36 protein-coding genes, 1 tRNA gene, 1 rRNA gene and 1 pseudogene (1 of these 39 cut by a window edge) are annotated in these 47,538 nt (G+C 70.4%); 15 read left to right on the top strand and 24 right to left on the bottom strand.

The annotated features are described in order from the left end of the window. Nucleotides 1–1,270: the 5' portion of a tRNA (N6-isopentenyl adenosine(37)-C2)-methylthiotransferase MiaB gene (miaB, locus tag CU044_RS38075; protein WP_129773638.1), read on the bottom strand. 218 nt of this gene lie to the left of the window's left edge; 1,270 of the gene's 1,488 nt are visible here — the first part of the coding sequence; its start codon is at nt 1,268–1,270; its stop codon lies off the left edge, out of view. Between the two features lie 118 nt (nt 1,271–1,388). Here miaB and CU044_RS38080 point away from each other — a divergent pair, with 118 nt between their 5' ends. Next, nucleotides 1,389–2,390: a TAXI family TRAP transporter solute-binding subunit gene (locus CU044_RS38080; protein ID WP_129773639.1), complete on the top strand. Its 1,002-nt coding sequence runs from the start codon at nt 1,389–1,391 to the stop codon at nt 2,388–2,390. A 111-nt stretch (nt 2,391–2,501) separates the two neighbouring features. Here CU044_RS38080 and CU044_RS38085 read toward each other — a convergent pair whose 3' ends face one another. Together CU044_RS38085 and CU044_RS38090 are read right to left on the bottom strand one after the other, a co-directional pair. After that, a complete protein-coding gene (locus CU044_RS38085) occupies nt 2,502–3,893 on the bottom strand; it encodes a HAMP domain-containing sensor histidine kinase (RefSeq protein ID WP_129773640.1) in 1,392 nt (463 codons plus the stop codon). Between the two features lie 6 nt (nt 3,894–3,899). Further along, nucleotides 3,900–4,613, bottom strand: a complete 714-nt coding sequence (locus CU044_RS38090; protein ID WP_129773641.1) for a response regulator transcription factor — start codon at nt 4,611–4,613, stop codon at nt 3,900–3,902. Nucleotides 4,614–4,910: 297 nt separating this feature from the next. Between CU044_RS38090 and CU044_RS38095 the strand changes: the two genes are divergently transcribed. The 8 genes from CU044_RS38095 (at nt 4,911) to CU044_RS38125 (ending at nt 11,552) form a co-directional block, all read left to right on the top strand. Beyond that, complete coding sequence (locus CU044_RS38095; RefSeq protein WP_129773642.1) at nt 4,911–5,696, top strand: amino acid ABC transporter ATP-binding protein; 786 nt, start codon at nt 4,911–4,913, stop codon at nt 5,694–5,696. 152 nt (nt 5,697–5,848) lie between these two features. Continuing rightward, nucleotides 5,849–6,682: a glutamate ABC transporter substrate-binding protein gene (locus CU044_RS38100; protein ID WP_129773643.1), complete on the top strand. Its 834-nt coding sequence runs from the start codon at nt 5,849–5,851 to the stop codon at nt 6,680–6,682. A 74-nt stretch (nt 6,683–6,756) separates the two neighbouring features. Then, entirely contained in the window at nt 6,757–7,431 is a 675-nt protein-coding gene (locus CU044_RS38105) for an amino acid ABC transporter permease (RefSeq protein ID WP_129773644.1), read from the top strand. Beyond that, a complete protein-coding gene (locus CU044_RS38110) occupies nt 7,428–8,333 on the top strand; it encodes an amino acid ABC transporter permease (RefSeq protein ID WP_129773645.1) in 906 nt (301 codons plus the stop codon). The genes CU044_RS38105 and CU044_RS38110 overlap by 4 nt, the downstream gene beginning before the upstream one ends. Before the next feature lie 348 nt (nt 8,334–8,681). Further along, a complete protein-coding gene (locus CU044_RS38115) occupies nt 8,682–10,274 on the top strand; it encodes an FAD-dependent monooxygenase (protein WP_129773646.1) in 1,593 nt (530 codons plus the stop codon). Nucleotides 10,275–10,343: 69 nt separating this feature from the next. Beyond that, a complete protein-coding gene (locus CU044_RS40265) occupies nt 10,344–10,415 on the top strand; it encodes a putative leader peptide (protein ID WP_310851512.1) in 72 nt (23 codons plus the stop codon). Between the two features lie 76 nt (nt 10,416–10,491). After that, complete coding sequence (locus tag CU044_RS38120) at nt 10,492–11,073, top strand: cysteine dioxygenase (protein WP_129773647.1); 582 nt, start codon at nt 10,492–10,494, stop codon at nt 11,071–11,073. A gap of 14 nt (nt 11,074–11,087) precedes the next feature. After that, entirely contained in the window at nt 11,088–11,552 is a 465-nt protein-coding gene (locus tag CU044_RS38125) for a rhodanese-like domain-containing protein (RefSeq protein ID WP_129773681.1), read from the top strand. Nucleotides 11,553–11,744: 192 nt separating this feature from the next. On the opposite strand, the pseudogene recX reads toward CU044_RS38125, so the two are convergent. The 4 genes and pseudogenes from recX to CU044_RS38145 all read right to left on the bottom strand — a co-directional run. Then, a pseudogene (gene recX, locus CU044_RS38130) lies at nt 11,745–12,413 on the bottom strand (recombination regulator RecX); the annotation flags it as partial. After that, nucleotides 12,335–13,462 (bottom strand): recombinase RecA, encoded by a 1,128-nt coding sequence (gene recA / locus CU044_RS38135; RefSeq protein WP_129773648.1) that lies wholly within the window; start codon nt 13,460–13,462, stop codon nt 12,335–12,337. The gene recA and the pseudogene recX, both read right to left, overlap by 79 nt. Nucleotides 13,463–13,803: 341 nt before the next feature. Then, nucleotides 13,804–14,703, bottom strand: coding sequence for an aminoglycoside phosphotransferase family protein (locus CU044_RS38140; protein ID WP_129773649.1), 900 nt, complete (start codon nt 14,701–14,703; stop codon nt 13,804–13,806). Nucleotides 14,704–14,816: 113 nt separating this feature from the next. Then, nucleotides 14,817–15,845, bottom strand: coding sequence for an FAD-binding oxidoreductase (locus CU044_RS38145; protein WP_345790173.1), 1,029 nt, complete (start codon nt 15,843–15,845; stop codon nt 14,817–14,819). A 295-nt stretch (nt 15,846–16,140) separates the two neighbouring features. On the opposite strand from CU044_RS38145, the gene CU044_RS38150 reads away from it, so the two are divergent. Next, entirely contained in the window at nt 16,141–16,509 is a 369-nt protein-coding gene (locus tag CU044_RS38150; RefSeq protein ID WP_129773650.1) for a VOC family protein, read from the top strand. 402 nt (nt 16,510–16,911) lie between these two features. Beyond that, entirely contained in the window at nt 16,912–18,702 is a 1,791-nt protein-coding gene (locus CU044_RS38155; protein ID WP_129773651.1) for a VCBS repeat-containing protein, read from the top strand. Nucleotides 18,703–18,844: 142 nt separating this feature from the next. On the opposite strand, the gene CU044_RS38160 is transcribed toward CU044_RS38155, so the two are convergent. Next, entirely contained in the window at nt 18,845–20,053 is a 1,209-nt protein-coding gene (locus tag CU044_RS38160; RefSeq protein ID WP_129773652.1) for an AI-2E family transporter, read from the bottom strand. Nucleotides 20,054–20,373: 320 nt separating this feature from the next. Then, nucleotides 20,374–20,568: a DUF3046 domain-containing protein gene (locus CU044_RS38165; RefSeq protein WP_129773653.1), complete on the bottom strand. Its 195-nt coding sequence runs from the start codon at nt 20,566–20,568 to the stop codon at nt 20,374–20,376. A gap of 80 nt (nt 20,569–20,648) precedes the next feature. On the opposite strand from CU044_RS38165, the gene CU044_RS38170 reads away from it, so the two are divergent. Beyond that, the gene (locus tag CU044_RS38170) at nt 20,649–21,632 is read left to right on the top strand and encodes a hypothetical protein (RefSeq protein ID WP_129773654.1); all 984 of its coding nucleotides are present in this window, start codon (nt 20,649–20,651) and stop codon (nt 21,630–21,632) included. 69 nt (nt 21,633–21,701) lie between these two features. Here CU044_RS38170 and CU044_RS38175 read toward each other — a convergent pair whose 3' ends face one another. From CU044_RS38175 to CU044_RS38185, 3 genes are all read right to left on the bottom strand, one after another. Continuing rightward, nucleotides 21,702–22,010, bottom strand: coding sequence for an AzlD domain-containing protein (locus CU044_RS38175; protein ID WP_129773655.1), 309 nt, complete (start codon nt 22,008–22,010; stop codon nt 21,702–21,704). Beyond that, on the bottom strand, nt 22,007–22,678 hold the full coding sequence (locus CU044_RS38180; RefSeq protein ID WP_129773683.1) for an AzlC family ABC transporter permease: 672 nt from the start codon (nt 22,676–22,678) through the stop codon (nt 22,007–22,009). Before CU044_RS38180 ends, CU044_RS38175 begins: the two co-directional genes overlap by 4 nt. Before the next feature lie 197 nt (nt 22,679–22,875). Continuing rightward, entirely contained in the window at nt 22,876–23,709 is an 834-nt protein-coding gene (locus tag CU044_RS38185; RefSeq protein ID WP_129773656.1) for an AraC family transcriptional regulator, read from the bottom strand. An 81-nt stretch (nt 23,710–23,790) separates the two neighbouring features. Here CU044_RS38185 and CU044_RS38190 point away from each other — a divergent pair, with 81 nt between their 5' ends. Beyond that, complete coding sequence (locus tag CU044_RS38190; RefSeq protein ID WP_129773657.1) at nt 23,791–28,437, top strand: ATP-dependent helicase; 4,647 nt, start codon at nt 23,791–23,793, stop codon at nt 28,435–28,437. 18 nt (nt 28,438–28,455) lie between these two features. Further along, nucleotides 28,456–29,214, top strand: a complete 759-nt coding sequence (locus CU044_RS38195) for a DNA-formamidopyrimidine glycosylase family protein (protein WP_129773658.1) — start codon at nt 28,456–28,458, stop codon at nt 29,212–29,214. Between the two features lie 135 nt (nt 29,215–29,349). Here CU044_RS38195 and CU044_RS38200 read toward each other — a convergent pair whose 3' ends face one another. The 10 genes from CU044_RS38200 to CU044_RS38245 form a co-directional block, all read right to left on the bottom strand. Continuing rightward, nucleotides 29,350–29,538, bottom strand: a complete 189-nt coding sequence (locus tag CU044_RS38200; protein WP_129773659.1) for a hypothetical protein — start codon at nt 29,536–29,538, stop codon at nt 29,350–29,352. 166 nt (nt 29,539–29,704) lie between these two features. Further along, on the bottom strand, nt 29,705–30,175 hold the full coding sequence (locus tag CU044_RS38205) for a DNA starvation/stationary phase protection protein (RefSeq protein WP_129773660.1): 471 nt from the start codon (nt 30,173–30,175) through the stop codon (nt 29,705–29,707). 181 nt (nt 30,176–30,356) lie between these two features. After that, complete coding sequence (locus CU044_RS38210) at nt 30,357–30,740, bottom strand: helix-turn-helix transcriptional regulator (RefSeq protein ID WP_030350081.1); 384 nt, start codon at nt 30,738–30,740, stop codon at nt 30,357–30,359. 109 nt (nt 30,741–30,849) lie between these two features. After that, on the bottom strand, nt 30,850–31,341 hold the full coding sequence (locus CU044_RS38215) for a nicotinamide-nucleotide amidohydrolase family protein (protein WP_193564176.1): 492 nt from the start codon (nt 31,339–31,341) through the stop codon (nt 30,850–30,852). Between the two features lie 104 nt (nt 31,342–31,445). Continuing rightward, entirely contained in the window at nt 31,446–32,138 is a 693-nt protein-coding gene (pgsA, locus tag CU044_RS38220; protein WP_129773661.1) for a CDP-diacylglycerol--glycerol-3-phosphate 3-phosphatidyltransferase, read from the bottom strand. Continuing rightward, complete coding sequence (gene rimO / locus CU044_RS38225; protein WP_129773662.1) at nt 32,135–33,646, bottom strand: 30S ribosomal protein S12 methylthiotransferase RimO; 1,512 nt, start codon at nt 33,644–33,646, stop codon at nt 32,135–32,137. Before rimO ends, pgsA begins: the two co-directional genes overlap by 4 nt. Before the next feature lie 49 nt (nt 33,647–33,695). Beyond that, entirely contained in the window at nt 33,696–34,469 is a 774-nt protein-coding gene (locus CU044_RS38230) for a helix-turn-helix domain-containing protein (protein ID WP_240046088.1), read from the bottom strand. Between the two features lie 388 nt (nt 34,470–34,857). Beyond that, entirely contained in the window at nt 34,858–37,689 is a 2,832-nt protein-coding gene (locus CU044_RS38235; protein ID WP_129773664.1) for a DNA translocase FtsK, read from the bottom strand. 102 nt (nt 37,690–37,791) lie between these two features. Then, on the bottom strand, nt 37,792–38,460 hold the full coding sequence (locus CU044_RS38240) for a response regulator (protein WP_030350075.1): 669 nt from the start codon (nt 38,458–38,460) through the stop codon (nt 37,792–37,794). Between the two features lie 277 nt (nt 38,461–38,737). Further along, entirely contained in the window at nt 38,738–44,281 is a 5,544-nt protein-coding gene (locus CU044_RS38245) for a HAMP domain-containing protein (protein WP_240046083.1), read from the bottom strand. A 269-nt stretch (nt 44,282–44,550) separates the two neighbouring features. On the opposite strand from CU044_RS38245, the gene CU044_RS38260 reads away from it, so the two are divergent. After that, nucleotides 44,551–47,202 carry a SpoIIE family protein phosphatase gene (locus tag CU044_RS38260; protein WP_129773667.1) on the top strand — a complete coding sequence of 884 codons (2,652 nt, stop codon included), beginning with the start codon at nt 44,551–44,553 and terminating at the stop codon, nt 47,200–47,202. 48 nt (nt 47,203–47,250) lie between these two features. On the opposite strand, the gene CU044_RS38265 is transcribed toward CU044_RS38260, so the two are convergent. Both CU044_RS38265 and rrf read right to left on the bottom strand, forming a co-directional pair. Further along, nucleotides 47,251–47,323 (bottom strand) — tRNA-Thr (locus CU044_RS38265). A 129-nt stretch (nt 47,324–47,452) separates the two neighbouring features. Further along, nucleotides 47,453–47,538: ribosomal RNA gene (rrf, locus tag CU044_RS38270) — 5S ribosomal RNA — on the bottom strand; the annotation flags it as partial.

Consider the following 47,538-nt stretch of genomic DNA (forward strand, 5'->3'; position numbering starts at 1 on the left):
GACGCACCTCCTCGTCCGGCTTGGTGAAGTGCACGAGGCGGTTGTCGGGGGCGCGTCCGGAGAGCCGGTGCGTGGCGCCGTCCTTGCGCCCCTCGCCCTCCGCGACCATGACCTCCAGTGTCCTGCCGACCTGCGTCTTGTTCTCCTCCCAGGAGATCTCCTCCTGGAGGGCGGACAGCCGCATGTAGCGCTCCTGGACGACCTCCTTGGGGATCTGCCCCTCCATCTCGGCGGCCGGGGTCCCGGGGCGCTTGGAGTACTGGAAGGTGAACGCCTGCGCGAAGCGCGCCTCGCGTACGACCCGCAGGGTCTGCTCGAAGTCCTCCTCGGTCTCGCCCGGGAAGCCCACGATGATGTCGGTGGAGATGGCGGCGTGCGGGATGGCGGCGCGCACCTTGTCGATGATGCCGAGGTAGCGGTCCTGCCGGTACGAGCGGCGCATCGCCTTCAGGATGGTGTCCGAGCCGGACTGGAGCGGCATATGGAGCTGCGGCATCACGTTCGGCGTCTCGGCCATCGCCGCGATCACGTCGTCCGTGAAGTCGCGCGGGTGCGGTGAGGTGAAGCGGACCCGCTCCAGGCCCTCGATCGCGCCACAGGCCCGCAGCAGCTTGGAGAAGGCCTCGCGGTCGCCGATGTCGGATCCGTACGCGTTGACGTTCTGGCCCAGCAGCGTGATCTCGGAGACGCCCTCGGCGACCAGCGCCTCGATCTCGGCCAGGATGTCGCCGGGGCGGCGGTCCTTCTCCTTGCCGCGCAGCGCGGGGACGATGCAGAAGGTGCAGGTGTTGTTGCAGCCGACGGAGATGGAGACCCACGCGGCGTAGGCGGACTCGCGGCGGGTCGGCAGCGTGGAGGGGAAGGCCTCCAGCGACTCGGCGATCTCGACCTGGGCCTCTTCCTGGACCCGCGCGCGCTCCAGGAGCACCGGCAGCTTGCCGATGTTGTGCGTACCGAACACGACATCGACCCAGGGGGCGCGCGTCACGATCGTGTCGCGGTCCTTCTGCGCCAGGCAGCCGCCGACGGCGATCTGCATGCCCGGCCGCCTGGTCTTCATCGGCGCGAGGCGGCCGAGGTTGCCGTAGAGCTTGTTGTCGGCGTTCTCCCGCACCGCGCAGGTGTTGAAGACAACGACGTCCGCGTCCCCGTCGGAGCCTTCGGGCGCGCGGACGTATCCGGCTCCCTCCAGCAGGCCCGACAGCCGCTCGGAGTCGTGGACGTTCATCTGGCACCCGTAGGTGCGTACCTCGTAAGTCTTCGCGCTCATCTCGCCCACCAGGGTACGGGGTCGCCCGGTTCGGCTGCCCGGGGATTCCCCGCTGAGCCCGTGGCGAGCAGAAGACAAGGCCTGGCCATTACGGGGAGTGAGCTGACAGGATCGTGGCATGTTCGGCCCCGTGTCCCGTATCAGCCGCGGCCGCGCCTTCCGGGGCGCCGCCGCGCTGCTGGTGCTGCTCGGGCTGCTGCTGTGGTGGCTGCTGCCGATCGGGGCGTCGTCGCCGACCGGCTCGGTCACGTTCAGCACGGGCGTGAAGACCGGGGTCTACCAGCGGTACGGAACGCTCCTGAAGCAGGATCTCGCCCGCGATCTGCCGGATGTGTCGATACGGCTCAGGACCAGCGAGGGCTCGCAGCAGAACATCGCGTGGGTGGCGGCCGGCGAGGCGGATTTCACCATCGCCACCGCCGACGCCGTCGCCAAGTACCAGAAGGACGGCAAGCCGGGCGCGGACCGGCTGCGCGGCTGCGCGCGGCTGTACGACGACTATGTGCAGCTGGTCGTCGCGAAGGACTCGGGCATCCGCTCCACCGCCGGTCTGCGCGGCAGGAAGGTGGGCGTGGGGCAGGAGGGCTCGGGGGTCCGGCTGATAGCGGACCGGGTGCTGGCCGCGGCGGATCTCGATCCGCGGAAGGACATCGTCCCGTTCTCGGTCGGGATCGACACCATGCCGGGCCTGCTCGAACGGGGCGAGCTGGACGCCTTCTTCTGGTCGGGCGGGCTGCCCACCGGCGCGGTACAGGACCTGTCGGAGCGCTTCGACATCCGGCTCGTGCCGCTGGAGTCCGCGCTGGTCGACAGGCTGCATGCCTCGGGCGAGGCGGCGTCCCGCTACTACCGCTCCGCGGTGATACCCGCCGACGCCTACGGCAAGGCGCAGAACGGCACGGCGGTACCGACGATCGCGGTGGCGAATCTGCTGGTGACCACCGACCGGATGAGCGCCGGGCTGACGGAGGGCTTCACCCGCACGGTCATCGACAGCCGGGACCGGATAGGCGACGAGGTGCATCCGGCGCAGCTGGTGGATCTGCGGACCGCGATCTATACGGACCCGCTGCCGCTGCACGAGGGCGCCAAGCGGTACTACCGGACGGAGAAGCCGTAGCCCGCGGGCCGGGCAGGCGCCTGATCAGGCCGCCGGGACAGCTGTCGGGGCGGACCACGAGCCAGACCGTCGGGGCGGATCACGAGCCAGGCCGTCGGGTCAGGCCACGGATCAGCCCGTCGGGGATGATCGCGGGACGCTGAGCGTGACCCGGAGTCCGCGCGGTTCACCGTGCTCGTAGTCGATCGAACCGCCGCCGGCCGCGAGCAGGGCCTGTGCGATGGACAGGCCGAGGCCCGATCCCTTGATGTTCTGGTCGCGGTTGCTGCGCCAGAAACGGTCCCCGATCCTGGCGAGCTCGTCATCCGTGAGACCGGGACCGCCGTCGTTGATGACGATCTTCGAGGTCGTGCCGTTGCGGGCCACCGTCACCGTGACCTCCTCGCCGGCCGGGGTGAACTTGAGCGCGTTGTCGATCACGGCGTCCAGGGCGCTGGAGAGCGCGATGGGGTCGGCCCAGGCGGTCACGGCGGCGCGATGCTCGGTGAGCCTGACGCCCTTCCCCTCGGCGAGCGCCCGCCAGGCGGCGACCCGTTCGGCCGCCAGCTCACCGATGTCGGTGAGCCGCAGATCCGCGGCGGTGTGCTCGGCCAGCGCCAGGTCCAGCAGATCGTCGAGGACCTGGGCGAGGCGCCTGCCCTCGGTCCGTACGGAGGCGATCTCCTGGTTCCCCTTGGGCAGTTCGAGGCCGAGCAGTTCGATACGGAGCAGCAGGGCGGCGAGCGGATTGCGCAGCTGGTGCGAGGCGTCCGCGACGAAGGCGCGCTGCTGCTCCAGCACGTCCTCGACGTTGTCGGCCATCTCGTTGAAGGAGCTGGCCAGCCGGCGCAGCTCCGGCGGACCACCGGCCGCCGCGACCCGGGAGTTCATCCGGCCGGTGGCGATGTCGTGGGTGGCCGCGTCCAGTACCCGTACCGGACGGAGCACCCAGCCGGTCAGCCGGATCGCGGCCCCGACGGCGAGCAGCATGGCCGCCGCCTCGCCCGCGGCGATGATCAGCCAGCCGCGGAGAACGCGCGAACGCATCTGGCCGGTCGGTGAGTCGGTCACCACCACGGCGACGACGTCGCCGTCCCGTACGACCGGTGAGTCGACGATCAGCCGGCCGTTCTGCCAGGGCCAGACCTGCTCGGGGTCGCCGCTGCGCCGGCCGAGCAGCGCCTCCTCGAAGGACTGCCGGGCAGGCCCCTCCGCGGGGACGCTCCAGCCCTCCGGGGCGCGGGCCATCACGCCGTTGTCGCGGTAGAAGACGCCGACCCTGACCCCGTACACCTCGTGGTACCTGGTCAGCTCCGCCTCCAGCATCGCGCGCCGTTCCTGGGCGCCCGGTCGGCTCTCGGAGACGAACTGGGCGAGGGCCGCGACCCGCGAGGTGTCGTCGATCCGGTCCACGACGACACGCTGCTGCTCGGCGGCGGCGAGACTCACGGCGAGCGGGAAGCCCAGGGCGAGGAGCACGCCCGCCATGAGGATGATGAGCAGCGGCAGCAGTCGGGTGCGCACGGGGCGTTACGGCCCCTGGTGTGTGCCGGGGACGACCAGGCGGTAGCCGACACCCCGGACGGTCTCGATCAGCGCCGGCATGCCGAGCTTGCCGCGCAAGGAGGCCACATGGACCTCCAGCGTGCGGCCGGTGCCTTCCCAACTGGTGCGCCAGACCTCGCTGATGATCTGTTCGCGGCCGAACACCACACCGGGGCGCTGGGCGAGCAGGGCCAGCAGATCGAACTCCTTGCGGGTCAGCTGGACGGCCGTGCCGTCCACGCTCACGCGCCGGGTGGGCAGTTCCAGGCTGAGGCGCCCGAGCCGCTGGGCGCCCTCGGGGGCGGGCGCCGGCTCGTCCCCGCTCACGGTGCGCCGGCTGACGGCATGGATACGGGCGAGCAGTTCGCCGGTGTCGTACGGCTTGACCACGTAGTCGTCGGCGCCGAGGTTGAGGCCGTGGATCCGGGAGCGGACATCGGCCCGCGCGGTCACCATGATCACCGGGGTCGAGGTGATCCGGCGGATCTTGCCGCAGACCTGGTAGCCGTCCTGGTCGGGCAGGCCGAGGTCGAGCAGGACGACCGAGAACGGCGTCTTGCCCACGTTGGCCGCGGGCAGCACCGCCTGGAGCGCCTCCTCACCGCTGCGGGCATGCACGACCTGGAATCCGTGCTTGGCGAGCACGGCCGACAGGGCGGCGGCCACATGGTCGTCGTCCTCCACGAGCAGCAGTCTCACGGGCCCCCTTCAGGTCACGGTTCGGGTCGCGCCGTCGGTCGCCCCGATACGTCGCGCTCATCAGATGCGCTCTTAGTACGTACCAGGCATCCACGCCGATCGCGCACGGTCAGTCAAGAGTCTTCCCGTTACGCCAAGGTTTCCGTTACCCACCCGGTACTCCCTCCAGCGCCCTCTTCACGCGGAGTGTCCGGTTGCGGCCGGATCGTTATGCTCAATTTCCGCTCAGATGTAATGACGCTGATCGCAGTGCGTGACTAAGGTCCTCCCAACCGAGGAGGACGGAGCAAAAAGCCGATGAGCGGAGTGTCAGTGACCAAGGGCGCCGAGGGCGCCGTGCCCGCGACGGGCGACCTGGTCGTACTGAGCAACGTGAACAAGCACTTCGGCGCGCTGCATGTGCTCCAGGACATCGACCTGACCATCGCCCGTGGCGAGGTCGTGGTCGTCATCGGGCCCTCCGGGTCCGGCAAGTCCACACTGTGCCGCACCATCAACCGCCTGGAGTCGATCGATTCGGGCGCGATCACGATCGACGGCAAGCCGCTGCCGGAGGAGGGCAGGGAGCTCGCCCGGCTGCGCGCCGACGTCGGCATGGTCTTCCAGTCGTTCAACCTCTTCGCACACAAGACGGTGCTGGAGAACGTCACGCTGGGCCAGATCAAGGTCCGCAAGACGAGCAAGGCGGACGCCGAGGAGAAGGCGCGCGCGCTGCTGGACCGCGTGGGCGTCGGCTCGCAGGCCGACAAGTACCCGGCCCAGCTCTCGGGCGGCCAGCAGCAGCGTGTCGCCATCGCGCGGGCGCTGGCGATGGGCCCGAAGGTGATGCTCTTCGACGAGCCCACCTCCGCGCTGGACCCCGAGATGATCAACGAAGTACTCGAGGTCATGCAGCAGTTGGCGCGCGACGGAATGACGATGGTCGTCGTCACCCATGAGATGGGTTTCGCGCGCTCCGCGGCGAACCGGGTCGTCTTCATGGCGGACGGCCGGATCGTCGAACAGGCCACGCCCGACGAGTTCTTCAGCAACCCGCGCAGCGACCGCGCCAAGGACTTCCTGTCGAAGATCCTGCATCACTGATCCCCGCTCTGGACACGGATCTCTCACCGGGGCCCTTTCGGCCCGGATCCTTTCGTCCGGATCGTTCACACGGCTCATCACGGCTCTGCTCACGGTTCTGCCGAGTGCGGCAGAACCGGTTCGTTCACGTCTCACCCGAGGGAAGTTCACGCATGAAGCTTCGCAAGGCAAGCGCCGCGGCGGCCGCCGTTGTCGTCCTCTCCCTGACCGCCACCGCCTGCGGCGGCGACAGCGCCGACAGCGGCAACGGCGGCGGTGACAAGATCACCATCGGTATCAAGTTCGACCAGCCGGGCCTCGGTCTGAAGAAGCCGGACGGTACGTTCGCGGGCTTCGACGTCGATGTCGCGACCTACGTCGCCAAGGAACTGGGCTACGACGCCAAGAACATCGAATGGAAAGAGGCGCCCAGCGCCGAGCGCGAGAACCTGATCTCCAACGGTGACGTGACGTTCGTCGCCGCCAGCTACACGATCAACGACGAGCGCAAGAAGAAGGTGGACTTCGCGGGACCGTACTTCCTCGCCCACCAGGACCTGCTGGTCCGCTCGGACGACAGCTCCATCACCAAGGCCGCCGACCTGAACTCCAAGAAGCTCTGTTCGGTGACCGGCTCCACCTCGGCGCAGAACGTCAAGAACGATTTCGCGCCGAAGGCCGACCTCCAGAACGTCGGCGGCTACTCCGAGTGCCTGACCGGCCTGGAGAACAAGGCCGTTGACGCCCTGACCACGGACGACTCCATCCTCGCGGGCTACGCCTCGCAGCAGGAGCACCAGGGCAAGTTCAAGCTCGCGGGCCTCAAGCTCAGCGACGAGCCCTACGGCATCGGCCTCAAGAAGGGCGACGCCGATCTTCAGAAGAAGATCAACGCCGCGCTGACCAAGATGGAGTCGGACGGCTCCTGGGAGAAGGCCGTGAAGGCCAACTTCGGTCCGGCCAACTACAAGAACGAGCCTGCCCCGAAGATCACCGAAGGCAGCTGAGACAGCAGTGACGCGCCGCCGGCCGGTCCGGCGGCGCGTACCGACCAGCCAACCAGGGGAGAGCGCGGGGCATCGTGTTCGACTTTCTTGATTCCGGGCAGTACGACCTGCTCGGCGCCTTCTGGGTGACGGTGCAGCTCACCCTCTACTCCGCAGTTGGTTCTCTCATATGGGGAACGCTGCTGGCCGGGATGCGTGTCAGTCCCGTGCCGCTGATGCGTGCCTTCGGTACCGCCTACGTCAATATGGTCCGTAACACTCCACTGACCGTGGTGCTCGTCGCCTGTTCACTGGGGCTCGGCCAGACCCTCCAGATCACGCTCGGCGGCGGGGACTTCGAGTCCATCGGCTTCCGGCTGGCCGTACTGGGACTGATCGCCTACACGAGCACCTTCGTCTGCGAGGCCCTGCGCTCCGGTATCAACACCGTGCCCGTGGGGCAGGCCGAAGCCGCCCGCGCGCTGGGCCTGAGCTTCTTCCAGGTGCTGAGGCTGATCGTGCTCCCCCAGGCGTTCCGCTCCGTGGTGGCGCCGCTGGCGAACGTGCTGATCGCGCTGACCAAGAACACGACGGTCGCCGCGGCGATAGGCGTCGCCGAGGCGTCGGCGCTGATGAAGACAATGATCGAGAACGAAACCAGCGCGCTCTTCATGGTGTTCGCGGTGTTCGCCTTCGGATTCGTCGTTCTCACCCTCCCGACCGGTCTGCTCCTGGGCTGGGTCAGCAAGCGAGTGGCGGTGAAGCGATGAGTGCCACGTCCGTTCTGTACGACGCTCCGGGTAAGCGCGCCAAGCGGCGCAACATCCTCTACACGATCGTGTTCCTGGTCGTCTTCGCGCTCGCCGCCTGGTGGGTTCTCGTTCAGATGAACGACAAGAACCAGCTGGCGTCCGAGAAGTGGAGTCCGTTCGTCACGGACGCCGAGGTATGGACGACCTATCTGCTGCCGGGGCTCGGTGAGACCCTCAAGGCGGCGGCGCTGTCCATCGTGATAGCCCTGCCGTTCGGCGCGCTGCTCGGTATCGGCCGGCTCTCGGACCACACCTGGGTACGGGTACCGGTCGGCGCCGTCGTCGAGTTCTTCCGCTCCATCCCCGTCCTGCTGATGATGGTGTTCGCCGCCACGGCGTACGCGCAGTTCACCGATGTCTCGTCCGACATCCGGCCGCTGTACGCCGTGGTGACGGGCCTGGTGCTCTACAACGCCTCGGTCATCGCCGAGATCGTCCGGGCCGGCATTCTCACGCTGCCCAACGGCCAGACCGACGCCGCGAAGGCGATCGGCATGCGCAAGGGCCAGACCATGGCGTACGTGCTCCTGCCCCAGGCCGTGACGGCGATGCTGCCGGCCCTGGTCAGCCAGCTGGTCGTCATCGTCAAGGACACCGCGCTGGGCGGCGCGCTCCTCGGCCTGTCCGAACTGCTCTCGCAGAACCGCACGATCACCGCGAACTACGGCGCCAACACCATCGCCACGCTCGTCGTCATCGCGCTGATCTACATCGCGCTGAACTTCATCCTCACCACCTTCGCGGGCTGGCTGGAGAAGCGACTGCGCCAGGGCAAGAAGAGCACGGGCGCGGTGCTCGGCACAGATGGGCCACAACAGGTCAGTGCCCAAGTCGGCCCCGGGGACGGCAGCAGCATCTGAGACAGACGGGTCTGGCGGGTCTGGCGGGTCTGGGCGGCGTACGCGCCGCCCAGACTGTCGCTTGACGCGGGCACCCCCAGTAGGTTGCATACGTTCTGTGATCACGCATCGGGCTCCCAGGGCCTGTCTTCAAAGTCCCGCCTGCTCGGCGGCGCCCGGCACGCACGCTCGCGGCGTTGTCGGGATCACCCCAGTACGTCCAGTACTGGGGCGCCCCTCCGCCTTGCGATCGCACGCACCGGACGCCGCCGAGCCCGCCCTCCGGGCGGACGGCGCTACTTTGAAGACAGGCCCTAGCGCCCCTGACCGTATGACCGCACGGGCCTCACGGGCCGGAGGGGTCGCGCCGTGGACCCGGTGATCGTCGCCGGCGCGGGCCCCGTCGGTCTCGCGCTCTCTCTGGCCCTCGCCGCGCAGGGTGTCCCCTCCGTCGTCCTGGACGAGGGGACCGGTACGGACGATCCGCGTCCGGCCCGAACCGCCATACTGCGGCCCGACACCGCCGCCCTGGTGGCCCGGCTCGGCTGCACCACCCTCGGTGACGAGGGCGCGCGCTGGACCGGATGGCGTCTGATGCGGCGCAAGCAGCTGATGCGGGAGCTGCCGCTCGGCGAGGACGGCGCCCCCACGCCCCTGCACATCCCCCAGCACGCCCTTTCGCGCGGGCTGCGGAGCGCCATCGCGGGCCAGGAGCTGGTGCGCGTGGTCACCGGCGACCGGCTCGACTCGCTGGAGCAGGACGCCCGGGGCATCACCGTGCACACCCGCGGCCCCGGGGCGACCTGGTGGCGCGGCAGCCATCTGGTCGGATGCGACGGCGCCAGGTCCACGGTCCGCAAGCTGCTCGGCATCCGCTTTCCCGGACGTACGGCGGTGGAGCGCCACGCTGTCGCCGCGCTCCGCGCGGAGCTGCCCTGGCCCGGCGAGGCACTGCTCCACCGGCAGCCGCCCTGGCCGGGCAGCGGGGAAGAGGTGTCCGCCAGGCCGCTCGCGGACGGTGTGTGGCGGGTCGACTGGCTGCTGCCCTCCCGGGGCGAGCTGGTCACGCCCGACGCGCTGGTGACGCGTTTACGGGACACCCTGGCCGGCTGGTGCGGCGAGACTCCGCCGTACGACCTGCTCGACACCGGCGTCTACACCCTGCATCACCGGCTGGCCAGGCGCTGGCGCGCCGGACGGGCCTTCCTCGCCGGGGACGCCGCCCATCTGCTGGGCGCGGTGGGCACCCAGGGGCTCGACGAAGGACTGCGGGACGTCAGCAACCTCTCCTGGAAGATCGCCGAGGACTGGCACCACGGGGCGTCGGAGACCCTGCTGGACAGCTACCAGGCGGAGCGGCGCACGGCCGTCGCCGCCCGGCTGCGCGCGGCCGACCAGTCGCTGCCGATACTGCGGGGCGGCGGCGGGCTGCGTACGTACATGCCGGGCGCCACGCGCGGACACGACACCCTGCTCGCCGACGGGCATCTGGGGCACGGGCCATTGGGGGCACCGCCCGCCTATCCGCACTCCCCCCTCGCACCACCGCACGCCGAGGCGCGGACGGCTGTCGGTACGCCCCCCGGCGCGCCCGTCGAGGACGTACGGGTGACCGCGCCGGACGGTACGACCGTACGGCTCGGGGACCGGCTCGGCCGTGGCCTGCACCTGGTGATACTGGTCGCGCCCGGCACCGGGGTGTGGGACCGGCGGCACTGGCTGACGGCGGGGGTGATGCCGCGGCTGGCGGCGGCGGTGACCGCACTGCCGGTACGGGCCGAGCTGCTGGTCACGGAGGCGTACCCGGGAGCCTCCGCGCACACCGTGCTGCTGGTGCGGCCGGACGGGCATCTGGTGGCGGCCTTCGGTGGAGTGCGCCCCGCCGATCTCTACGCGGCGGCGGACGCGGCGCGCGGAGGCAGTCCTTCCACCCCGACGGAGGTACCCGCGGACGCCTCCTGACCACACTGCGAACATCGATTGACCGTCGCGGGCTCGCATGGTGTACTCCGGAACGTGACTGACACCGATGTGCGCCTGTGGCGGAGAGTCCATATGGACTTGCTCCGCTATGCGGGCTGCGTGTGTCGCCCGTCCTGTTGATTCGCCCCTTTTCTCCACACGCTCGTCGCGCGGCGCCGTGACGGCACCTCTTCGCGAACATCTCAGGACGGTCACCATGTCTCTACCCGTACGTACCTCCACATCCGGCACCGGCGCCGCTGATACCACGGGCGCTGTCGACACCGGCGTGAAGTCCCCGGCCGCCGGGCCCACCCCCGCCGAGCTGCTCGACTTCGTCCGCAGGAGCGCGGCCGACGCCGAGCTGGTCTCCTCGCTCCCGCTGGACCCGGAGGGGCGTACGTGGATCCGGCTCAACGGTCCCGCGGGCAGCGAGGCGTGGCTGATCGGCTGGCCGCCCGGCACGGGCACCGGCTGGCACGACCACGGCGGCTCGCACGGCGCGTTCGCCACGGCGTCGGGCACGCTCAAGGAGGACTCGCTCGCGGCCCGGCTGCCCACCGAGGGGTGGAAGACCCTGGAACTGGCCGAAGGCGTCGACCGCGAGCGGCAGTTGACGGCCGGCGAGGGCCGGGCGTTCGGCAGGCACCATGTGCACGAGGTGCGCAACGAGTCAGGGGCCGAGCACGCCGTCTCCGTGCACGCCTACTATCCGCCGCTGCCGCTGATGCGGCGCTACAGCCGCACGGGCGCCGTGCTCCGCCTTGAGCAGGTCGAGCGTCCCGAGGAGTGGCAGTGACGGACCAGCGGACCGTGACCGAGCAGGCCGTGACCGAGCAGGCCGTGACCGGGCGCGTGGAGGCCGAGCGCGTGGGAATCGATGAGCTGCTGGAACGGGTCCGTGAGGACCTGGACCGAATAGGGCCGAGGGAAGCGGCCGAGGCCGCCTCGGACGGCGCGCTGCTGGTGGACATCCGGTACGCGGCGCTGCGTGAGCGCGACGGGCTGATCCCGGGCGCGCTGGTCGTCGAGCGCAATGAGCTGGAGTGGCGGCTCGACCCGCAGGGCAGCCATCGCGCACGCGAGGCCACGAGCCACGATCTGCGCGTGGTGGTGATCTGCAACGAGGGGTACGCGTCGAGCCTCGCGGCGATGTCCCTGCGGCAGCTGGGACTGCACCGCGCGACCGACCTCGTCGGGGGATTCCAGGCGTGGAAGGCCGAGGGCCTGCCGGTTGCCGCGGCCGGGGACAGCGTGGAGGCCGGGAACACGGCATAGAGCGGGCGGAGCGGAGCGGGACTCCGGGCCTTCTCATCGCCTGACCACCGTCGCGTCGGCGACCGGACGGAGACGACCGGACGGATCCGAAGCGCCGCCCGGCCCGGCAGTACGGTCGCAACCAGGACGAGCGAGGTCGACCAGGACAAGCAGGGCAGCCGTGCCGATGCCGGGCAGGCCCTGTGGCTGTGGCTAGTAGAAGCCCTCGTCCAGCCCCTCGGTGTCCTCCCCCTCCTCCTCCAGCGCCTGCCGGACCACCCGGAGCGCCATGCCTTCCGGATAGCCCTTGCGGGCCAGCATGCCCGCGAGCCTGCGCAGCCTTCTGTCGCGTTCCATACCGCGCGTGGCGCGGAGTTTGCGGGCGACCAGCTCGCGGGCTGTCGCCTCCTCCTGGTCGGAGTCCAACTGCCCGACCGCCTCGTCGATCAGGGCGGCGTCCACCCCTTTCGTACGCAGCTCACGGGCGAGCGCACGCCGGGCCAGGCCCCGGCCGTGGTGCCGCGACTCCACCCAGGCGTCCGCGAACGCCGCGTCGTCGATCAGCCCCACGTCCTCGAAGCGGGAGAGCACCTCCTGCGCCACGTCCTCGGGGATCTCCCGCTTGGCCAGCGCGTCCGCCAGCTGCTTGCGGGTCCGGGGCGTCCCGGTGAGCAGGCGCAGGCAGATCGCCCGCGCCCGCTCCGCCGGATCCTGGGGCGACAGCTCCTGCCCGGCCCTCGACGGGTCGGAGCTGTCGCCCGGCCTTTCCGTCCGCCGCCTCTTCGCATAAGGCACAGGACGGACTAACTCTTGGCCGTGGCCGCCTTGGCCGACTTGGCCTTGGAGGCAGGAGCGGGCACGGACTTGGCCGGGTCCTCGGCGGGAGCCGGAGCACCCGCCACGGTCGCCGCGGACTCGGCCGTCGCCGCGTCCGGCCGTACGCCGACGCCCAGCTTCTCCAGGATCTTCTTCTCGATTTCATTGGCGAGATCGGGGTTGTCCTTGAGGAAGTTGCGCGCGTTCTCCTTGCCCTGGCCGAGCTGGTCGCCCTCGTACGTGTACCAGGCGCCGGCCTTCCGTACGAAGCCGTGCTCCACGCCCATGTCGATCAGGCCGCCCTCGCGGCTGATGCCCTGGCCGTAGAGGATGTCGAACTCCGCCTGCTTGAAGGGCGGCGCGACCTTGTTCTTGACGACCTTGACGCGGGTGCGGTTGCCGACGGCGTCGGTGCCGTCCTTCAGGGTCTCGATACGACGGATGTCGAGACGCACCGAGGCGTAGAACTTGAGCGCGCGGCCACCCGTCGTGGTCTCCGGTGAGCCGAACATCACGCCGATCTTCTCGCGGAGCTGGTTGATGAAGATCGCGGTGGTCTTGGACTGGTTGAGCGCGCTCGTGATCTTCCGTAGCGCCTGGCTCATCAGCCGCGCCTGGAGACCGACGTGCGAGTCGCCCATCTCGCCCTCGATCTCCGCGCGCGGCACCAGGGCGGCGACGGAGTCGATGACGATGAGGTCGAGCGCGCCGGAGCGGACCAGCATGTCCACGATCTCGAGCGCCTGCTCGCCGTTGTCCGGCTGGGACAGGATCAGATTGTCGATGTCGACGCCGAGCTTCTTCGCGTACTCGGGGTCGAGGGCGTGCTCGGCGTCCACGAAGGCCACCGCACCGCCGGCCTTCTGCGCGTTCGCCACCGCGTGCAGCGTGAGGGTCGTCTTTCCTGAGGACTCGGGCCCGTAGACCTCCACCACACGGCCGCGCGGCAGGCCGCCGACGCCGAGCGCGACGTCGAGCGCGGTCGACCCGGTGGGGATGACCTCGATGGGTTCGTTCGGCCGCTCGCCGAGGCGCATCACCGCGCCCTTCCCGAATTGCCGTTCAATTTGTGCGAGGGCGGCGTCGAGCGCCTTCTCGCGGTCGGTTCCTGCCATGGGTTCCACCCGATTTGCTTGAGTCGATCGCTTCACGTCAAAGACGCTATCCCCTGCCACTGACAACGCGTCCCGACGACCTCCTGGCCTGTGGAAAACTCCGCCGGCCAACCTCTCCGAACGCCCCCACCGCACCACACCGCCGGCCGGGCCCCGGGAAGCACCGGCAGTCACCCATGAGAATGGATGTTCGATTTAACTGTCAAGCGCACCACACGGCACCCAGGTCACGTGGTGACTGAATGCTTCAGCTCGGTCTGCACGGTTCCGACGACCGGGACTGCTCCGCCCCTGTCAGCGAGTGGACGGCGCCAGGAAGGCCCGGTCGATCGATGCCGACGTCAAAGGCCCTTCAGGACACGACCAAGCGCCGACCGGCCTGCAGGTCCCCAGCTCGGCTTGCCGCCGGGCAGGCCGCGGTCCCCGTTCTGGCCCATCAGCATCAGGAACAGGCTGCTCATCGCGGCCAGCCCGCGCGCCCGTCGGACCGCCGCCTCGTCCGCCTGCGCATAGCTGTCGAAGAACCGCGAGGCGCCGCCCGCGGGGAGCAGCACCCAGGCGGCCGCAAGGTCCCAGGCCGGGTCGCCGGCGAAGACATCGCCGAAGTCGACGATGCCCGCCAGTGTCCCCTCCGCGACGACGACGTTCGCGGGATGCAGGTCACCGTGAACCCACACTCGCGGGCCCTCCCACCCGGGAGCCGCGGCCGCGTCGTCCCACACGGCCCGGATGTCGTCCTCGGCGAAGTGGCCGAGATCCACGGCCCGCAGGAAGTCCTCGAAGCCCTCCGTGCATTCCTTGAGGTGACCGCCGCGGTCCGAGGGGTCCGGTGCTTCGGCGGGCGCCTCCACATGCAGCGCCTTGAGGAAGGCCGCCAGGATGTCGGCCGCATGGTCGCCGCGGGTGATCGAGCCGTGGTCCAGCGGTGTGCCCTCGACCCATGTCATGACGGTCCAGATCTTGGGGAAGCGCTCGGACGGCGCACCGTCGCGCACGGGGACCGGGATCGGCAGTGGCAGGCGCGAGGCCAGGGTCGGCAGCCACCGGCGCTCCTTGAGCTGCATATCCGGGCGGGTGTCCATCCGCTGCATCCGGACCGCCAGCTCGTCCCCGAGGCGCCACATCTGGTTGCCCCAACCGCCCGCCACCTCACGGATGGGCAGCGCGGCCAGGTCCGGATGCTGGTCCCACAGCAGGTCGCGGACCAGATCCTCGCTGATCTCGATCTCGGATTCGATCATGCGCAGTCACAGTACTTGAGGCAGGCGAGTGGGCTGGAGTGCCTGGGTTTACCTGGCCGGAGCGGTCCTGCTCCGAGAGCAGCAGCGGGGCAGGCTGCAACGGGGCCGTGCCATCAGAAGCGATCCGGGCGGCAACCCGACAGAGCCGGCTCAACGGTTCCGTCGACCAACTCCCGCGCGACCAGGCGGCCCACGGCAGGGGCGAGCGTGACCGCCGAGTGCATCACCGCCAAGTAGAGGCCGGGGACCTCGGCGACCGGGCCGACGATCGGCTCACCGTCGGCCGGCATCGGACGCGCTCCGAGTCGGGTGCCGAGCAGCTCGACGCTCCCGGCGCCACGGAAAGTGGACCGGACGGCGGCAAGAGTCCGTTCGGGCGAGTCCGCGGCGGCGATCAGCCGGTCCGGGGCGACCTGCCGAAGATCGAAATCCTCGGTGTTGACCACGGTGCGGACCAGACCGGCCGGGGCGCGGAGCCGGAACAGTGGCGACGGCGACGGTTCGACCGGGACGTGCACGCCGAGCGAGGCGCCCAGCGCGGCCGTGGCGACTCCGGCCGCCAGCACCACCGTCGCACCGGAGAGGGGTCCCGCTGCCGTCTCGACCCCGGTAATCCGGCCCGCTGTATCCCGGCGGACCGCGGTGACCGGCGTGTCCAGATGTACCCGGGCTCCATGGGTGCGAGCGGCCGCGACCAGCCGCTCGGTCACACCCACCGAGTCAACAGCGCCGTCACCCGGTGCCCAGACAGCCCACTCCGGAGGCTGCCGGACGGTGGGTTCGAGCGTCGCCACGGTGGCCGCGTCCACGATCGTCTGACCGGGCCCGGCGTCCGGCGCACTGCCCTCCCTGGTCCAGCTCAGCGAGCCGGACCAGGTCACCGGGAGTCCCGGCAGCTCGGCCCCGAGTCGGTGGTACTCCGCCGTCGCGGTGGCCCGCAGCCCGGCGGCCGGACCTTTACGCACGCCAGACGCTCCGACCCAGGCGAACGAGTCCGCCGTCACGCCGGCGCCCGGCCGCCCGGCGTCGACCAACGTCACCGCGGCGCCCGCCCGGGCGGCGTGATACGCCACCGATGCGCCGACAATGCCGGCGCCGACGACGACCAAGTCCCCACTCACCGATGAGCTCAACACGTTCACGACCCTAGCGTCCGCCCGCGCGGCCTGGTGGGCCGACGCCCACCGGCCGACGACTGCCCAGGCCGTCGGCGCTCGTGAAGGCCCCCCGCAGTGAAGGCCCCCCGCAGGTAAGCGTCGTTGGCCGCGCCCCGTCCGCCGGCTCAAGAGCTCAGCTCCGCCAACCAGCGGGCCCATCCGCCGATTGAAGCGCTCGGTCACACAAGTGCCCGGCTCCGTCAGGATGCCGAGACGCCGGAGCGAGTGGCCGCCTCTAGGGTGTGGCTCGCGAAAGTCCACCGATCGGCCCGGAGGTGCCATGTCCCCGCAGATGGCGTTGCGCGCGATAACGCTCGACTGCTCCGATCCGCCGGCTCTTGCGGCGTTCTATCAGCGGGCCACCGGCCTCGAACCACATCCGGGTTCAGACGCCGACTTCGCCGGTCTCACCTGTGAGAACGGGCTCTTCATCGGTTTTCAACGGGTCGACGACTACCGGGCTCCCCGCTGGCCCGATCAGACGGTTCCTCAGCAGATTCACCTCGACTTCGCGGTCGATGACCTGGCCGAGGCCGAGGCCCGGCTGCTGGAACTGGGCGCGGGCAAGCCGGATCACCAGCCGAACGAGGACAGGTGGCGAGTCCTCACCGATCCGGCCGGGCATCCCTTCTGCCTGGTCAGAAGCTGATTGCTCTTGCTCGTTCCGCCGGCAGGAGATCCGCGTCGAGCCCGGCGGCAACTACCGGGGAAGGATGCCAGGTCACCGTGCCGCTTCAAGCGCGTCGAGTCGACGGGGCCGGCGCCGCCGAGGCGGCGGGCGTTAACAAAAAATCCACCGGGACTTCACAACTGACTTGCCGACAGAACCCATGGCCGGATACACCTACCTCACGACCTGGGGAGGGCGTCATCGCTGTGGGGGGCAGTTCCATCACCGTGGGGGCAGTTCCCGTCGTGCCATGGGCCGACGGGACTCCGACGACGATTCCAGTGGTGCGGCACCACCTGACGCCCCGCGACCCGCGCACCGCCGTACCCGGCGTGTGCCGCCGCTGATCCCCGGGCTCCCGTACACCTCACTGGAGGCAGCATGTCCATCCACGCAAGACCCGGGGCCGAGTGGCCCCGCAGGATCGCCCGCTCGGCCGTGCTCGGCTGCGCAGGGCTGCTGGTGAGCGGTTCGCTGATGGTCACCACGGCCTCGGCGGCCGATGCGCCGGGCACCGGACCGCACGGCGCCGTCACCCTTCCTGTTCCGCCGTCCACCCGGCCCACCTTCAGCGTCCCGGGCCGCGACGCCGCGAACGCCGCCAAGGGCCAGGACCGCCGCCTCGCCACCGGCCGGGCCGCGGCGGACACCCCCGCGCAGCGCGGCGACATGGACGGCGACGGCTTCGGCGACCTGATGTACCGCACGGACTACGGCGAGGTCTGGGCCGACTGGGGCACCGACGGCGCGGCCGTGATCTCCGCGGACGACTCCCAGGTCAAGGACCTGCTGCTGCCCGGCGACCTCACCGGCGACGGCAAGGCCGACCTGCTCACCGTGACGCCCACCGGATCCCTGCGGCTGCACAGCGGGGCGAACGCCACCCTCTACGGCGGCATGACCGCGTACACCACGCTCAGCACCGGCTGGCAGGCGTACGACAAGCTGGTCGTCCCCGGCGATCTGACCGGTGACGGCACGCCGGACCTGCTGGCCCGCAAGTCGTCGGGGCTGTTCCTCTTCCCGGGCACCGGCAAGGGCTTCAAGGCCGGGATCCAGGTGGGCGGCGCCGGCTGGAGCCAGTTCGACCAGCTGGTCGGCGTGGACGACGTCGACGGCGACGGCCTGGCCGATCTCCTCGCGCGCAACGCCACCGGGCTGTACGTCTACCCCGGCAACGGCAGCTCCACCGGCTACCCGTTCAAGGACCGGATCCAGATCGGCGGCGCCGGCTGGAACCAGTACAACCAGCTGGTCGGCGGCACGGACTACACCGGCAACGGCACTCCTGACCTGGTGACCCGCGCGTACGACGGCACCCTCTACCTCTACGAGGGCAACGGCGCCGGCGCGTTCGCCGCCCGGGAGCAGGTCGGCACGGGCTGGGGACTGGTGACGCAGTACGCGGGCGCGGGCAACCGGCCTCACTTCGGCAAGGCCGGCGTCTTCGCCCGGACCTCCGGCGGCACGCTCTACTACTACGGCACCACCGGCACCGGCCGCCTCACCGCGAAGTACCTGATCGGCGAGGGCTGGGACCGCTCGCTGGTACGGCTGACCCACGCGGTGTCACTGCGCGCGAACGGCAGCTCGGACCTGATCGAGCACAGCACGTACGACGGCCATCTGTACAACGCCGGTGCCTACGCCTCGTCCGACCCCGAGATCGCGGGCGGCTCCACGTCGTACAACCTGGTCATCGGCCCCGGGGATCTCGACGGCGACGGCAAGAGCGATCTGCTGGCCCGCAGCTCCACCGCCCTCTACTTCTACGCGGGCAGCGGTACGGGCATGTCGGTGAAGGGCCGCGTCCAGATCGGTGGCAGCGGCTGGTCGCAGTTCAACAAGATCGTCGGCGCGGGTGACCTCACCGGCGACGGCCGCGCCGATCTCCTCGCGCGCAGCTCCAGCGGCCTGTACCTGTACGCGGGTACCGGCAAGGCGAGTTCGCCGTTCGGCGCGAAGGCGACGGTCGGCGGTGCGGGCTGGAGCCAGTACAAGAACATCGCGGCCCCCGGTGACCTCAACGGCGACGGCGTCGCCGACCTGCTGGCCTCGAACTCGGCGGGCGAGCTGTACTTCTACGCCGGCACCGGCAAGGCGTCCGCGCCCCTGAAGGCCCGGGTGAAGATCGGCAGCGGCGGCTGGAACCAGTACGCCGACCTGCTCTGAGCACCCGAGCCCCCGGACGCCGCGAACCCTCCGGCCGCTAGGCCGTGACCGTAAAGTCTCGCTGCCCCGGCCGGTGCACCGCACCGGCCGGGGCACCGGCGGGAACGGTCCACCCTCCACGGCGGACGGCCGCCCGGCCCTCCTACGGCCGCGGCCGCTGCTCGTCGTCCGTTCCCGTCTCCCCGTCGGCACGCGTGCCCGTGTCCGTGCCCGTGCGTATGTCCGCGCCCGTTCGCGTGTCCGCGTCCGTATGCAGTACGCGGCGTATCTGGCGCAGGAGCGGCACGCTGTCGCGCGTTCTGCGGCCGTGCACGCGCGGATCGTCCATCACGTCGTACCGCTTCACATACGCCCCGAGGAACGCCTGGAGCGTGGCGACCGCCGGGATCGCGATCAGGGCGCCGACCGCACCCAGCAGCGCCGTACCCGCGACGACCGACCCGAAGGCCACGGCCGGGTGGATGTCGACGGTCCTGGCGGTCAGTTTGGGCTGGAGCATGTAGTTCTCGAACTGCTGGTAGAACACCACGAATCCGAGCACCCAGAGCGCGTACCAGGGGTCCACGGTGAAGGCGATCAGCATCGGCAGGGCGCCCGCAAGATAGGTGCCGATCGTCGGGATGAACTGGGAGACGAGCCCCACCCAGATCGCCAGCGCCGGTGCGTACGGCACCCGCAGGATCTCCAGCAGTACGTAATGCGCGGCACCGGAGATGAGGGCCATCAGCCCGCGTGAGTAGAGATAGCCGCCGGTCTTGACGACGGCTATCTCCCAGGCGCGCAGGACTTCGGACTGACGGGCCGGCGGGAGTACGGAGCAGAGCGCGCGCCGCAGCCGGGGCCCGTCGGCCGCGAAGTAGAACGAGAACAGGAAGATCGTCAGCAGCCGGAACAGGCCGCCCAGCACGGTGGTGGAGATGTCGAGGACACCCGTCGCGCTGTTCTGCACATAGCGCTGGAGCCAGTCGGAGTGCAGCAGGCTGTCCTGGACGGCGACCCGGGACAGCTCCGTGCGGAAGGTGTCGTTGGTCCAGTTGATCACCGAGTCGAGGTACTGGGGGAACGACTCGACCATTTCGATGATCTGGCTCGCCAGCATGGAGCCGAGCATCACCACAAAGCCGGCACTGACGATCAGGACCGCGAAGAAGACCAGGAAAGTGGCGAGTCCACGCCGCATTCCCCGGTCTGCCATCCGGCTCACGGCGGGCTCGACCGCCAGTGCCAGGAAGAACGCGATCAGCATATTGATCAGCAGCCCGATGAGCTGGTGGAACGCCCAGCTGCCGAGCTGGAAGCAGGCGATGAGCGCCAGGGCGAGGACCATGGCGCGCGGCAGCCAGCGGGGCATCTGACGCCGCCGGTCGTCCCTGTCCGCGGCGGATGCCGACGCGCCCGCGGGGCTCGTGGAGGAGTCCGCGGGAGCCGTCAGTGGAGAAGCCGCGGAAGGAACCGCAGAAGGCGCGGCAGCGGACGCCTCGGGAGGCGTGTCCGGTGCGGGATCCGGCGGAGGGATCGGCGGTGGGAGGTCCGGTGCGGAGTTGTCGGTCGGTGCCACTGAGCAAGTGTCGCCTACCGCGGTGACAACCGGACCCACGGTCGGACGAAATCACATCGCCCCCGCCGGCTCCGTGCCACCCCGCCCCCGGGGACTGTCTCCGCCCGGGCGCGTCAGCGCTTCTCGGGCGGAATCCCCATGGCGACGCAGACCCCGCGCCAGACGTCCTTCGCCTCCCAGCCGGCTTCCAGCGCCTCGCGCACCGTACGACCGCCCAGTTCCGCCATCACATGATCACGGGCGAAGGAGTCGGCGTAGGCCGCCCCGAAGTGGTCCGCCATGCGCTCCCAGAAAATCGTCAACCGCATGCCACCAGTATCGCGCCCCTGAGAGTGCAGCCCTGCCGTCCCCCCGTGCCGGGAACCGTTTCCGCCCTACGGTTCGGAACATGGCCGGCACCGCAGCATCCTCCGAGTCCTCCGCGTCTCCCTCGTCGCCCGTCTCCCGGGCCGAGCACTTCGTCTGGCTCACCGCCCGGGTGCTCGAACAGCGGCGGTTCGCCTATCACTTCCTGGACGGAGGGACCGGCCGAGGCGACGGCGCCGAGGCCGTCGAGACGGCCCTCACCGCGTATCGCGGGGAGGACGGCGGATACGGTCACGGGCTCGAACCCGATCTGCGCGGTCCCGTGAGCCAGCCGTTGCACACGGCGCACGCGCTGCGCGTGCTCGACTCCATCGGCCGCTGCGAAGGACTGCGGATCGAGCGGATCTGCCGCTATCTCACGGCGGTGTCCACGGCCGAGGGAGCCCTGCCCGCCGTCCATCCCTCCCAGCGCGGCTATCCCTACGCGCCCTTCCTCACGGTCGTCGGCGATCCGCCCGGTGAACTCCTGGCGACGGGCCCGGTGGTCGGGCTGCTGCACCGCAACGAGGTCTGGCACGCCTGGCTCTTCCGCGCCACCGACTTCTGCTGGGCGGCCGTCGAGGGGCTGGAGGATTCGCATCCGTACGAGATCGAAGCGGCGGTTGCCTTCCTGGACGGTGTCCCCGACCGGCCACGGGCCGAGGCCGCGGCGGACCGCCTCGGGCGGCTCGTACGGGCGCGCGGGCTGGCGGTGCTCGATCCGGCGCGCCCGGCGGAGTACCCCGTACCACCGGGGTACGCGCCGGACGGGCGCCACCTCCCGCACCGCCTCCCGCGCCGCTTCCCGCACGACTACGCGCGCGTGCCCGAGTCGCTGGCCCGCGCGTGGTTCACGGACGAGGAGATGGAACGGTCGCTCGACCACCTGGCCGGCCTTCAGCGGGAGGACGGCGGCTGGCCGACCGGCCGACGCGAATGGGCACCGGGTTCGGCGCCGGAGTCACGGCCGATCGTGACCATCGAGGCGCTGCGGACACTGCGCGCGCACGGCCGCGCCATCGGCTGACGCCGTCAGGACCTGACACGTTTCAGCCGGAAAGCCGGAAGAGCCCTGGCCGCCGAGCCTCCGCCCCCCTCAGCCGCCGAGTGCCCGCACCCCCGCCGTGACGACCACCGCCGCGGCGACGACCACCAGGAACGGGGCGCGCAGCACCAGCGCGAGAGCCGCCGCGGCGACCCCCGCGCCCCGGGCGTCCAGCACGAGTGCGCCGTTCGCGCTGAAGGTCTGCTGAGCGGTCAGCGCGGCGAGCAGGGCCACGGGCAGCAGGGCCGACAACCGCTGGACGAGAGGGCGCTCCAGCGCGCCCGCCGGCACGAGCAGGCCCAGGAGTTTGACGAGGTAGCAGCCGACGGCGGTCGCGCCGATCGCGATCCAGATGGTCAACGGTCCGTTCCCTTCCGACGGGCGCCGAGCCTTCGGCCTTCGAGCCAGAGGACGGCGGGTGCGGCCAGCGCCGCGACGAGCACCGGGACACCGGCGGGCAGCACGGGCAGGAAGCCGAGCCCCAGGACGACGGCGATCCCCGCGACCGCCCGCTCGGTGGCCGTACGGAGCATCGGCGCGAGCAGGGCGAGGAAGACGGCGGGTCCTGCCGCGTCGAGTCCCCAGGCGTCGGTGTCGCCGAGCGCTTCGGCGCCCAGCGCCCCGCCCAGGGTGGTGAGGTTCCACAGGACATAGAGCGTGAGCCCGGTGACGGTGAAGCCGATGCGGGCGCTGCGCCGGGTGGGCTGGGCGAGCGCGACGGCGGTGGTCTCGTCGATCACCCACTGGGCGGCGAACGGGCGCACCGGCCCCGGCAGCCTCAGCAACTGAGAGAGCCTGAGTCCGTAGAAGGCGTTGCGTACGCCGAGGAAGAACGCGCCCGCGGCGGCGGTGAGCGGATTGCCGCCCGCCGCGAGAGCGCCGACCAGCGCGAACTGGGAGGCGCCGGTGAAGACCAGCAGGCTGAGCGCGCAGGTCTGGAGGACGGTGAGCCCCGCGCCCGCCGAGGTGACGCCGAAGGCGAAGCCGGAGAGCCCGACGGCGATGCCGACGCCCAGGGCGTCGCGCACGACGGCCGAGTCGGACTTGGGTTCGGGAGCGGGAGCGGGGTCGGGGGCGGAGGGCTCCTGGGCGCTCCGGGAGGGACCGTACGCCGGTATGTCCGCGGACGCGGACGCTGTCTGTTCTGGCACGTCAGGGACGTTACGCGGGGCGTGCGGGCCGGGTCTTGTACGTTCTTGCGCCCCGCGCCCCGCCCAGAGCCCGCTCAACCCTCCGCGGCGGCCGTCCGCTCCCTGCGGTACGCGCCGGGCGGCACCCCGACCATCCGGGTGAAATGGCGGTTCAGGTGAGGCTGGTCGGTGAACCCGACGGCCACGGCCGCCTCGGCCGGTGTCGTACCGCCGTCCAGCAGTCGCCGGGCCCGGCGCACCCGCGCGTCCGTCAGCCAGCTGTGCGGCGGCAGCCCGTAGGTGTTCCTGAAGGCCCGCAGCAGCGCGAAGGGGCTGGTGCCGAGATCCGCCGCGAGCCGTTCCAGGGACGGCGGGTCCGCCATCCGCTCCTCCAGCACGGCACGCGCGTGTGCCGCGAGCCGCGCCCCGGCGCCCCGCACCCGGCGCTGCCGCAGCGGCCCGCCGTTCAACCGCAGCAGCCGCGTCACCGCGCCCCTCAGCAGGGTGTCGGCGGCGAGCGCGTTGCCCTCGTCGGCGGCGCGCAGCACCTGGTGGACGAGGCGCGTGGTGTACGGATCGTCCACGACGGGGGCGACGAAGCCGGGGGTGCCGCGGATCGTGGTGGTCTCCGCCGCGATGGAGGCGATGACGTCGACGGCCGGGTAGACGGCCCCGTACCGCCAGCCCTCGGGGCCCTGGGCGTGGCCGGTGTGCGGGGTCTCGGGGTTGATCAGCGCGAGCGAGCCGGGGCCGGCGTACTGATCGCCGCCTCCGTGGTGGAAGACCTCGACCCCGTCCGTGATCGCGGCGATGACGAAGCTCTCGTGGGTGTGCCGCAGAAACGTCTTGTCTATGTAGCGCGCCCGCAGCAGATCGACGTCCGGCAGCTCGGAATAGCGCCAGTGCCGTGCCTGCTCCCGCGGTGCCATGGTTCCATTCTGCGCCGCCGGTCCCCCGGGCGTTTGCCCAGGTCCGGGCGATTGTCAGTGGCGGGGTGCACGATGGGGGGCATGGCACGCTCCGCGCTCGACTCCTTCTCCCCCGCGACCCGCGGCTGGTTCACGGGGGCTTTCTCCGCGCCCACCGCGGCGCAGGAGGGGGCCTGGCGTGCCATCCAGGAGGGCTCGGACGTGCTGGTCGTGGCCCCGACCGGCTCGGGCAAGACGCTGGCCGCCTTTCTCGCCGCCCTGGACCAGTTGGCTTCGCAGCCGCCGCCCGCCGAGGCCCGGAAGCGCTGCCGGGTGCTGTACGTATCACCGCTCAAGGCGCTCGCCGTCGACGTGGAGCGCAATCTGCGCAGCCCGCTCACGGGAATCCGGCAGGAGTCCGTGCGGCGCGGGCTGCCGGAGCCGGAGGTCCGGGTCGGGATCCGCTCCGGTGACACCCCGGCCGCCGAGCGCCGTTCGATCGCCACGAAGCCGCCGGACATCCTGATCACCACCCCCGAGTCGCTCTTCCTGATGCTCACGTCCTCGGCCCGGGACGCGCTCGCCGGGATCGAGACGGTGATCCTGGACGAGGTGCACGCCGTCGCCGGGACGAAGCGGGGCGCCCATCTCGCCCTGTCCCTGGAGCGGCTCGACGAGCTGCTGCCGCGCCCCGCCCGCCGTATCGGTCTGTCGGCGACGGTGCGTCCGGTGGAGGAGGTCGCGCGCTATCTGTCGCCGCAGCGCCGGGTGGAGATCGTCCAGCCGCGCTCCGGCAAGGAGTTCGATCTCTCCGTGGTCGTGCCGGTCGAGGATCTGGGCGAATTGGGCGGCTCCCCGGCCTCGGACACGGACGGCGGGGAGAAGCCGTCGATCTGGCCGCATGTGGAGGAGCGGATCGCCGATCTCGTCCAGGCGCACCGCTCCACGATCGTCTTCGCCAATTCCCGCCGCCTGGCGGAGCGGTTGTGCAACCGGCTGAACGAGATCGCGTACGAACGGGCCACGGGCACGGTTCCTGACGGGCCCGGCTCCGCCCCGGCGATGCCCGAGGACCACTCCCCGGCCGAGCTGATGGGGCAGTCGGGCGCGGCCAGGGGAGCGCCCGCCCTGCTGGCCCGCGCGCACCACGGCTCGGTGTCCAAGGAGCAGCGCGCCCAGGTCGAGGAGGACCTCAAGGCGGGCCGGCTGCCCGCCGTCGTGGCCACCTCCAGTCTGGAGCTGGGCATCGACATGGGCGCGGTGGATCTGGTGATCCAGGTCGAGTCGCCGCCTTCCGTCGCCTCGGGCCTCCAGCGGGTCGGCCGCGCGGGACACCAGGTGGGCGCGGTCTCCACGGGCGTCGTCTTTCCCAAGTACCGCGGCGATCTCATCCAGGCCGCCGTGGTCACCGAGCGGATGCGCACCGGCGCCATCGAGGCCCTGCGCATCCCCGCGAATCCCCTCGACGTGCTGGCCCAGCAGCTGGTCGCCATGGTCGCGCTGGACACCAGACAGGCCGACGATCTGCTCGCCCTGACCCGCCGCGCCGCGCCGTTCGCGTCGCTGCCCGAATCGGCGTTCACCGCGGTGCTGGACATGCTCGCCGGGCGCTATCCCTCCGACGCGTTCGCGGAGCTGCGTCCGCGCGTGGTGTGGGACCGCGTGACCGGTACGGTCACGGGCCGGCCGGGCGCGCAGCGGCTCGCCGTCACCTCCGGGGGCACGATCCCCGACCGGGGGCTCTTCGGTGTCTTCCTCGCCGGAGCCGACCCGAAGAAGGGCGGCGGCAGGGTCGGGGAGCTGGACGAGGAGATGGTGTACGAGTCCCGGGTGGGCGATGTCTTCACCCTGGGCACGACCTCCTGGCGCATCGAGGACATCACCCGTGACCGGGTCCTGGTCACCCCGGCTCCCGGCACCCCTGGGCGGCTGCCGTTCTGGAAGGGCGACCAGCTGGGCCGTCCGCTGGAGCTGGGCCGCGCGGTGGGCGCGTTCCTGCGCGAGGTGGGCGCCCTCTCGGAGGAGGACGCCCGGCTGCGGCTGCTGACCGCGGGGCTCGACGCCTGGGCCGCCGGCAATGTGCTGTCGTATCTGGACGAGCAGCGCCGCGCCTGCGGACATGTCCCCGACGACCGGACGATCCTCGTCGAGCGGTTCCGTGACGAGCTGGGCGACTGGCGCGTGGTGATCCACTCCCCGTTCGGCGCCCAGGTGCACGCGCCGTGGGCGCTGGCCCTCGGCGCCCGCCTCTCCGAGCGGTACGGCATGGACGCGCAGGTCATGCACGCCGACGACGGCATCGTGCTGCGGCTCCCCGACGCCGATCTGATGGGCCTGGACCTCCTCGATGACGAGCCGGACCGTCTCAGCACGGCTTTCGACAGCGAACAGGCGCCCGTCGGAGCCGCGGATGTCGCCTTCGACGGCGGCGAGATCCGCGGGATCGTCACCGACCAGGTGGGCGGCTCCGCGCTGTTCGCCTCCCGGTTCCGGGAGTGCGCCGCGCGGGCACTGCTGCTCCCCCGCCGGAGCCCGGGTAAACGCACCCCGCTGTGGCAGCAGCGCCAGCGCGCCTCCCAGCTCCTCCAGGTGGCGAGCGAGTTCGGCTCGTTCCCGATCGTGCTGGAGGCGGTCCGGGAGTGCCTCCAGGATGTCTTCGACGTCCCGGGTCTCACGGAACTCATGGGGGACATCGAGTCCCGGCGGGTCCGGCTGATCGAGGTCACCACCCCCGAGCCCTCCCCCTTCGCCCGGTCGCTGCTCTTCGGCTATGTCGCGCAGTTCCTGTACGAGGGCGACTCCCCCCTCGCGGAGCGGCGGGCCGCCGCGCTGTCCCTCGACTCCCGGCTGCTGGCCGAGCTGCTGGGCCAGGCCGAGCTGCGGGAGCTGCTCGACCCGGAGGTCCTCACCGAGCTGGAACGGGAGCTCCAGTGGCTCACCGAGGACCGCCGCGTCAAGGACCTGGAAGGCGTCGCCGATCTGCTGCGGGTCCTCGGCCCGCTCACGGACGCGGAGTTGGCCGAGCGCGGCGCGCGGCCGTCCTGGGCGGAGGATCTCGCCGCCGCCCGCCGCGCCATCCGGGTCAGGATCGGCGGAGCCGACCACTGGGCGGCGATCGAGGACGCGGGGAGGCTGCGGGACGCCCTCGGCACGGCGCTGCCGGTCGGTGTCCCCGAGGCGTTCACGGAGCCGGTGAAGGACCCCCTGGGTGATCTCCTCGCCCGTTTCGCCCGGACGCACGGCCCGTTCACCTCGAACGCGGCGGCCGAGCGCTTCGGCCTCGGACCGGCCGTCACTGACGGCGCGCTCCAGCGTCTCGCCGCGAGCTCCCGGGTCGTACAGGGCGAGTTCCATCCGTCCGGCATCGGCCAGGAGTGGTGCGACGCCACGGTCCTGCGCCGGCTGCGCCGCCGCTCGCTGGCGGCGCTGCGCCAGGAGCTGGAGCCGGTGGCACCGGCCGCGCTCGCGGCCTTCCTGCCGCAGTGGCAGCATCTGAACGGCAACAGCCTGCGCGGTATCGACGGGCTCGCCCGTGCCGTGGAGCAGGTGCAGGGCGCTCCCGTTCCCGCGTCGGCGCTGGAGAAGCTGATCCTGCCGTCCCGGGTCTCCGGCTACACGCCCGCGCTCCTGGACGAAATGACCACCACGGGCGAGGTCCTGTGGGCCGGAGCGGGCGCCCTGCCCGGCAAGGACGGCTGGGTCTCGCTCTATCTCGCCGACGCCGCACCGCTGTTGCTCCCGGCTCCGCACCCCCTGGAGCTGACCGCCCTCCACGAATCGGTGCTGGCCACGCTCTCGGGCGGCTATGGACTGTTCTTCCGGCAGATCACCGATCAGGTCCGGGCCACCACGCACCCGGACGCGACCGATCCTCAACTGGCCGACGCCGTATGGGATCTGGCCTGGTCGGGCCGGCTCACCAACGACACCCTGGCGCCGCTGCGCTCACTGCTCGGCTCGGGCCGTACCGCGGGCTCCACGGCGCACCGCGCCCGGCGCCCGGTGCCCCGGGGGCGGTACGGCACGCTCACGGCCGCGGCCCGCCCCGCCTCCCGTACGGGCCCGCCGACCGTCAGTGGCCGCTGGTCGCTGCTGCCCGCCCAGGAGCCCGAGCCCACGCATCGCGCGCACGCGCTGGCCCGTACGCTCCTCGACCGCCATGGGGTGGTGACCCGGGGCGCGGTCGCGGCCGAGGGGGTCGCGGGCGGCTTCTCGGCGGTGTACCGCGTCCTGTCCGCCTTCGAGGACAGCGGCCAGGCCCGCCGCGGCTATGTCGTGGAGGGCCTGGGCGCGGCCCAGTTCGCGATGGACGGCGCCGTCGACCGGCTGCGCGCGGCGGCGACGGCCCGTGACCGCGCCGACGCGCACCCCTCGCCCCGCGCCGTGGTGCTGGCCGCCGCCGACCCCGCCAACGCCTATGGGGCCGCGCTTCCCTGGCCGGATCCCCCGGACGGCGCCGGCCACAAACCGGGCCGTAAGGCCGGTTCTCTCGTCGTTCTCGTCGACGGCGAGCTGACCCTCTACATGGAGCGCGGCGGCAAGACACTGCTGGCCTGGCCCACCGACCCGGAAGACCCCTCGCTCCGGGCCGCCGCGGAGGCCCTGGCGAGCGCGGCCCGCGCGGGAGCGCTCGGTACGGTCACGGTGGAGCGTACGAACGGTTCCCCCGCCCTGACGTCCCCCCTCGGGCGCGCCCTGGAGTCCGCGGGCTTCCATGCCACCCCCCGGGGCCTGCGCCTTCGGGCCTGAGCGTGCGAGCCTGAAGCCATGCCCGAGGGAGACACCGTCTGGCAGGCCGCCCGGCGCCTGCACACCGCGCTCGCGGGGCACCGGCTGATCCGCTCGGACCTGCGGGTGCCCCGGTTCGCGACGGCCGATCTCACCGGCCGGACCGTCCTCGATGTCACCCCGCGCGGCAAGCATCTGCTCACCCGTATCGAGGGCGGCCTCACCCTCCACTCGCATCTGCGCATGGACGGCTCCTGGAAGGTCTACGCCCCGGGTGAGCGCTGGAGCGGCGGCGCGGCGCACCAGATCCGGGCCGTCCTCGGCACCACCGACCGTACGGCCGTGGGCTATCGCCTCCCCGTGCTCGAACTGCTGCGTACCAGCGACGAGGAGCGGGTGGTGGGGCATCTCGGCCCCGATCTGCTCGGTCCGGACTGGGACCCCGCCACGGCCCTGCGCAATCTGCTGTCCGACCCCGGGCGCCCGGTCGGGGAGGCGCTGCTCGATCAGCGCAACCTCGCCGGAGTCGGCAATATCTTCAAGTCCGAGACCTGCTTCCTCGTTCGCGCGAACCCGTGGCTCCCGGTCGGCGAACTCCCTTCGCCCGAGCGACTGGTGACCGCGGCGAAGAAGCTACTCGAAGCGAACCGGAACCGTCCGGGCGGCTCCCGTCGGCTGTATGTCTACGGCCGTGCGGACCGCCCCTGCCCCCGCTGCGGCACCTCGATCCGTACGGCCGAGCAGGACGGCCGGCCCACGTACTGGTGCCCGCTCTGCCAGCCGGACCCGGCCAGTTGACGCACGCACAGACGCCCGGACCCGGCCAGTTGACGCACGCACAGACACACTGAGGCACAGCTGGACGCACAAGGTGACGCGGTTGACGCGCGAGTTGATGCCCGCAGGCCCGTCGCCATGTCAGCCGACGACGCGTCACAACCGGGGACGGCGCTGTCGCGCCGAGGCGACATGCACCGGCAGCAGGCTCAGCCCCCAGCCGCCCGCCGCCACCACGCCCTCCACCAGTCCGGCGTTCTCGGGCACCAGCACGATGCGCAGGACGGCCCACCACCACACCCCGCCCAGAGCGAGCGCGGGAAGAAGGATCCACCGCCTGGCCATGGCTCCCTCCTCCGGCCGACCCTAGTAAGGAACGATCAGCCGCCGGGAGAGCGCATCGGATGCACTCCCCGGCGTGCGCATACGGCACCGGTCGCGCCCCTGCCGCAGCGACACCGCGGCAGGGGCGCGGCCGGCCCCTCGCCCTTCGACCGGGGCTCCGGCCCGGTCAGGCGCTCTCCGCCTGGAACATCCAGGCGTGCTTCTCAAGGTCGGCGGTCACCTGGATCAGTATGTCCTGCGTCACAGGGTCCGGTTTGTCCGTCACCTCGACGCGCTCGCGCATCCGCTCGATGACCGCGCCGAGCGCGTCCACCAGGGTCCGTATCGCGTCCACGTCCGTGATCCAGCCGTTGGGCACCGTACGGATCGCGCTCGTGGCCGCCACCGTCGCGGCCCGCCCATCCGGTGTCACCCCGAGCGCGGAGGCCCGCTCGGCAACGGTGTCCGAGTGCTTCCGGGCCGTGGAGACGACCTCGTCGAGCTGCAGGTGTACGGAGCGGAAGCGCGGCCCGACGATGTTCCAGTGGACCTGCTTGGCGACGAGCGAAAGATCCACCAGGTCCACGAGGGCCCCTTGCAGCGCCTCGCCGACCAGCTTCAGGTCTTCCTCGGGCAGGGGACTCTTCACGACAGACATGCATGTCCTCCCATTCCGCTCACGGTTCTCGTTCACAGTTCGGTGCGCACGCACTTTCCACCATGACACAACCGCCACAAAACGGGCATGCCGGAAAGACAGAAGCCCCGGCCGCGGCATCGCTGCCGACCGGGGCTCAGGTCAAAGCTTCCACGCTTGATCAGATCCTTGATCAGATCGATCAGGCGGCGACGACGTCCACCGCCTCCGCAGGCGCCTTGATTGTCACCCGTTCCGTCGGCACTCCAGCCACCGACGTCACAGAGACGGAATTGAGCATTGGACGTACTGCCGCGGGCACCGGCTCGTTCGCCGCCGCCGACGCGGCCAGCTCGGCCAACGACAGCTCGTCGCTCACTTCACGCATGAGCTCTGACATCCGTACGTCAAGCGCGTCGCAGATCGCCGAGAGCAGCTCGGAGGAAGCCTCCTTCTGCCCCCGTTCCACCTCGGAGAGATAACCGAGCGAGACCCGGGCGGACGAGGAGACTTCGCGCAGAGTACGGCCCTGGCGCTGGCGCTGCCGACGCAGCACGTCACCAAGCAGGCGACGGAGCAGAATCATCGGTGGCTCCCTCCTCGGACCGCGTAGCCGCATCCTTCACGCCCCACCGTACCGCCTCGCGCTGCGGCCGTGCGGGGAGCGATGTCGTGTTCACTCAGGGCTGCAAACATCAAGTCCCCCCGTTCTGTTCCGTATCCTGTGTCCGCCCGTTCCCGGAGAGTTCGCTGAGGAGCAGTCCGAGCACGCTCCGTACACTCTCTTTACGGATGTCCGCCCGGCCGCCGTTCAACCGCGGAGCGGCCACTTTCCCCACGCCTTCCGGTCCCACCACCGCCACGTAGACGGTGCCGACGGGCTGCCCGTCCTGCGGATCCGGCCCCGCGACCCCGGTGGTCGCCACTCCCCAGCCCGCCCCGAGCGCGCGGCGCACGCCTGCCGCCATCTGGAGCGCGACCTCGGGGTCCACGGCACCGCGCTCCTCCAGAAGGGTCGCGTCGACGCCCAGAACATCCCGTTTGAGGTCCGTCGCGTAGGCCGTGACGGACCCGCGGAAGGTCCGGGAGGCACCGGGGACCGCCGTCAGCTCTGCGGCCACCAGACCGCCGGTGAGGGATTCCGCGACAGCCAGCGTCCCGCCGCGCTCCGCCAGGATCTCCAGCACCCGCGCCGCCCGGTCGGCCGCCGAGCGCACATAAGCGCCGCCGTCCGCCACCGCCGAGGCACCGGACACCGCCCCGGCTCCCGCCGCCGCGGCCTCCGCGGCACTCACCGCGCGGACTCCGCCGCCGCGCGCTCCGCCGCGAGCCCCTGGCGCCGCAGGACGACCGCCTGCCGTACGTAGTCCAGTCCTGTGAGCACGGTCAGCGCGACGGCCACGGCCATCACCCAGAACCGCAGCGTGGCCAGCGGCCCGGTCAGCGCGAGCACGTACATGCCCACGGCCACACCCTGCGCCAGCGTCTTCATCTTCCCGCCGCGGCTGGCCGGAATGACCCCGTGCCTGATCACCCAGAACCGCATCAGCGTGATTCCCAGTTCACGGAAAAGGATGACGCCCGTCACCCACCACGGCAGATCGCCGAGCGCGGAAAGGCAGATCAGCGCCGCCCCCATGATCGCCTTGTCCGCTATCGGATCGGCGATCTTCCCGAAGTCGGTGACCAGGTTGTACGCCCGCGCCAGATGCCCGTCGAAGACGTCCGTGATCATGGCGACGGCGAAGGCGGCCCAGGCCCAGGCGCGCCAGGCGGGGTCGAAACCGCCGTCCTGCAGCAACAGCAGTACGAAGGCCGGGACGAGCACCAGCCGCATCATGGTGAGGATGTTGGCGATGTTCCACAGACTGGCCTGATTGACCGCGGCGGCCCCCAGCTTGCCGCCGGGTACCTGCTTCGAGCCGTTCCCACCGGACACCGGTGTCGCGCCGCCGCCCGCCGCGGACGCCGGGACTCCGGTCATCTGGCAGCCTCCTCGCCCGGGATCCCGGAGCCGTCCCCCGGAAGATCGTGATAGTCGGCCACCAGATCCACACCCTCGGTGCCGACCACCTTGGCCTCGACCATGAGGCCGGGGCGCAGGCCCTCGCGGGAAGTGAAGATCACCTGGCCGTCCGTCTCGGGCGCCTGGTGCGCCGCACGGCCGACCGCCGCCTCCCCGCCCTCCGGGTCGATCGATTCGACGAGCACTTCCAGGCTCTCGCCGAGCCGCTCGTCGGCCCGCTGGGAGGTCAGTTCCTCGGCCAGCCGGGAAAGGTGGTCCAGCCGCTCCGCGATGACGTCGCCGTCCAGCTTGTCGGCGTACGTCGCGGCCTCCGTGCCGTCCTCGTCGGAGTAGCCGAAGACGCCGATGGCGTCGAGCCGCGCGCCGGTCAGGAAGCGCTCCAGCTCGGCGAAGTCCGCCTCGCTCTCCCCGGGGAAGCCCACGATGAAGTTGGAGCGCACACCGGCCTGCGGCGCCTTGCCCCGGATGGTCTCCAGCAGCTCCAGGAAGCGGTCGGTGTCCCCGAAGCGGCGCATCGCCCGCAGCACACCAGGGGCGGAGTGCTGGAAGGACAGATCGAAGTACGGCGCCACCTTGGGCGTCGAGGTCAGGACGTCGATCAGCCCCGGCCGCATCTCGGCGGGCTGGAGGTAGCTGACCCGCACCCGCTCGATCCCGTCGACGGCCGCCAGCTCCGGCAGCAGCGTCTCCAGCAGCCGGATGTCGCCGAGGTCCTTGCCGTACGAGGTGTTGTTCTCGGAGACGAGCATGACCTCCTTGACGCCCTGCTCGGCCAGCCAGCGCGTCTCGCCCAGCACATCGGAGGGGCGCCGGGAGATGAAGGAGCCGCGGAACGAGGGAATGGCGCAGAAGGAGCAGCGCCGGTCGCAGCCGGAGGCGAGCTTCACGGAGGCGACGGGGCTGCGGTCGAGCCGCCGCCGCAGGGGCGCGCGCGGCCCGGAGGCCGGAGCGACCCCTTCGGGCAGGTCCTCGGGGCCCGGCGTCAGCTCGGCCGGGGACTGCGCGTGGCCGGGCAGCGCCACCTCGGCGCCCTGGCGCTCGACCGGGCTGAGCGGCAGCAGCTTGCGCCGGTCGCGGGGCGTGTGCGAGGCGTGGATGCCGCCGTTGAGGATGGTCTGCAGCCGGTCGGAGATATCGGCGTAGTCGTCGAATCCGAGCACGCCGTCGGCCTCGGGGAGGGCCTCCGCCAGCTCCTTCCCGTACCGCTCGGCCATGCAGCCGACGGCGACGACGGCCTGGGTTCTGCCCTGATCCTTGAGATCGTTGGCTTCCAGCAGGGCGTCGACGGAATCCTTCTTCGCGGCTTCGACGAATCCGCAGGTGTTGACGACGGCGACATCCGCCCCCGAGGCGTCCTCGACGAGCTCCCAGCCATCCGCTGCCAAGCGGCCTGCGAGCTCCTCCGAGTCCACCTCGTTACGGGCGCAGCCAAGAGTGACAAGGGCGACGGTACGGCGTTCGGGCATGGGCTCAAGACTACTTTGTCCTGGCCCCGCCCCCGCCGTGCAGGGTTGCTCAGCCGGCCTCGGGGTCGCCCTGGGTGTACGAGAGTCGCTCAACCTGGCCCGGCTCGAACTCGTCCTCGACCTTCTTGCCGTTCACGAAGAGCTCGATCGCGCCCGCGTTTCCGAGGATCAGATCGATCTGCTCGTCGTCCTGGAAGGTCTTGGAATCGCCCTTTTTCAGCGTTCCGTCGAACAGCAGCTTGCCGTTGGACGATTTGGCGGAGATCCAGCTCTTGTCCTCTATGGCCGACAGCTTCACCGTGACCTTGTCGAGCGGGGCGGCGGCGATGGCGCTGTCGGAGGGGTCGGGCTTGGGGTCGGCCGACTTCGTGGGGCTCGGCTTGGCGTTCTTCGCGGGCTTCGTCCCCTCGGCGACCTGCTTGGTCTTCGGGTCGTCGTCCCCGCCGCCGAACGCGGTGAAGCCGACGAAGCCGACGACGGCCACGATCGCCGCGACCATGGCCGCGGTCCAGTTGGGCCGGGGGCGCTCCGGCCGGATCCGCTCGGCTTCGAACATCGGCGCCGCCGGCGTGGGCACCGGCCGCCCGCCGTGCTCGGAGTCGAACTGCTCGATCAGCGGCGCGGGATCGAGCCCGACCGCGCGAGCGATCATCCGGATGTGCCCGCGGGCGTAGACATCGCCGCCGCAGCGCGAGAAGTCGTCCTCCTCGATCGCGTGCACGATGGGGATGCGCACCCGGGTGGAGCCGCTGACCTCGTCGACCGTCAGATCGGCGGCGATACGGGCTCGCAGCAGCACCTGGCCGATCGGAAGCCGTTCCACCGCAGGGGAGTTGGCGTCGGAGTCGGCGCCGTCGGAGAGGTTTTCCTCGGCGCGGTCGGCGACTTGGTCGTCGGGAACGTTGCCGTCCGAGGGGTCTGGGGAGTCTGGGGACTTGCCGTCGGGGGATTTGCCGATGGACACGGGGGCGCCTTTCGAGCGTGTAGCCACCTGCTGGACGTTCAGTCTATGGGTGGTACGAAAGGGTGGGGCAACCGGGCGGAAGCATTTTGTACGCCATCAGAATGGCCGGACGGCGTGGTGGAGGAGCATGACGCTTCTCCTCTCTCCAACTTGACGTATGCGCACGGGAAACGGTTGCCCTCGATATGCCTCGGGGTTCCGTTTCTCTGCGACGGAAACCCCTCTCCCACGGGGGAAGACCGCTCTCCTAGGAGAGAGACTCCCCGCGGATCACCGCGAGCACTCCATCGAGTTCGTCCGCCTTGACCAGGACATCGCGAGCCTTGGAGCCCTCGCTCGGGCCGACGATGTTCCTCGATTCCATCAGGTCCATCAGCCGGCCGGCCTTGGCGAAGCCGACCCGCAGCTTCCGCTGGAGCATCGAGGTCGAACCGAACTGTGTGGAGACCACCAGTTCGGCTGCCTGGCAGAGAAGGTCGAGATCGTCGCCGATGTCCTCGTCGATCTCCTTCTTCTTCGCCGTCCCGACCACGACGTCGTCCCGGAAGACGGGTGCCATCTGATCCTTGCAGTGCTGGACGATCGCCGCGACCTCGTCCTCGGTGACGAAGGCGCCCTGCATACGGGTCGGCTTGTTCGCCCCCATCGGCAGGAAGAGGCCGTCGCCCTTGCCGATCAGCTTCTCCGCGCCCGGCTGGTCGAGGATGACCCGGCTGTCCGCCAGGGAGGACGTCGCGAACGCCAGCCGCGAGGGCACGTTCGCCTTGATCAGGCCGGTGACGACATCGACCGAGGGGCGCTGGGTGGCCAGCACCAGATGGATTCCGGCGGCGCGGGCCAACTGGGTGATACGGACGATGGAGTCCTCGACGTCACGCGGCGCGACCATCATCAGGTCCGCCAGCTCGTCCACGATCACCAGCAGATACGGATACGGCGACAGCTCGCGCTCGCTGCCCTCCGGCGCCTTGACCTTGCCGTCGCGCACGGCCTTGTTGAAGTCGTCGATATGGCGGTAGCCGTACGCCGCGAGATCGTCGTAGCGCAGATCCATCTCCCGTACGACCCACTGGAGCGCCTCGGCGGCCCGCTTGGGGTTGGTGATGATCGGCGTGATCAGGTGCGGGATGCCCTCGTACGCGGTCAGCTCGACCCGCTTGGGGTCGACGAGGACCATCCGGACGTCCTCCGGGGTCGCCCGGACCATCACCGACGTGATCAGACAGTTGATGCAGGACGACTTTCCGGAGCCGGTCGCGCCCGCGACCAGTACGTGCGGCATCTTCGCGAGGTTGGCCATCACATAGCCGCCCTCGACATCCTTGCCGAGCGCGACCAGCATCGGATGGTCGTCCTCCGCGGCGTCCGCGAGCCGCAGGACGTCACCGAGGTTGACCATCTCCCGGTCGGTGTTCGGGATCTCGATGCCGACCGCGGACTTGCCGGGGATCGGGGAGATGATCCGTACGTCGGGGCTGGCCACGGCGTACGCGATGTTCTTGGTGAGTGCGGTGATCCGCTCGACCTTCACGGCCGGGCCCAGCTCCACCTCGTACCGCGTGACCGTCGGGCCCCGGGTGAAGCCGGTGACGGCCGCGTCGACCTTGAACTCCATGAAGACATTGCTGAGCGAGGCGACGACGGCGTCGTTGGCGGCGCTGCGCGTCTTGCCGGGCCCGCCGCGCTCCAGCAGGTCGAGCGACGGCAGCGAGTAGGTGATGTCCCCGCGGAGCTGGAGCTGTTCGGCGCGCGGCGGCAGCGGCTTGTCCCGCTCGGGCGGCGGCTTGGTCAGATCCGCGACACCGGCGGTGCCCGCGGGCGGCCTCTCGGCCTCGCGCGCCGTCGGTACGGGTACGGAACGCTCGGCCACGTCCTCGATCGGCTCTTCCGGCGGCTCCTGCCGCTCCCCGGGCCGCTGCCCCGGCTTCCGCCCGCGGTCCACGGAAACGCTCTGGGTGAGGTCCGCGACGATCGGCGAGGGCGGCATCCCGTTGAGTACGGCACCGTCCAGCGCCGCCGCGGCGGCCGCGGCCACATCCACGGCGTCCATGGGACGGTCCATGGACGGCTGTACGGAGGCCCTGCGCGGCCGGCGCCGCTTGGAGAGCGCCTCCACCTCGGCCCGGTCGGGGTCGTACTCCGCGGGGCCCCCGCCCCGGCGCATGGCCGGACGGCGTCCGCCGGAGGGAAGCGCCTCGCGCCACTGCTCGTCGTACCGTTCGTCGTCGTCGAACCGCTCGTCGTCGAACCGCTCCGGAGCATGGCCGGGCCGGACGATCCCGAGTTTCGTGCCGAGCAGCCGCAGCCGTTGCGGGATGGCGGCGACGGGGGTGGCGGTGACGACGAGCAGACCGAAGAGGGTGAGCAGCAGAAGCAGCGGTACGGCGAGGACCTCGCCCGTGGTGAAGATCAGCGGTGTGGAGGCGGCCCAGCCGATCAGCCCGCCGGCGTCCTGTATCGCTTCGGTGCCCGCGCCGCGCCCCGGGGCGCCACAGGCGATGTGGACCAGCCCGAGCACCCCGATCACGAGCGCCGACAGCCCGATGACGATCCGTCCGTTGGCCTCGGGCTTCTCGGGATAGAGGATCAGCCGTACGGCGATGGCGCCCAGCAGTATCGGCACCAGGAGATCGAGCCGGCCGAAGGCTCCGGTGATGAGCATCTCGACCAGGTCGCCCACGGGACCGCGCAGATTCGACCAGGTTCCCGCCGCGACGATGAGGGCGAGGCCGAGCAGCAACAGGGCCAGCCCGTCCTTGCGATGGGCCGGATCGAGCCCCTTCGCGCCACGCCCTATGCCGCGGAACATCGCGCCGACGCCGTGCGCCGCTCCGAGCCAGACGGCGCGGACGAGCCGGTACACACCGCCGGTGGGGCTCGGTGCGGCTTTGGGTGCCGGCTTGGCGGCAGCCTTCTTCGCGGGAGCCTTCTTGACCGGTGCCTTCTTGCCGGGCGCGGACTTCTTCGCCGCCGTCTTCTTGGCGGGCGCCGCCTTCGCGGCACCGGTCGTACGGCCGGCCCGCGGCTTTGCGGTGCCCGCCGTGCCCTGGGAACCCTTGCCGGACGTACGTGAGGCCATGATGGTGAGGTTACCGGTGTGAACGGCCGGGGACACGTGTGCCCACCGCTTCACCCGTCCGTGTCGCCCGCGCCTCGACGGGAAACTGACGTCGCCACTCGGTCAGTTCGGCGAGGGAAGGGGCGGCGAACCGCTTCCCGTACCCGGCTCCAGCGCGTCGAGCGCCCGCCGCAGACCGGTGAGTTTGCGCTCCAGATGGGCGGCGGTGGCTACGGCGGAGGCGTCCGCCGAATCGTCGTCCAGCTGTTTGGAGAGCGCCTCGGCCTGCTCCTCAACTGCCGCGAGCCGCGCGGACAATTCGGCCAGCAGCCCGGCCGGCTCCCTGACCTCGCCCGCCCCGGCCAGCTGGAGTCTGAGCAGTTCCGCCTGCTCCTTCAGCTGGCAGTTCTTCATGTACAGCTCGACGAAGACCGAGACCTTGGCGCGCAGCACCCAGGGGTCGAACGGCTTCGAGATGTAGTCCACCGCACCCGCCGCGTATCCCCGGAAAGTGTGATGCGGGCCATGGTTGATGGCTGTCAGGAAGATGATCGGGATATCGCGGGTGCGCTCCCGCCGCTTGATGTGCGCGGCGGTCTCGAAACCGTCCATCCCCGGCATCTGGACATCCAGCAGAATGACCGCGAAGTCGTCCGTCAGCAGCGCTTTGAGCGCTTCCTCCCCTGACGATGCCCGCACCAGCGTCTGATCGAGCGCGGAGAGGATTGCCTCCAGCGCCAGCAGATTCTCCGGCCGGTCATCGACCAGGAGGATCTTGGCCTTCTGCACCATGGCCGCCCGCCCTCCTCGCCCCGGCATGGGGCGCCCCCTGCTCTCGGAGCTCGGCGAAACACCGGGCGCCGCCCCAGGGGACGACTCCTTTACGCCGTCCGTCCTTGTGCCGGTCATGGTAGCCGCACCCCGCCTGTCGCCACACCCTGTCACCGTTATGTCACTGTGCTCGAAGCGGAAACGCGGCGCGAGACCAGAAGGTTCCCCGAAACGCGGGGCCTCACACGCCGTCGGGCATAGTCCGTCAGCACATCTCCCGGATTCGTGCACCCACCGATCACTTGTCGCGCATCCATTGCTCCATCACCGACAGCAGATGATCGGGGTCGACCGGCTTGGTGACATAGTCGGACGCACCGGAGTCAATGGCCTTCTCCCGGTCGCCCTTCATCGCCTTCGCGGTGAGCGCGATGATCGGCAGTCCGGCGAACTGCGGCATCCTGCGGATCGCCGTCGTCGTCGCGTAACCGTCCATCTCCGGCATCATGATGTCCATCAGAACGACTGTCACATCGTCGTGCTGCTCCAGGACTTCGATGCCCTCACGCCCGTTCTCCGCGTACAGCACCGACAGTCCATGCTGCTCCAGCACGCTGGTGAGGGCGAAGACATTGCGGATGTCGTCGTCGACGATCAGTACCTTCTCGTTGTCGAACGAGAAGGTACGAGTCTCCCGCGGCGCCTCCTGACGGTCCGCGCCGGCCACACCCGACCCCCAGGACTCCAGCCCCTGCGGCCCGCCCGACGGGCCGTCCGAGACAGCCGGGGCCCCGCCCTGGGGCCGGGAGCCCTGCGACCCGGCGCCCGCACTCTTGCGGCGGCGCCGGAACAGCGCGGCGGGACCCGGCAGTTCCGCGGGCGCGGCCGACGCCCCCAGCGACGCCTGCCCCTGTCCCGGCGCCTCCGCCGAACCCTCGTCGGCCGGACGTCCCTGCGGGTGGCCGCCCACGGAGGTCAGCTGCTGCATCCCCGCGGGCGTCAGCTGCGGATACCCCTGCGGAGGCAGCTCGCTGGGGTGGAGCGGCAGATAGAGCGTGAAGGTCGAACCGCGCCCCGGCTCGCTCGCGGCGTGGATCTCACCGCCCAGCAGCCGGGCGATCTCCCGGCTGATGGACAGCCCGAGCCCCGTACCGCCGTACTTCCGGCTGGTCGTACCGTCCGCCTGCTTGAACGCCTCGAAGATGACACGCATCTTGCCCGCCGCGATCCCGATCCCGGTGTCGGTGACCGAGAACGCGATCAGATCGCCGTCCGCGTCCCGCAGCGAACCCGCTTCGAGAAGCTGCTCCCTGATGGCGTCGGGCACATCCGTACCGGCCGGCCGGATCACCAGCTCCACCGCCCCGCTGTCGGTGAACTTCACCGCGTTGGACAGCAGATTGCGCAGCACCTGGAGCAGCCGCTGTTCGTCCGTGTGCAGCGTCGCGGGCAGCTCGGGCGAGACCCGTACGGAGAAGTCGAGCCCCTTCTCCGCCGTGAGCGGCCGGAAGGTCGCCTCCACATAGTCGACGAGCTGGACCAGTGCGATACGGGTCGGGCTGACGTCCATCTTGCCCGCCTCGACCTTCGACAGATCGAGGATGTCGTTGATCAGCTGGAGCAGATCCGAACCCGCGCCGTGGATCGTCTCCGCGAACTCCACCTGCTTCGGCGAGAGGTTCGACTCGGCGTTGTCCGCGAGCAGCTTGGCGAGGATGAGCAGCGAGTTGAGCGGCGTACGCAGCTCGTGCGACATGTTCGCCAGGAACTCCGACTTGTAGCGCATCGAGACGGCGAGCTGCTCGGCCCGCTCCTCCAGCACCTGCCTGGCCTCTTCGATCTCGGTGTTCTTCACCTCGATGTCGCGGTTCTGCTGCGCCAGCAGTTCGGCCTTCTCCTCCAGCTCCGCGTTGGACTCCTGGAGTGCCTTCTGCCGGTTCTCCAGCTCGGCGGAGCGCTCGCGCAGCTGCTCGGTCAGCTCCTGCGACTGCTTCAGCAGCACCTCCGTCTTGGAGTTGACGCTGATGGTGTTGACGCTCGTCGCGATCATCTCGGCGATCTGGTTGAGGAAGTCCCGCTGGATATGGGTGAACGGCTGGAACGACGCCAGCTCGATCACACCGAGGACCTTCCCCTCGAAGAGCACCGGCAGCACGATCACATGCGCGGGCGCGGCCTCCCCGAGCCCGGACGAGATCTTCAGATAGCCCGGCGGCACATTGACCTGGATGGTGCGCTTCTCCTCGGCGGCCGTCCCGATGAGCGTCTCGCCCGGCCGGAAGGACGTCGGCATCGACCCCGCCGAGTAGCCGTAGCTGCCGCGCATGCACAGCTCGTACGAGGTGTCCTTGCCGTCCGTACCGACCTGCGGCACCGCACCGGTCTGCATCGCCAGGAAGAACGCGCCGTGCTGCGCCGAGACCACCGGGGTCAGCTCGCTCATGATCAGCGAGGCCACGTCGTCGAGATCGCGGCGGCCCTGCATCAGACCGGAGATACGGGCGAGGTTGCCCTTCAGCCAGTCCTGTTCCTCATTGGCGAGGGTGGTGTCGCGCAGGTTGGCGATCATCGTATTGATGTTGTCCTGGAGGACCTGGATCTCGCCCGCCGCGTCGACGTCGATCTTCAGATTGAGATCGCCGCGGGTCACCGCGGTGGCCACGGCGGCGATCGCCCGCACCTGCCGGGTCAGGTTCCCGGCCATCTCGTTCACCGATTCGGTGAGGTCGCGCCAGGTGCCGTCGACGTCCCGCACCCGGGCCTGGCCGCCCAGCTGCCCGTCCGTACCCACCTCGCGGGCCACCCGGGTCACCTGATCGGCGAACGAGGAGAGCTGGTCGACCATCGTATTGATGGTGTTCTTCAACTCCAGGATCTCACCGCGGGCATCGATGTCGATCTTCTTGGTGAGATCGCCCTTGGCGATGGCGGTGGTGACCGTCGCGATCTGGCGCACCTGACCGGTCAGATTGGACGCCATCGAGTTCACGGACTCGGTGAGGTCCTTCCAGGTACCGGACACGCCCGGAACCCTGGCTTGACCGCCCAGCTCGCCCTCGGTGCCCACCTCGCGGGCGACACGCGTCACCTCGTCCGCGAACGAGGACAACGTCGTCACCATCGTGTTGACGGTATCGGCGAGTTCGGCGACCTCGCCGCGCGCCTCGACCGTCACCTTCTTCGTCAGATCACCGTTGGCGACCGCGGAGGAGACCCGCGAGATGTTGCGCACCTGACTGGTGAGGTTGTTGGCCATGGTGTTGACGTTGTCGCTGAGGTCCTTCCAGATTCCGGTGACACCCCGGACCCTGGCCTGACCGCCGAGGATGCCTTCCGTACCCACCTCACGGGCGACGCGCGTCACCTCGTCGGCGAAGTTCAGCAGCTGGTCGACCATCGTGTTGACGGTCGTGACCAGGTCGAGGATCTCGCCCCTGGCATCGACGGTGATCTTCTTCGACAGATCGCCCTTGGCGACCGCCGTGGTGACCTCGGCGATATTGCGGACCTGCGAAGTCAGGTTGTTCGCCATGAAGTTGACGGACTGGGTGAGGTCCTTCCAGGTGCCGGAGACGCCCTGGACCTCGGCCTGGCCTCCGAGGATTCCCTCGGTGCCCACCTCACGGGCCACCCTGGTGACCTGCTCGGCGAAGTTGGACAGCTGGTCCACCATGGTGTTGAGGGTGTTCTTCAGCTCCAGGATCTCGCCGCGGGCGTCCACGTCGATCTTCTGCGACAGGTCGCCCCGTGCCACCGCCGTCGCCACGCCCGCGATATTCCTGACCTGCGCCGTGAGGTTCCCCGCCATGCCGTTCACGGAGTCGGTCAGATCCCGCCAGACACCGGCGACGCCCGGCACCTGCGCCTGACCGCCCAGCCGACCGTCCGTACCGACCTCGCGCGCGACCCTGGTCACCTGGTCCGCGAAGGCCGAGAGCTGGTCGACCATCGTGTTGATCGTGTTCTTCAGCTCCAGGATCTCGCCCCGGGCGTCCACGTCGATCTTCTGCGACAGGTCACCGCGCGCCACGGCCGTGGTCACCTGCGCGATCTGGCGTACCTGATCGGTGAGGTTCCCGGCCATGAAGTTGACGGAGTCGGTGAGTTCCTTCCACGTACCGCTGACGCCGTCCACCCGCGCCTGACCGCCGAGCCGGCCCTCCGTACCCACGTCCCGTGCCATGACCGTGACCTGGTCGGCGAACGAGGACAGCTGCGCCACCATCGTGTTGACGGTGTTCTTGAGCTCCAGCATCTCGCCGGCCACATCCACGGTGACCTTCTGGGTCAGATCACCATTGGCGACCGCCGTGGTCACCTGCGCGATGTCCCGCACCTGGCCGGTCAGGTTACGGAAGGCCGTGTTCACCGAATCGGTGAGGTCCTTCCACGTCCCGGCCGCTCCCGGCACCTCGGCCTGGCCGCCGAGCCGGCCCTCGACGCCGACCTCCCGGGCGACCCGCGTGACCTCGGAACCGAACGACTTCAGCTGGCCCACCATCGTGTTGACGGTGTTCTTCAGCTCCAGCATCTCGCCCGCGACATCGACGGTGACGTTCTGCGACAGATCGCCGTTCGCGACCGCCGTCGTCACCTGCGCGATGTCCCGCACCTGAGAGGTCAGATTGCGGAAGACGCTGTTGACCGAGTCCGTGAGGTCCTTCCAGGTCCCGGCCGCGCCGGGGACCTGCGCCTGGCCGCCGAGCAGCCCCTCGGCGCCGACCTCGCTCGCCACCCGGGTCACTTCGTCCGCGAAGGTACGGAGCGTCTCCGTCATCTGGTTGATCGTCTCGGCGAGCTGAGCCACCTCGCCGCGCGCGCTGACCGTGACCTTCTGCGACAGGTCGCCGTTGGCGACGGCCGTGGTGACCTCCGCGATGCCCCGGACCTGGTTGGTCAGGTTGCCGGCCATGGTGTTCACCGAATCGGTGAGGTCCTTCCACACGCCGGCCACCCCGGGCACGGTCGCCTGACCGCCCAGCTCGCCCTCCGTACCCACCTCCCTGGCCACACGCGTGACCTCGGAGGAGAAGGACGACAGCTGGTCCACCATGGTGTTGACGGTGTTCTTCAGCTGGAGCATCTCGCCGGCCACATGAACCGTGACCTTGCGCGACAGATCACCCTTGGCGACCGCCGTCGTAACGAGAGCAATGTCACGTACCTGAGCGGTCAATCGATACGCCATCGTGTTGACGGAGTCCGTGAGGTCCTTCCACGACCCGGACATACCTCGCACTTTGGCCTGGCCGCCGAGCTTGCCCTCGGTACCGACCTCCAGCGCGACCCGCGTCACCTCATCGGTGAACGCCGACAGCTGGTCGACCAGATTGTTGACCGTACGGGCCACCTTCAGGAACTCACCGCGCAACGGCCGCTCCGCGCCGTCGGAGGAGGAGTGCGAGCGCAGCTCCATACGCTGTTCCAGGTCGCCCTCGGCGACCGCGGAGAGCACCCGGCCCACCTCGGAGACGGGCCGCGCCAGATCGTCCACCAGCGCGTTCGACGCGTCGATCGCGGCGGCCCAGGAGCCCTCACAGGCCCCCGTCTCCAGCCGCTCCGTGAGCTTTCCCTCACGCCCGACCATGCGCCGCACACGGGCCAGCTCGCCCGTGAGGTGAAGATTACGGTCGGCGACCTCGTTGAAGACGGCGGCGATCTCCGCCATCACATCGTCACCGGAGACGGTCAGGCGCTTACGGAAGTTGCCGTCCCGCATCGCCACCAAGGCCGTCAGCAGTCTGTTCAGCTCCGCCGCGTCCACCTCGATGGTCCCGTTGCTTCGGGACCGTCCGCCTTTCGCGCGCGTGCCATTGCCACGCGCCGCCGTGCCAGACTCCACCGTGTCCCTCCCGCAGGGGTTGACCGTACTGCCCGAGCTGTCTCCGAAAGCCTGCCCAGTGTTTCACCATGGCCGAACCAGGCCATAACAGTTCGGCAGCTTCGCATAGCGTCCCCGCCCCCGCAGGGTGGAAACAGCGGCGACCGGCATCCGCTCGGACAGCGAAGGTAAGTAACCTGGCATCCGGCTGTCCAACCGTCCCGGTCCGCCCGGCGGGGGCGGTGTGGCGAAGGTACTACCACCGGGCATGTGGAGGGGCGGGGCCGATCATGGCGGAGCCGGGCGTCGAAACGCGTACAAGGAGTTCTGTGATCACCGCGCGGGCGGCTGCCAGCTTCGACCCTGTCGGGCGGTCCGTCGCGACTGCCCGCGCCTTTGTCCGTGACACGCTCCAGGGGTGGGGGTACTCCGATGTCGTCGATGACGCCGTCGTCCTCACCAGTGAACTCGTCACCAACGCGGTGATCCACGCCGGCACCTCCGCCGATGTGCTCTGTCTCCGTACGGAGGACGGCGTCCGCGTCGAAGTGGCCGACCGCTACCCCGAGCGCGAGGTCCCCATCCAGGGCACCGGCCAGTCGTTCGGCAGCCCGGACCGCGAGAACGGCCGGGGCCTGCTGCTCTGCGCCGCCCTCGCCTCGCGCTGGGGTGTCGAGTACACCCCGACGTACAAGCAGGTCTGGTTCCAGCTCGACCTGCCACAGCGCCAGGTGGGCACCCGCTCGGCCGGCCCCGTCCTGCCCACGAGCCTGCTCCCCGTCGCCGACGAACGCGTACGGGTGGCCGTCGTCCAGATCGACCGCACCGGCACCATCGTCAACTGGAACGTGGACGCGGAGCACCTGTTCGGGTACGCGGCAGAACAGGTCACGGGCAAGCCCCTGACCGACATCGCCGCCTGGCCGCACACCCCCGGTATCGGCACGGGCATCGTCGAGGCACTGCAACTCTCCCGCTGGGAGGGCAGTTACGGCATCCGCGGCGCCGACGGCCGGGTCATCCCCGTGTACGCCTCCCACCTGCGGGTGCGCGACACCCACGGCGAGCCGTCCACGGTCTGCCTGCTCGTACGCGACGACGAACGCGCCGTCATCCAGACCCCGTTGCGCGCCCCCGTGACCGACACGAGCGCCGAGAGCCGGAGCGCGGACCCGTTCGAGGTCTTCATCGGCTCCCCCGCCCCCGACGATCTGGACGGGCTCCTCCAGCGCACGGTGGAACGCGCCCGCGACATGCTCGACGGCGACTCGGCGTTCCTCCTCCTCGCCACGGACGACGAGACGGAGTTGGAGGTACGGGCCTCCACCGGTCTCCCCTCCGCTCGCCAGCGCTTCGCCCGCGTCCCTGTGGAGGCCGGCACCGGCCGCTACAGCTCCGCACGCATGCCCGCCGTCCACGACGACCTCACGGCGGTCCCCGGGGCCGTCCCGCTGCTCAACGACACCGGCATGCGCTCCGTCGTGACCGTCCCGCTCAAGGTCGAGGGCAGACTCACCGGCTCCCTGGGCGTCGCCGCCGAAGGAGCCGCCCGCTACTCCAACGAGGAGGCTCTGCGCCTCCAGTTCGCCGCGGACCGTATCGCCCTGGCCGTCGAATCGGCTCGTCTCGGCGAACTCGAACGTCTGCGCCGCGGTTCGCTCTCCTTCCTCGTCGAGGCCTCCGACCTGCTCGCGGGCACGCTGGACCGGGATCAGACGCTGGCTCTGATGGCGCAGATGACCGTCCCCACCCTGGCCACCTGGTGCGCCGTCTACACGATCGCCGACCAGTCGTCGGACCCGTACCTCTCCTATGTGCTGCACGAGGACGAGGACCGCATCGACGGGCTCAAGGCCCTGCTCTCCAAGATCGATCCACCGGATCCGGTGCCCGCGCCGGGCGCGCGCATCTGGACCGCCCCGGCGGACGCGGCCCATCAGGCCGCCCTGCGCACATCCATGCGGGAGTTGGGGCGCAGTTCGAGCCCGGTCTCCTCCGGCATCGGCACGACGCTGGCGACAGCGGCGGCGGTCGGCGGCGAGACCGTCGTGCTGCCGCTGGTCGCCCGTAACCGCGTCATCGGCATGCTGACCCTCGGCAAGCCCTCGGACGACCACTTCCGCCAGGAGATCCTGGAGCTCGCCGAAGACCTCTCGCGCCGAGCGGCGCTCGCTCTCGACAACGCCCGTCTCTACTCGGAGCGTACGGCCATCAGCCAGGCCCTCCAGCGCAGCCTGCTGCCGCCGGGACTGCCTCAGGTCCCCGGGGTCGAGGTGGAGGTCATCTACCGCGCGGCGGGCGAAGGCAACGAGGTGGGCGGTGACTTCTACGACCTGTTCCCGATCCGGGACGGCGCCTACGGCTTCGCCATCGGAGACGTCTGCGGTACGGGCCCGGAGGCCGCGGCCGTCACCGGCCTGGCCCGGCACGCTCTGCGTCTGCTCGCCCGCGAGGGCTTCGGCGGCCCCGCGGTCCTTGAGCGCCTGAACGCGGCGATCCTCGACGAGGGCGCCCGCAGCCGCTTCCTCACGCTGCTGTACGGCGAGTTGTGGCCCCAGGAGGACGGGAGCGCCGTCCTCAAGGTGGTGTGCGCCGGCCATCCGCTCCCCTTGCGCCTGCGCCAGGACGGCACGGTCGAGCCGGCCGCGGAACCGCAGCCGCTGCTGGGCGTCATGGAGGACCTGGAGCTGTACGAGCAGGTGGTCACCCTGAACCCCGGGGACGTCCTCCTGTGCGTCACCGACGGCGTCACGGAGCGCAGGGAAGGCACGCGCATGCTGGGCGACGACGGCTTGGCCGACGTACTGACGGCCTGTACGGGTCTGACGGCCGGCGCGGTCGCCTCCCGCGTCCTCCGTGCGGTGGAGCGCTTCGCCGCCGAGCCCGCCTCCGACGACATGGCCATCCTCGCGATGCGCGTCCCGGAGCCCCACACCGCCTGATACAACGCGAAAGGCCCCCGCCAGTGGCGGGGGCCTTTCTTTTACTTGAGCCCCAATACGGAATCGAACCGTAGACCTTCTCCTTACCATGGAGACGCTCTACCGACTGAGCTATTGGGGCGCAGCAACGAGATAAAGCATACACGATGATCGGGGATGCACAGCACCATCCCGAGATGCCCCGAGGTGAACGAAGGGGGAACGCGGAAATGCCCCGCACCAAAGGTGCGGGGCATTTCCATCAAAAATTGTTCGGCGGCGTCCTACTCTCCCACAGGGTCCCCCCTGCAGTACCATCGGCGCTATGAGGCTTAGCTTCCGGGTTCGGAATGTAAC

This window comes from Streptomyces sp. L-9-10 (assembly GCF_004151105.1).
Classification (GTDB): Bacteria; Actinomycetota; Actinomycetes; order Streptomycetales; family Streptomycetaceae; genus Streptomyces.

Coding starts and splice junctions, on each gene's coding strand:
- CU044_RS38080 (WP_129773639.1), top strand. CDS start 1,389: ATGTTCGGCCCCGTGTCCCGTATCAGCCGCGGCCGCGCCTTCCGGGGC.
- CU044_RS38095 (WP_129773642.1), top strand. CDS start 4,911: ATGAGCGGAGTGTCAGTGACCAAGGGCGCCGAGGGCGCCGTGCCCGCG.
- CU044_RS38100 (WP_129773643.1), top strand. CDS start 5,849: ATGAAGCTTCGCAAGGCAAGCGCCGCGGCGGCCGCCGTTGTCGTCCTC.
- CU044_RS38110 (WP_129773645.1), top strand. CDS start 7,428: ATGAGTGCCACGTCCGTTCTGTACGACGCTCCGGGTAAGCGCGCCAAG.
- CU044_RS38120 (WP_129773647.1), top strand. CDS start 10,492: ATGTCTCTACCCGTACGTACCTCCACATCCGGCACCGGCGCCGCTGAT.
- recA (WP_129773648.1), bottom strand. CDS start 13,462: ATGGCAGGAACCGACCGCGAGAAGGCGCTCGACGCCGCCCTCGCACAA.
- CU044_RS38140 (WP_129773649.1), bottom strand. CDS start 14,703: ATGATCGAATCCGAGATCGAGATCAGCGAGGATCTGGTCCGCGACCTG.
- CU044_RS38150 (WP_129773650.1), top strand. CDS start 16,141: ATGTCCCCGCAGATGGCGTTGCGCGCGATAACGCTCGACTGCTCCGAT.
- CU044_RS38155 (WP_129773651.1), top strand. CDS start 16,912: ATGTCCATCCACGCAAGACCCGGGGCCGAGTGGCCCCGCAGGATCGCC.
- CU044_RS38160 (WP_129773652.1), bottom strand. CDS start 20,053: ATGCCCCGCTGGCTGCCGCGCGCCATGGTCCTCGCCCTGGCGCTCATC.
- CU044_RS38165 (WP_129773653.1), bottom strand. CDS start 20,568: ATGCGGTTGACGATTTTCTGGGAGCGCATGGCGGACCACTTCGGGGCG.
- CU044_RS38170 (WP_129773654.1), top strand. CDS start 20,649: ATGGCCGGCACCGCAGCATCCTCCGAGTCCTCCGCGTCTCCCTCGTCG.
- CU044_RS38185 (WP_129773656.1), bottom strand. CDS start 23,709: ATGGCACCGCGGGAGCAGGCACGGCACTGGCGCTATTCCGAGCTGCCG.
- CU044_RS38190 (WP_129773657.1), top strand. CDS start 23,791: ATGGCACGCTCCGCGCTCGACTCCTTCTCCCCCGCGACCCGCGGCTGG.
- CU044_RS38195 (WP_129773658.1), top strand. CDS start 28,456: ATGCCCGAGGGAGACACCGTCTGGCAGGCCGCCCGGCGCCTGCACACC.
- CU044_RS38200 (WP_129773659.1), bottom strand. CDS start 29,538: ATGGCCAGGCGGTGGATCCTTCTTCCCGCGCTCGCTCTGGGCGGGGTG.
- CU044_RS38205 (WP_129773660.1), bottom strand. CDS start 30,175: ATGTCTGTCGTGAAGAGTCCCCTGCCCGAGGAAGACCTGAAGCTGGTC.
- CU044_RS38210 (WP_030350081.1), bottom strand. CDS start 30,740: ATGATTCTGCTCCGTCGCCTGCTTGGTGACGTGCTGCGTCGGCAGCGC.
- pgsA (WP_129773661.1), bottom strand. CDS start 32,138: ATGACCGGAGTCCCGGCGTCCGCGGCGGGCGGCGGCGCGACACCGGTG.
- rimO (WP_129773662.1), bottom strand. CDS start 33,646: ATGCCCGAACGCCGTACCGTCGCCCTTGTCACTCTTGGCTGCGCCCGT.
- CU044_RS38235 (WP_129773664.1), bottom strand. CDS start 37,689: ATGGCCTCACGTACGTCCGGCAAGGGTTCCCAGGGCACGGCGGGCACC.
- CU044_RS38240 (WP_030350075.1), bottom strand. CDS start 38,460: ATGGTGCAGAAGGCCAAGATCCTCCTGGTCGATGACCGGCCGGAGAAT.
- CU044_RS38260 (WP_129773667.1), top strand. CDS start 44,551: ATGGCGGAGCCGGGCGTCGAAACGCGTACAAGGAGTTCTGTGATCACC.